This is a genomic window from Citrobacter sp. RHBSTW-00887, assembly GCF_013728095.1.
In the GTDB taxonomy this organism is placed as follows: domain Bacteria; phylum Pseudomonadota; class Gammaproteobacteria; order Enterobacterales; family Enterobacteriaceae; genus Citrobacter; species Citrobacter braakii.
In genome coordinates, this window is the sequence record NZ_CP056267.1 from 2,472,495 (window position 1) to 2,530,165 (window position 57,671).

Genomic DNA, 57,671 nt, shown 5'->3' on the forward strand with positions numbered 1-57,671 from the left:
TGCGCGACAGCCTCGGGCTGGAGTAGCAGCACACCAATCTTATTTTTTACAGGGTGCATTTACGCCTATGAAGCCTTCTATCGTTGCCAAACTGGAAGCCCTGCATGAACGCCATGAAGAAGTTCAGGCGCTGCTCGGGGATGCGGGTACTATCGCAGACCAGGAACGCTTTCGTGCACTGTCGCGCGAATATGCGCAATTAAGCGATGTATCTCGCTGTTTTACGGACTGGCAACAGGTTCAGGAAGATATCGAGACGGCTCAGATGATGCTCGACGATCCTGAAATGCGTGAAATGGCGCAGGATGAACTGCGTGAAGCAAAAGATAAATGCGAGCAGCTGGAGCAACATCTGCAGGTTCTGCTGTTGCCTAAAGATCCTGATGACGAACGTAACGCCTTCCTCGAAGTGCGTGCGGGAACCGGTGGTGATGAGGCCGCGCTGTTTGCCGGCGATCTGTTCCGCATGTACAGCCGTTACGCTGAATCGCGTCGCTGGCGGGTAGAGATCATGAGCGCCAGCGAAGGCGAACATGGCGGGTTTAAAGAAGTCATTGCTAAAATTAGCGGCGAAGGCGTGTACGGTCGACTGAAATTTGAGTCCGGTGGGCATCGTGTGCAGCGCGTACCTGCGACGGAGTCACAGGGCCGTATTCACACTTCTGCCTGTACGGTCGCGGTCATGCCGGAACTGCCGGATGCCGAACTGCCGGACATCAACCCGGCCGATCTGCGTATTGATACCTTCCGCTCATCAGGCGCAGGGGGGCAGCACGTTAACACCACCGACTCCGCAATCCGTATTACCCACTTGCCGACCGGTATCGTAGTGGAATGCCAGGACGAACGTTCGCAGCATAAAAACAAAGCGAAAGCGATGTCGGTGCTGGGGGCGCGAATTCGTGCCGCCGAAGTGGCAAGACGTCAACAGGCAGAAGCCTCTGAGCGTCGCAATCTGTTGGGCAGTGGCGATCGCAGCGATCGCAACCGTACCTATAACTTCCCGCAGGGTCGCGTGACCGATCACCGCATTAACCTGACGCTCTACCGTCTGGATGAAACGATGGAAGGCAAACTGGATATGCTCATTGAGCCAATTGTCCAGGAATACCAGGCCGACCAACTGGCGGCGTTGTCCGAGCAGGATTAATGGATTATCAGCACTGGCTGCGTGAAGCGATAAGCCAATTACAGGCAAGTGAAAGCCCGCGCCGTGACGCCGAGATTTTGCTCGAGTTTGTTACCGGTAAGGGACGCACCTTTATTTTGGCTTTCGGTGAAACGGTGTTAACCGAGGCGCAGCGTCAACAGCTCGACACATTACTGGAGCGCCGTCAGCGGGGTGAGCCGGTGGCGCATTTAACCGGCGTGCGGGAGTTCTGGTCGCTGCCGCTGTTTGTGTCTCCGGCTACGCTTATCCCTCGTCCGGATACTGAGTGTCTGGTGGAACAGGCGCTGGCTCGCCTGCCGGCGTCAGCGTGCCGCATTCTCGATTTGGGAACCGGCACGGGCGCCATTGCGCTGGCACTGGCAACCGAACGTCCGGATTGCGCGGTAACGGCGGTTGACCGCATGCCGGATGCTGTTGCGCTGGCCACTCGCAACAAACAGCATCTGGGCATCGACAATGTTTGCGTGCTGCAAAGCAACTGGTTCAGCGCTTTGCAGGGACAGCAGTTTGACATGATTGTCAGTAATCCGCCGTATATCGACGAACAGGATCCGCACCTGGCGCAAGGCGATGTACGCTTTGAACCTTTGTCGGCACTGGTGGCGGGCGATCGGGGACTGGCGGATATTGTGCATATCATTGACCAGTCTCAGCGCGTGTTAACGCCCGGCGGCTATCTGTTGCTGGAACATGGCTGGCAGCAGGGGCAGGCCGTCCGGGACGTCTTTACTCGTGCGGGTTACCAGGCGGTTGAAACCTGCCGTGATTATGGCGGCAACGAGCGAATTACGCTTGGACGCATCCCATCATGAGTACCTTCAGTGTGTTACTCAACATTCATCTCATCAGTATTGCGCTTTCTGTTGGCTTGCTGGCGCTGCGTTTTTGGTGGCGTTACACCGACTCGCGTCTTGCCTGCGCACGCTGGACGCGCATTGTACCACCGGTTGTGGATACCGTTTTATTACTCAGCGGCGTGGCGCTAATGGTTAAAGCGCACATCCTGCCATTCACTGAGCACGGGACATGGCTGACTGAAAAGCTGTTTGGGGTTATCATTTACATCGTTTTGGGTTTTATTGCGCTCGATTATCGTCGGGCGCGCAGTCAGCAGGCGCGATTAGTCGCATTTCCGCTGGCGCTGGTGGTGCTGTACATCATCATTAAACTCGCCACCACAAAAATACCGTTACTGGGGTAAGCATGAGGTCGTTAGCTGATTTCGAATTTAATAAAGCGCCATTGTGTGATGGGATGATCCTGGCGTCGGAGTCTATCCGTCTGGATTTTCCAACACAAACTGTCTACGACGAACTGGAACGTCTGGTCAGTCTGGCGCAAGAAGAAATTAGCCAGCTCCTGTCTCAGGATGAGCAACTGGAAAAACTGCTGGCACTTTTTTACGGCGAATGGGGATTTACGGATACCCACGGCGTCTATCGTCTTTCTGATGCACTCTGGCTTGACCAGGTACTGAAAAATCGGCAGGGCAGCGCCGTGTCTCTGGGGGCGATCTTATTGTGGATTGCCAACAGACTGGAGCTGCCGCTGGTACCGGTGATTTTCCCGACGCAACTGATCCTTCGTATTGAGTCGCTCGATGGTGAAATGTGGCTAATCAATCCATTCAATGGCGAAACGTTAAATGAGCACACGCTGGAAGTGTGGTTGAAGGGGAACATCAGCCCGGTCGCGGAGCTGTTTAACGAAGACCTGGATGAGGCGGATAACGCGGAAGTGATCCGCAAACTGCTCGACACGCTGAAATCATCACTGATGGAAGAGCGGCAAATGGAGCTGGCGCTGCGTGCCAGTGAAGCACTATTGCAGTTTAATCCTGAAGATCCGTATGAAATTCGCGATCGTGGTTTAATATACGCGCAACTCGAGTGCGAACATGTTGCGCTGACAGATTTAAGTTATTTCGTTGAACAGTGTCCGGAAGACCCGATCAGCGAAATGATTCGTGCGCAAATTAATACTATTTCGCACAAACAAATTGTATTGCATTGATTAATCACACTTTACCTACCGTTTAAGGCGATCCTATGAAACAAAAAGTGGTTAGCATTGGCGACATCAACGTGGCAAATGACCTGCCGTTCGTGCTGTTTGGCGGAATGAACGTGCTGGAATCCCGCGATCTGGCGATGCGCATTTGTGAGCACTACGTAACCGTTACTCAAAAGCTGGGTATCCCTTACGTGTTTAAAGCCTCCTTTGATAAAGCCAACCGTTCTTCCATCCACTCTTACCGTGGACCGGGCCTTGAAGAAGGGATGAAAATCTTCCAGGAACTGAAACAGACTTTTGGCGTAAAAGTGATCACCGACGTTCACGAAGCCAGCCAGGCACAGCCTGTTGCTGATGTGGTGGATGTGATTCAGCTTCCGGCATTCCTTGCTCGTCAGACCGATCTGGTGGAAGCAATGGCGAAAACCGGTGCCGTTATCAACGTGAAGAAACCGCAGTTCATCAGCCCGGCTCAGATGGGCAACATCGTGGATAAATTCCATGAAGGCGGCAACGATAAGGTTATTCTGTGCGACCGTGGTGCGAACTTTGGTTATGACAACCTGGTTGTGGACATGCTGGGCTTCAGCGTGATGAAGAAAGTCTCCGGCAACTCACCGGTGATTTTTGACGTTACCCATGCGCTGCAGTGCCGCGATCCGTTTGGCGCAGCAAGCGGCGGTCGTCGTGCGCAGGTTACCGAACTGGCGCGTGCCGGTATGGCGGTTGGTCTGGCAGGTCTGTTTATTGAAGCGCATCCGGATCCAGCCAATGCGAAATGCGATGGTCCATCCGCGCTGCCGCTGGCGAAGCTGGAACAGTTCCTGACGCAGATTAAAGCGATTGATGACCTGGTGAAAAGCTTCGACGAGCTGGATACCGAGAACTAAGAGAATGTGACAGGCCGGAATTTCCCTCCGGCCTGCTATTTGAAAAGGGTATAAAGGTCGCCGTCAGGCACCAGACGCGCCATCGATTGTGTTATATCGACAGAAAAGAAAACGGCCCTGAAGAGGACCGTGAGGTACGTCTAAAATAATAATCAGGCAAATATTGTCATCAGATAGGCGATAAACAGTGCCAGATGCGCTGCACCGTTAAGCACATTGGTGCGTCCGGTGGAGAAAGAGATCTGACACAGAACCAGTGATGAAACCATCACAATCATCTCTGGCGCCCCCAGCGCAAACATCAAATCATTCCCGGTTGCCCATGCAATCAGCGTCACCACCGGTACGGTCAGCGAAATTGTGGCTAATACCGAACCGAAGAATAAATTCATTGCCCGCTGTACCTGATTGCTCAGAACCGCTTTCAGTGCGCCCAGTCCTTCAGGCGAGAGGATCAGTAACGCGACCAGGAAACCCGTAAATGCGACTGGCGCATTCAGTTCAGTCAGCAAGGTCTCAAGCGGGCTGGCGTTCATCTTGGTCACGGCGATAACAGCGATCAGATGAATGATAAGCCAGGCGGCGTGCCACAGATTGCTGTGCGCAGACGGCTTACCGTGATGCGGGTCATCGTCGTCACCCTCGTCTTCATGCTCGTAAATGAACAGACTTTGGTGCGTTTTAGTTTGAATCAGCAAAAATACGCCGTACATCGCCGCAGAAATTAACGCCACCAACAGCGCCTGCGCGGTAGTGAAATTTGCCCCCGGCAACGCCATCGGGAATACCAGTACAATAATGGCCAGTGGGAACAGGGCGATTAAATACTGCTTAATACCAAATAGGTTCATATACTGAGTGGCAAATTTACGGCCACCTAATAGTAATGAAAAACCGACCAGCCCCCCGGTTACGATCATAATGATTGAATACAGCGTATCGCGCATGAGCGTAGGTGCGGCATCGCCGGTTGCCATTAATGCGGATATTAAGCTGACTTCAAGAATAACAACGGACAAACTGAGGATCAGCGACCCGTAGGGTTCGCCAAGTCGATGGGCTAATACGTCCGCATGACGGACAACGCTGAATGCGCTGCTTAATATACCAATAAGGGCCAGCGCATTAATACCGATGACCACTGGTAGTGACTGACTGCTCCCCCAGAAGAACAGTACTACCAGCGCCAAAATCGGGAAGACGAGAGAGGTCTCCTTGTGGCGGGTTTTTACCGCCTCATGTGCTTGTGTCATTGAATTAATTCTCCATCTCTGCAGGTATTTATAATTATAAAAAGTATTAAAGAATGTAAAAAATAACAGAAAACGTGGTTTTATAGGTGACATTTTACGAAATTTTACTACATCACCTGTTTTCCCTCTTAAAGCGGCCAAAAACCAATTTCTTGTTTATAGACTGTTTAATTAACAGAAGGTTAGGTAAAGAAAATTTCTAAAAATGTCCATTATTGGCGTCTCGCTGCATTGTTAACCACACTTAAGGTTTAGCCTAAAAAGAGGAGTTCACAATGCCCTATAAATCTAAAAGCGACCTGCCTGACAGCGTGCAGCACGTTCTGCCAGCCCATGCTCAGGACATTTATAAAGAAGCTTTCAACAGCGCCTGGGAACAGTATAAAGACAAATCTGACCGCCGTGACGATGCCACCCGAGAAGAGACTGCACATAAGGTGGCGTGGGCCGCGGTTAAAAATGATTACCAAAAAGGTGATGATGGTAAATGGCATAAAAAGACGTAACAGTATCAATTATAATGCCTTTATAAACTCGCTTGCATCAGGCGTTAGCGAATCGTGCTACGCCGCGCGGTTACTGGCTTGCAAGCGAGCGGTGAATTGCCTATTGTCCAGCTATTGGTTTCAAAATGAGCAGTAAAAAAGCCCGGAAGGCGTCAAAAAAGTTGTCGCAGGGAAGCAGCAGTGGCGGAGGTGTAAGGTGTTAACGCGTGATTTTTTATTGAATGCCGACTGTAAGACGGCATTTGGTGCTATTGAAGAATCACTACTCTGGTCAGCGGAACAACGTGCAGCCTCACTGGCCGCCACGCTCGCTTGTCGACCAGATGATGGACCGGTGTGGATCTTCGGTTATGGATCGTTGATGTGGAACCCGGCCTTAGAGTTTGAAGAGTCCTGTACCGGCACATTAGTCGGCTGGCACCGTGCATTTTGTCTGCGCCTGACGGCGGGGCGAGGAACGGCGTGTCAGCCAGGCCGCATGCTGGCCCTGAAAGAGGGCGGACGTACCACCGGTGTGGCCTACCGCTTGCCGGACGCGTCGCTGGAACAAGAGCTTTCTCTGTTGTGGAAGCGAGAAATGATCACCGGATGCTATCTGCCGACCTGGTGCCAGCTGGCGCTTGATGACGGCCGTACGGTGAACGCGCTGGTGTTTATTATGGATCCGCGCCATCCGCTGTTTGAGTCAGACACGCGCGCGCAGGTGATCGCGCCGCTTATCGCCGCGGCCAGCGGACCTTTAGGCACCAATGCCCAGTATCTGTTCTCACTGGAACAAGAGCTGGTCAAGCTGGGGATGCAGGATGATTGTCTTAATGATCTGGTGATCACGGTCAAACGATTGTTGGGAGAGAACCTGCCAGAAGGCGTTATGCGGCCAGGGTTTGCCTGAACCCGGCGTGGAATTGTATGCCCGAAAGCCAGGCGCTTTTCGGGCATGTCACGCTTAGGCTGCAATATAACTTATCGAATGCTCAAGCGACTGACTGTGGCTGTCGATCAGCACGTTCCAGACGCCGGTATAGGGCACGGTCAACCATGCGTTATCACGATCCTGCACGCTTAAGATGTCGGACTGCGTGTCTTTGACGTGATTTTTTTCGCTCATCAGATGGATGTGACAGCGCTCGGAACAGCGCACAACCACCGTATCGCCACCAAATAACTTTAAACTTGCCTTCACTAATGCCATTTTTCACCCCGTTCTTGAAAACAACGTACTTTCTGTCGAAAGTGCTGCGTGATGTTGTTCACATTTCACTCATTGCATAACACCAAAGGGGGAGCAACAGGATGCTGATTTTGATCAAAAAATGGCATAACGATTAAACAAAAGTGACAAAACACCTCAAAAGGGTTGAACGGGCGTGCTAACGTTCAACGAAACCGCGCCCATCAAATATTAAATCCGGAAATTATCGACACTTTCAGTGCGCTTGCCTGAAAACGGTATATCAGAAGGTCAACACTTTATCTGCAGCCAGCGTCCATTGAGCCAGTTCTACCAGCGTGCCGACGGCCACTCCGTCAATTAACGGCAGCGCCGTGATCCCACGACCATCGGTGCAGGTTTTGCATAGTTTTACCGGAACATTTTGCGCTGTCAGGATCTCCAGCATTTGCTGAATATTGTAGCCTTCCGCGGGTTTCTGACCACGTAATCCTGCGGTTACGGCATCAGACATTAAAAACAGACGCAGGTCGAGAGCGGCTTCTTGTTCGCGCAGGGCGATAGCCAGACGCAGGCTGTTAAATAACGATTCGCTTCCATAAGCCGCTCCGTTCGCGACGATCACTATCTTTTGCATTTTTACTCCTGTTACTGCATGTGAGCGTTAATAACCGACACGTATGTTACACCTATTTCTCAATGCCAGGATAATGCCGAAAAAAGGGGGAGGGGCTGAAAATCAACGCTGAAAACGTTATGGTTTAAGATAAGTATGCCACTGTGGCTAATTGATGTAAGAAACCACTAACGATTTGAGCCGTATTATCTGTTCTTCTCTTGCTGTATTCGCACTCTTGCCGCTGGCAGGCGGTACTGCTAACGCGCAGTCGTCCTTTGTGCGCCAGGCTGAAAACCCTTTCGATAACAATAGTGATGGCTTGCCCGATCTTGGTATGGCCCCGGAGTCGCGGGCAGGCGAAAAGCATTTTGCCGAAATGGTCAAAGCGTTTGGTGAAGCCAGCATGACTGATAACGGGCTTGATACCGGTGAACAGGCGAAGCAGTTCGCGTTTGGCCAGGTGCGAGATACGGTCAGCGAACAGGTGAATCAGCAACTGGAATCCTGGCTCTCTCCCTGGGGAAACGCCAGCATCGGGTTGCAGGTTGATAACGAAGGCAGTTTTACCGGGAGTCGGGGAAGCTGGTTTGTGCCGTGGCAGGACAATCAACGTTATCTTACCTGGAGCCAGCTAGGAGTGACGCAACAGGACGACGGCTTAGTCAGTAATGCGGGGATTGGGCAACGTTGGGTACGCGACGGTTGGTTACTGGGTTACAACACCTTTTATGACAACTTACTGGATGAAAATCTGCCCCGGGGAGGCCTCGGCGCGGAGGCATGGGGCGAATATTTGCGCTTATCCGCTAACTATTATCAACCGTTGTCTTCCTGGCAGGATCGTTTTGCAACCCAGCAACAACGGATGGCCCGCGGCTACGATCTGACCGCGCAAATGCGGATGCCGTTCTATCAACACCTCAATACCAGCGTCAGCGTGGAACAGTATTTTGGCGACCGGGTGGATCTATTTCATTCGGGAACCGGGTATCACAATCCGGTGGCGGTGAACCTCGGGCTGAGCTATACACCGGTGCCGCTAATCACGGTGACAGCGCAGCATAAGCAGGGTGAAAGCGGCATCAGCCAGAATAACCTCGGCTTAACCCTTAGTTACCGTTTTGGCGTGCCGTTAAAAAAACAGTTGATGGTCAGTGAGGTGGCGAACAGCCGTTCACTGCGCGGCAGTCGTTATGACGATCCGCAGCGTAACAATTTGCCGACGCTGGAGTATCGCCAGCGTAAAACGCTGTCGGTATTTTTGGCCACGCCACCCTGGGATCTCAAACCGGGAGAGACGGTGGCGCTGAAGCTGCAGGTGCGTAGTTTGCATGGGATCCGCCACCTGACGTGGCAGGGCGATACTCAGGCGTTGAGCTTAACGGCTGGCAGCAATAACCGAAGCGCGCAGGGCTGGACGATTATTATGCCGAAGTGGGACAGCAGAGAAGGTGCGACGAACCGCTGGCGGTTGTCTGTGGTGGTAGAAGATGAGCAGGGCCAGCGTGTCTCTTCCAATGAGATCACGCTATCACTGACCGAACCGTTTACTACCGTTTCGGAAAATGATCCTCGTTAACAATGACGCATGCGCGCGTTATCAGAAAATACGTTCCTGGTGCACCCATACCGCGGCTTCAACACGTGATTTGAGCTTCATTTTCTTCAGCATATGCTTCACGTGAACTTTTACCGTGCTTTCGGTGATGTCCAGGCGGCGGGCGATCATCTTGTTAGGCAGGCCCTGGGCGATGAGCTTAAGAATATCGCGTTCGCGCGGCGTCAGTTGGGTAACATCACGGTCGGACGTTGCGCGATTTGCGCGTAGGCTGGCGGCCAGAACCGGCGTTAAGGCTTCGCTCAGCACCATTTCACCGGCAGCCGCTTGCTGCAATGCTTTCAGCAAATCTTCCGGCTCCATATCTTTCAGCAGATAACCGTCGGCACCGCGCTTCAGTGCAGTAACCACGTCTTCTTCATGATTGGATACGCTAAACACGACGATACGGCCTGACAGTGATTTCTCACGCAGCTTGTCGAGTGTTTCCAGACCGTTCATGCCAGGCATGTTGAGATCAAGAAGGATCAGATCGGGATCAAGGGATTCTGCCAGCTCGATACCCTGCTCACCATTGCTGGCTTCGCCGACAACGGTGATATCGGGCGCCATGCTGACAAGCTGTTTTACACCGGTTCGCAGCATCGGATGATCGTCGATCAACAGGATGGTTGCCGGTTCCAGATTACTCATGGGTATCTCCTTGGACTTCTGTGAAGTTTGTTTCGGGAATAAAAGTGACAGCAACTTCAGTACCGCCTGTCTCGCGACGGCGTACACGGCAATCGCCGCGCAAGCTCTGCGCACGGTCGCGCATGATTATCATGCCGTAGTGGTTACTGCGTTCGGCGTTTTCCGGTACGCCGCAGCCGTTATCTTGCACTGTAAGTTTGACCTGCTTACCATTTTGCACCACCGTCACGACTACTTCATCGGCCTGAGAGTGTTTGAGGGCGTTGCTCAGGGCTTCGCGCGCAATTTGTAGCAGGTGAATCGCCTGATGCGAAGGGACCAGACGCGGTGGCAACTGATAATCCAGCTTAACCGTAAAGCCAAAACGCGCGCTGTATTCCTGACAGCTGGCTTCCAGCGCCGGTCTTAATCCAGGTTCCGTCAGCTGTAAACGGAAGGTCGTTAACAGCTCGCGCAGTTGCGCCCAGGAGGCGTTCAACTCGTTACGAATCTGACTGAGCAGCTCGCGGCAGTTATCTGAAAGCGCATCGCCCTGCATCTGCAAACAGCTCACCTGCATCTTCATACAGGAGAGCGATTGTGCAATAGAATCATGAAGTTCGCGCGCAATGGTGGCACGCTCTTCCATCACGATCAACTGCTGCTGACGCTCCTGATGCCTGTCGAGTGCAAGCGTTGCGGTCAGTTGCTCAACCAGGGTATCAACCAGTTGCTGCTGATCGTGGCTGAGATGGCGTCCGTACGGCAAAGTCGCGAGCAGGATACCATACTGGGTATGGGCATCGGTTAGCCGCCATTTCAGCGTGATACCGCCGTCAATGGCGGGTAGCGTACCGCGCGGACACAAATGGCAGCCTTTCTCATCACAGCTGACATTGGACTGGCAGGTAAATTCCTGATGATTATCTTCATCTTCCAGGTCATAGACCCGCAGTTCAATATCATGCAGCAGGGTCAAATTTTGCAGACCGTTCAGTACCGGAGAGAGGCGTTCGCACAACGGCACCTGAGAGTGCAGACGGCGGTTGGCTTGCCACAGGAAAGAGAGGATCTGATTTTTGTGCTCCAGACCCGCCGTTTTCTCCTGTACCCGCTGTTCCAGCACCGCGTAACTTTCGGCCAGTTCTTCCGACATATTATTCAGCGCCGAGCCCAGCGCAGCCATCTCATTACGCCCACTGATATGTGCGCGTTGGGTAAAATCACGTTGACTGACGGCTCGCGCCATCGCCAGCAGTTGTTTCCACGGCTGTAACAGGCGCACGCGCAGCCAGATAATGGTGAAGACCAGCAGCAACGCCATAAATACAGCCATCAGGCGATGCAGCAGAACGACGCGTTCAATGCGTAATTCGGTGGTATGGTCAAAGGCGGTGACCAGCTTATCCAGTCCGCCCACAAAGCGCCTGACATCCTGCGCTACCGCATCAGGCGTTTGCGCATGCGCAAGCCCCGGTGCCAGTTTGGTGTGCCAGTAATCCTGTAAGGCTTTTAATTGCGCCTGTTGTCCGTCACGCTGCGCGGCACGCGTCAATTCCGGGCTAAACGCCGTTTGCTCCATTTCATCCAGTAGTGGTTGATCGTTGGCGTCCAGCGGTATGGCCGCCAGCAGGCGATAGCTTTGCATGCGCAGCGATCCCGCTTTGTTGATTGCATGCGCGCTACCCTGAACGCCCTGAACCAGCCAGCCAGAGACTGCCATACCTGCCACGCCGATGGCAGTAGACAATAAAACAATCAGCGCCACCTGGTTGACCAGCGTAAGCGGGGAAAGACAACGTTTAAACATGGTGACTTGTTCCTTCGGGTTTTCGTAAAACCGAAAACCTTATTGAATGACGATTCTGCTGCAGGCAGTGGCGTTATTCTCGGCGATACACTGGAGTATACCCATACCTCAAACGGGCTACCCCTTAATTGCCGCCAGAGGGAGAGATCCTAAACGAGGGGGAGTAGGGGACGACAGAAGCGTGAAAAACCACATCTTTTTTACCGAAGTTATGTACTCATTTAGGATGATGATAAATTTCAGTCATCAATAATGACACCTTTTCCTTTGATTTATATCAACTTACCTCCAGCTGTAAACCCTAATGTGGCAGGCATCGAAACAAGTATCAGAGGTGTCTATGAGTCACTCATCTGCCCCGGAAAGGGCATCTGGAGCTGTAATTACCGAATGGCGGCCGGAAGATCCCGCCTTCTGGCAGCAGCGTGGTCATCGAATCGCCAGCCGTAACCTGTGGATTTCCGTCCCTTGCTTGCTGCTGGCGTTTTGCGTGTGGATGTTATTTAGCGCCGTGGCGGTGAACTTACCGAAAGTCGGATTTGATTTCACCACTGAACAACTGTTCATGCTGACGGCATTACCTTCGGTGTCCGGCGCGCTGCTGCGTGTACCGTACTCCTTTATGGTCCCCCTGTTTGGTGGACGTCGCTGGACGGCGTTCAGCACCGGTATCCTGATCATTCCTTGCGTATGGTTAGGTTTTGCGGTGCAGGATACCTCCACGCCATTTAGTACCTTTATCATTATCTCGCTGTTGTGCGGTTTTGCCGGTGCGAACTTTGCCTCCAGCATGGCAAACATCAGCTTCTTCTTTCCAAAACAGAAACAGGGCGGTGCGCTGGGTCTGAACGGTGGTTTGGGTAACATGGGCGTCAGCGTGATGCAGTTGGTCGCTCCGCTGGTGGTTTCACTGTCAATCTTTGCCGCATTTGGCAGCCAGGGTGTTGAACAACCGGATGGTACGCAACTGTATCTGGCAAACGCCGCATGGATTTGGGTCCCGTTCCTGGCTGTATTAACGCTGGCCGCATGGTTTGGTATGAATGAACTGGCAACCTCAAAAGCTTCGCTGAAAGAGCAATTGCCGGTGCTGAAACGCGGGCACCTGTGGATTATGAGCCTGCTGTATCTGGCAACCTTCGGTTCATTTATCGGTTTCTCTGCCGGTTTCGCGATGCTGTCAAAAACGCAGTTTCCTGAGGTACAGATCCTGCATTACGCCTTCTTTGGACCGTTGATTGGCGCCCTGGCACGTTCAGCAGGCGGCGCAATCTCTGACCGACTGGGGGGGACCCGTGTAACGCTGGTGAACTTCGTGCTGATGGCTATTTTCAGTGCCTTACTGTTCCTGACGCTGCCATCAAACGGTGTCGGTGGCAACTTCATCGCCTTCTTTGCGGTGTTCCTGGCGCTGTTCCTGACGGCTGGTCTGGGGAGTGGTTCAACCTTCCAGATGATCTCCGTTATCTTTCGCAAGCTGACGATGGACAGAGTGAAAGCTGAAGGCGGTTCAGAAGAGAAAGCGATGCGCGAGGCGGCGACCGACACCGCGGCAGCGCTGGGCTTTATCTCAGCTATTGGTGCGATCGGCGGCTTCTTTATCCCGAAAGCATTCGGTACGTCCCTGGCATTAACTGGCTCCCCGGTCGATGCGATGAAAGTATTCCTGATCTTCTATGTCGCCTGTGTGGTTATCACCTGGGCGGTGTACGGACGTCATTCTAAAAAATAAAAAAGTAGTAACTGTTGATTATCCATTGCGCGGTGTTAGACCGCGCTTTTTTTTGCCTGCAATTAGTTACAACATACTTTCATGTTGTGGCACGACAACAGCCTGTTAGAACGGTGCTCGTAATATGCTAAACAGGGGGGATACCCCTTAATACCCACTTATAAAGAATTTAACATTTGTATGATAAGTGAGTTTAAAAAAATCAATAAAATTCAATATGTTGATTGATTTATCGATATCCCACTAAGGGGGTATGTCAAAATCGGCCCTCAATTTTCATCCCTGCCTGCCTTGATCGTTATCAATTCTCACGCCCTTTCAGAGCGTTACCTTCGCTCTCAATCAAGCAATGTCGATTTATCAGAGAGCCGTCAGGCTCCTACAGGAGAAAACCGATGAGTAAATTCCTGGACCGGTTTCGCTACTTCAAGCAGAAGGGCGAAACCTTTGCCGATGGGCACGGCCAGCTTCTCAATACCAACAGGGACTGGGAGGATGGATACCGCCAGCGTTGGCAGCATGACAAAATCGTGCGTTCAACCCACGGTGTAAACTGCACTGGCTCATGCAGCTGGAAAATCTATGTGAAAAATGGTCTGGTGACCTGGGAAACCCAGCAAACTGACTACCCACGCACTCGTCCAGATATGCCCAACCACGAGCCTCGCGGCTGCCCGCGTGGTGCAAGCTATTCATGGTATCTCTACAGCGCTAACCGTCTGAAATACCCGCTGATGCGCAAACGTCTGATGAAGATGTGGCGTGAAGCAAAAAGACTGCACAGCGATCCGGTAGATGCATGGGCATCCATTATCGGAGACGCCGATAAAGCAAAAAGCTTCAAACAAGCGCGTGGTCGTGGTGGATTCGTTCGTTCTTCCTGGCAGGAAGTGAATGAGCTGATTGCCGCATCTAACGTTTACACCATCAAAACCTATGGTCCTGACCGCGTCGCAGGCTTCTCGCCAATCCCGGCGATGTCGATGGTTTCTTATGCGTCCGGCGCACGTTATATGTCGCTGATTGGCGGGACCTGCCTGAGCTTCTATGACTGGTACTGTGACCTGCCGCCAGCCTCCCCGCAGACCTGGGGCGAGCAGACCGACGTACCGGAATCTGCCGACTGGTATAACTCCAGCTACATTCTGGCATGGGGCTCTAACGTACCGCAGACTCGTACCCCGGATGCGCACTTCTTTACTGAAGTTCGTTATAAAGGCACCAAAACAGTAGCAATTACCCCGGACTACGCAGAAATTGCCAAACTGTGCGACCTGTGGCTGGCTCCGAAGCAGGGAACCGATGCGGCGATGGCAATGGCGATGGGTCATGTCATGCTGCGCGAGTTCCACCTCGATAACCCGAGCCAATATTTCACCGACTACGTACGTCGTTATACCGACATGCCAATGCTGGTGATGCTCGAAGAGCGCGACGGCTACTATGCTGCTGGTCGTATGCTGCGTGCTGCGGATCTGGTTGACTCTCTGGGCCAGGAAAATAACCCGGAATGGAAAACTGTCGCTATCAACAGCAACGGCGAAATGGTTGCGCCGAACGGTTCAATTGGTTTCCGTTGGGGCGAAAAAGGCAAATGGAACCTTGAGCAGCGCGATGGCACGTCCGGTGATGAAACTGAACTGCAGCTCAGCCTGCTGGGTAGCCAGGATGATATCGCTGAAGTGGGCTTCCCGTACTTTGGTGGCGAAGGCACCGAGCACTTCAGTAAAGTCGAACTGGAAAACATTCTGCTGCATAAATTGCCCGTTAAACGCCTGCAACTGGCCGATGGCTCTACGGCGCTGGTGACCACCGTTTACGATCTGACTATGGCTAACTACGGCCTGGAACGTGGTCTGAACGATGAAAACTGCGCGACCAGCTACGATGACGTGAAAGCGTACACGCCAGCGTGGGCAGAAAAAATTACAGGTGTATCACGTTCTCAGATTGTACGCATCGCCCGTGAATTTGCGGATAACGCAGATAAAACGCACGGTCGTTCGATGATTATCGTCGGCGCCGGTTTGAACCACTGGTACCACCTCGATATGAACTATCGTGGCCTGATCAATATGCTGGTGTTCTGTGGCTGTATCGGCCAGAGCGGCGGCGGCTGGGCCCACTACGTAGGGCAGGAAAAACTGCGTCCGCAAACCGGCTGGCAGCCGCTGGCGTTTGCTCTTGACTGGCAGCGTCCGCCTCGTCATATGAACAGTACCTCCTACTTCTATAACCACTCCAGCCAATGGCGCTATGAGACGGTGACTGCGCAGGAACTGCTGTCTCCGATGGCAGACAAATCCCGCTATAGCGGTCATTTGATTGACTTTAACGTTCGCGCTGAACGTATGGGCTGGTTACCGTCTGCGCCGCAGTTAGGGACTAACCCGCTGTATATCGCGAAAGAAGCGCAGAAAGCAGGTATGACGCCGGTGGACTACACCGTTAAATCCCTGAAAGAAGGTTCTATTCGCTTTGCGGCAGAGCAGCCGGAAAACGGTAAAAACCATCCGCGTAACCTGTTTATCTGGCGTTCAAACCTGCTCGGTTCTTCCGGTAAAGGCCACGAGTACATGCTCAAGTATCTGCTGGGTACTGAACATGGTATTCAGGGCAAAGATCTCGGCCAGCAGAGCGGCGTGAAGCCAGAAGAAGTGGAATGGCAGGATAACGGACTGGACGGCAAACTGGATCTGGTCGTTACGCTGGACTTCCGCCTGTCGAGTACCTGTCTGTATTCCGATATCGTGCTGCCGACCGCTACCTGGTATGAAAAAGACGATATGAATACCTCGGATATGCATCCGTTTATTCATCCTCTGTCTGCGGCCGTTGACCCGGCCTGGGAATCGAAGAGCGACTGGGAAATCTATAAAGCCATCGCCAAGAAATTCTCAGAAGTTTGTGTGGGCCACCTCGGTAAAGAAATCGACGTCGTTACGCTGCCGATCCAGCACGACTCAGCTGCTGAACTGGCGCAGCCGCTGGACGTGAAGGACTGGAAAAAAGGGGAATGCGACCTGATTCCAGGTGTTACGGCACCGCACATCATGACCGTTGAGCGTGATTATCCGGCAACGTACGAGCGTTTCACCTCCATCGGTCCGCTGATGGAAAAAATTGGTAACGGCGGTAAAGGGATTGCCTGGAACACCCAAAGCGAAATGGATCTGCTGCGTAAGCTCAACTACACCAAGGCTGACGGTCCGGCGAAAGGCCAACCGATGCTGGATACCGCGATTGATGCTGCTGAGATGATCCTGACGCTGGCTCCGGAAACTAACGGTCAGGTTGCCGTTAAAGCCTGGGCGGCGCTGAGTGAATTTACCGGTCGTGACCATACGCATCTGGCGCTGAATAAAGAAGACGAAAAAATTCGTTTCCGCGACATCCAGGCGCAGCCGCGCAAAATTATCTCCAGTCCGACCTGGTCAGGTCTGGAAGATGAACATGTGTCTTATAACGCCGGTTATACCAACGTTCATGAGCTAATCCCATGGCGTACGCTGTCTGGTCGCCAGCAGTTGTATCAGGATCACCAGTGGATGCGTGACTTCGGTGAGAGCCTGCTGGTGTATCGTCCGCCAATCGACACCCGTTCGGTGAAAGCGGTGATCGGCGAGAAGTCTAACGGTAACCCTGAAAAAGCGCTCAACTTCCTGACGCCGCACCAGAAATGGGGTATCCACTCCACTTACAGCGACAACCTGCTGATGCTGACGCTGTCTCGCGGTGGTCCGATTGTGTGGATGAGCGAAGTTGATGCGAAGGATCTGGGTATCGAAGATAACGACTGGATCGAAGTCTTCAACAGCAACGGTGCGCTGACGGCGCGTGCAGTTGTCAGCCAGCGTGTGCCGGCCGGGATGACCATGATGTACCACGCGCAGGAACGTATTGTTAACCTGCCGGGTTCTGAAATCACCCAGCAGCGCGGCGGGATCCACAACTCGGTAACTCGTATTACGCCGAAACCAACTCACATGATCGGTGGTTATGCGCAACTGGCATACGGCTTTAACTACTACGGTACCGTCGGTTCAAACCGCGATGAGTTCGTAGTTGTACGTAAGATGAAGAACATTAACTGGTTGGATGGCGAAGGCAATGACCAGGTACAGGAGAGCGTAAAATGAAAATTCGTTCACAAGTCGGCATGGTGCTGAATCTCGATAAGTGCATCGGCTGCCACACCTGTTCAGTGACCTGCAAAAACGTCTGGACCAGCCGTGAAGGTATGGAGTACGCCTGGTTCAATAACGTCGAAAGTAAGCCTGGCGTTGGCTTCCCGAACGACTGGGAAAACCAGGAAAAATGGAAGGGCGGTTGGATCCGTAAAATCAACGGCAAACTGCAGCCGCGCATGGGTAACAAAGCACTGCTGCTGGGTAAAATCTTTGCTAACCCGCATCTGCCGGGCATGGATGATTACTATGAGCCGTTTGATTTTGACTACCAAACGTTGCACAACGCCCCAGCAGACAGTAAGGCGCAGCCGATTGCCCGTCCGCGTTCGCTGATCACCGGTCAGCGGATGGATAAAATCACCAGCGGTCCGAACTGGGAAGAAATTCTGGGGGGCGAGTTCGAAAAACGCGCCAAAGACCAGAACTTCGAAAACATGCAGAAGGCAATGTACGGTCAGTTCGAAAATACCTTCATGATGTATCTGCCGCGTTTGTGTGAGCATTGCCTTAACCCGGCGTGCGTGGCGACCTGCCCAAGCGGCGCTATCTACAAGCGTGAAGAAGATGGCATCGTGCTGATCGACCAGGATAAATGCCGCGGCTGGCGTATGTGTATCACTGGCTGCCCGTATAAGAAGATCTACTTCAACTGGAAGAGCGGGAAATCTGAGAAGTGCATTTTCTGCTACCCGCGTATCGAAGCCGGTCAGCCGACCGTTTGTTCCGAAACCTGCGTAGGCCGTATTCGTTACCTCGGCGTACTGCTGTATGACGCAGATGCGATCGAAAGTGCGGCAAGCACGGAGCACGAGAAAGATCTGTACCAGCGTCAACTGGACGTGTTCCTCGATCCAAACGATCCGGCTGTTATTGAACAAGCGCTGAAAGATGGTATTCCGTTGAGCGTCATTGATGCTGCACAGCAGTCGCCGGTTTACAAAATGGCGATGGACTGGAAGCTGGCGCTGCCGCTGCATCCGGAATACCGCACGCTACCGATGGTCTGGTACGTGCCGCCTTTGTCACCGATCCAGTCTGCCGCCGATGCGGGTGAGCTGGGCAGCAACGGTATTCTGCCGGACGTTGACAGTCTGCGTATCCCGGTTCAGTACCTGGCGAACCTGCTGACCGCAGGCGACACTCAGCCGGTACTGTTGGCGCTGAAACGTATGCTGGCGATGCGTCACTACAAACGTGCGGAAACCGTTGACGGTAAAGTTGATACCCGTGCGCTGGAAGAGGTGGGCTTAAGCGAAGCGCAGGCACAGGAAATGTATCGTTATCTGGCGATTGCTAACTACGAAGATCGTTTCGTGGTACCGAGCAGCCATCGTGAACTGGCACGTGACGCGTTCCCGGAGAAAAGCGGTTGTGGCTTTACCTTCGGTGACGGTTGCCACGGTTCTGATACTAAATTCAATCTGTTCAACAGCCGCCGCATAGACGCTGTCGATGTGACCAGCAAAACGGAGCCGCACCAATGATTGAACTTGTCATTGTTTCGCGTCTGCTCGAGTACCCGGATGCTGCCTTGTGGCAGCATCAGCAGGAACTTTTCGATGCACTCGCGTCATCTGAGAACCTGGATAAAGAGGATGCCCAGACTCTGGGCGTTTTCCTGCGCGATCTCACCGCGCAGGACATGCTGGATGTGCAGGCAAGCTATAGCGAACTGTTTGACCGTGGCCGCGCCACCTCGTTGTTGCTGTTTGAACATGTACACGGCGAGTCCCGCGATCGTGGTCAGGCTATGGTTGACCTGATGGCGCAGTATGAACAGCACGGTCTGCAGCTCGACAGCCGCGAACTTCCCGATCATCTGCCGCTGTATCTGGAATACCTTGCGCAGTTGCCGAAAAGCGAAGCATTAGGGGGGTTACAGGATATCGCGCCGATTCTGGCGCTGCTCAGCGCTCGCTTGCAACAGCGTGAAAGCCGTTATGCGGTGCTGTTCGATCTGCTGTTAAAACTGGCGAATACCGTTATCGACAGCGATAAAGTGGCTGAAAAAATTGCAGATGAAGCGCGTGACGATACCCCACAAGCGCTGGATGCGGTCTGGGAAGAAGAGCAGGTGAAATTCTTCGCCGATCAGGGGTGCGGTGAGTCGGAAATTTCCGCTCACCAGCGTCGTTTTGCCGGGGCCGTTGCGCCGCAGTATCTGAATATCACCACCGGAGGACAGCAATAATGCACTTCCTGAATACGTTCTTCTTTGACATCTATCCGTACATCGCGGGTTCTGTCTTTCTGATTGGCAGTTGGCTGCGTTATGACTATGGGCAGTATACCTGGCGCGCGGCTTCCAGTCAGATGCTGGATCGCAAAGGGATGAACCTGGCGTCAAACCTGTTCCACATCGGGATCCTGGGGATTTTTGCCGGGCACTTCCTTGGCATGCTGACACCACACTGGATGTATGAAGCGTGGCTGCCGCTTGAAGTGAAACAAAAGATGGCGATGTTTGCGGGTGGTGCCAGTGGTGTGATGTGTTTGATTGGCGGCGTTCTGCTGCTGAAACGCCGCCTGTTCAGCCCACGTGTGCGGGCGACCACTACCGGAGCGGACATTCTGATCCTCTCCCTGCTGGTGATCCAGTGTGCGCTGGGCCTGCTGACCATTCCGTTCTCCGCCCAGCATATGGACGGCAGCGAGATGATGAAGCTGGTGAACTGGGCGCAGACAGTGGTGACCTTCCAGGGTGGTGCATCTCAATATCTGGATGGCGTCGCGTTCATTTTCCGTATGCACCTGGTGCTGGGTATGACGCTGTTCCTGTTGTTCCCGTTCTCGCGTCTGGTGCACATCTGGAGCGTTCCGGTCGAATATCTGACGCGCAAATACCAGATTGTTCGTGCGCGTCATTAATCGGTTATCTGTGTAAGACAAAACCCCGCTCCGGCGGGGTTTTTTTACGACTAATTGCCGGATAAGCATAGCGCATCAGGCAAATTGCCGACCCGAATTGAGGCTTGATCGAGGGCAAGGTATGGGGCATTACAGATGGATTGGATGCTGGTGCTTTATGAGGTGATGGTGGTGGGGGAAGGATTACTCAGCGCGGTGCGCTTCGCCCTTCGGGTCGTTGCCTGCGGCAACGCTTTCTCGCTAACGCTCGAATCGAACCTTAGTCGAAGCTTCTCATCCTTCCCGTCTGGGCAGAATATGAAGCATAACAGATGGATTTGATACAGGTGCTTTATGAAGTGATGGTGGTGGGGGAAGGATTACTCAGCGCGGTGCGCTTCGCCCTTCGGGTCGTTACCTGCGGCAACGCTTTCTCGCTAACGCTCGAATCGAACCTTAGCCGAAGCTTCTCATCCTTCCCGTCTGGGCAGAATATGAGGCATAACAGATGGATTTGATACAGGTGCTTTATGAAGTGATGGTGGTGGGGGAAGGATTCGAACCTTCGAAGTCGATGACGGCAGATTTACAGTCTGCTCCCTTTGGCCGCTCGGGAACCCCACCAGGGGTATACTAATTTTATGAATCTATCGGAATGAATGGTGGTGGGGGAAGGATTCGAACCTTCGAAGTCGATGACGGCAGATTTACAGTCTGCTCCCTTTGGCCGCTCGGGAACCCCACCACGGGGTAATGCTAGTTACTGGCCTGCTTCCGTTGGAAGCGGGGCGCATCATATCAAATGATGCGCCCCTGTAAAGTATTCCGTTGATAAAAAAGAACTGGTTGCCTGATTTTTACGCGTAAAGATGTAAAGGTAACCAATTCAATTATCAATCGATTACAGAATAATCGTTCGGTTACCGTAAACAAAGACGCGTTGAGCCAGAACCTGATACAGCGCGCGGCTTAATACATTTTTCTCAACGTCGCGACCCGCACGCATCATGTCTTCCGCGGTGTAGGTGTGATCCACATGAATTACGTCCTGCATAATGATTGGGCCTTCATCGAGGTTATCATTCACGTAGTGGGCTGTCGCACCGATGATCTTCACGCCGCGCTCATAAGCCTGATGGTAAGGGCGAGCGCCAATAAACGCTGGCAGGAATGAATGGTGAATATTGATAATCTTATTCGGGAAGCGTGAAACAAATGTTGGCGTCAGAACGCGCATGTATTTTGCCAGCACGACATAGTCAGGTTGGTGCGCGTCGATAGCGTCGGCCATTTTCAGGTCATGTTCGTCACGCGTTAAACCTTCGTGGCTGACCAGCTCAAATGGGATATCAAACCGTTCAACCAAAGGTCGCAGCGTCTCGTGGTTGCCGATCACAGCAGCGATTTCAACATCCAGCCCGCCATAATTGGCCTTCATTAACAGATCACCCAGACAATGTGCTTCCTTGGTGACCAAAATGACGATACGGCGGCGTCCTGCTGGTGTTAATTCACGAATGGAGCCATCTGGTAGGGCACTATCCAGATCGGCAAGCAGCGTAACGTCGTTAAAAATACCCTCCAGTTCGGTACGCATAAAAAAGCGCCCGGTCCGGTGGTCCACGAACTCATTGTTCTGCACGATGTTCAGTTCATGCTTGTAACAGATATTCGTAATGCGCGCGATCAGACCTTTTTGGTCCGGGCAAATAGTACGCAGCACTTTTCGTTGTAATGAATGCATTTGCAGCGGTGATCCTGTTGAGAATGTTTGCAAAATTGATACTGTCGGGCGTTGATTAGCCGCAGCACTTTTTAAATTTTTTACCGGAGCCACAAGGGCAGGTATCGTTTCGTCCAATTTGAGGGCGTGTACCGTCTATATAGTACCATTGACCGTTTTCTTTTAAAAAACGAGAGCGCTCGATAATTGCACCTGTTTTACCTTGTTCAGAAAATCGCGCAACAAAGCTGACATAGCCGATATTTTCTGTGTCTGCCGCTTGTTGTTCAAAAACGGTCAGCCCGAGCCATTCAGTGTGGCTAAATCCTGCGATAATGTCGTCGCGAAACTCGGCTGCATGACAGTTCGGATGCCAGGTCTTGATAAGGTAATCTGCGTCTTTCATCACAAAAGCACAGTAACGAGAACGCATGAGATGTGACGGCGTAGGTGCTACTTGCGCGCCGGACACATAACGGTAGCAACATAGGCTATACTCGACAGCGCTACCACAGGGACAAAGCTGAGACACAAAGTACTCCCTGGAATAAAAAAACGGCGTAAAAACGCTAGGGTAGCACTATGTTAACTGAGCGGTAGCGATGTTGCTACGTCTGCAAGCCAGGGGAAGTTTGTACGTACAATGAGAAAAATAAAAATTGGGCTGGCGCTAGGTTCCGGCGCGGCGCGAGGTTGGTCGCATATTGGCGTTATTAAAGCCCTAAAGCATATGGGCATTGATGTTGATATTGTGGCAGGGTGCTCCATTGGTTCGCTGGTTGGTGCAGCCTACGCATGCAATAAGTTACCTGCTCTCGAACAATGGGTTTGTTCTTTCAGCTATTGGGATGTCTTACGTCTGATGGATCTCTCGTGGCGCAGGGGCGGTTTACTGCGTGGTGAACGAGTATTCAATCAGTACCGTAATGTCATGCCGGTAGAAGCAATTGAGCAATGCACTCGCCGTTTCGCAACTGTGGCTACTAATCTGAGTACGGGTCGGGAGCTCTGGTTCACGGAAGGTGATTTGCACCTGGCTGTTCGGGCCTCCTGCAGTATTCCTGGTCTGATGTCCCCTGTAGCGCATAATGGTTACTGGCTGGTCGATGGCGCGGTGGTGAATCCCGTTCCTGTATCCTTAACTCGCGCGCTGGGCGCTGATATCGTTATTGCCGTCGATCTGCAACACGATGCGCATCTTATGCAGCAAGATTTACTCTCCTTTAACGTCAGCAGTGATGCCGAAACGGGTGATGATGTCGACGCGCTTTCATGGCGTGCCCGACTGAAAGAGCGCTTGAGCAACATAACGGCCAGGCGTGCGGTAACCGCGCCGACGGCGATGGAGATCATGACGACTTCTATTCAGGTTCTGGAAAACCGTCTGAAACGTAACCGCATGGCCGGTGACCCGCCAGACATCCTGATTCAGCCGTTTTGTCCGCAAATATCCACGCTGGATTTTCACCGCGCCAGCGCAGCAATTGCTGCTGGACAACTGGCGGTCGAGAAGAAAATGGATGAGCTTCTACCCCTGGTGAAAACCAACATCTAACGCATTTTTTATCAACACTTAAGCAAATTCTGACAGGCGTGAGTAGCAATAGCATGCCACTATTTACTAAAGCCAGTCAGGGGGGAGAATATGACGCAGCCATTGGTCGGAAAACAGATTCTTATCGTTGAGGATGAGCCGGTATTTCGCTCACTCATGGACTCATGGTTTTCCTCTTTGGGAGCGACAACGGCGGTAGCTGGCGATGGACTTGAAGCACTTGAATTACTCGGGCACTTTAACCCCGACCTGATTATCTGCGACCTGGCTATGCCACGAATGAACGGCCTTAAGCTAGTAGAGTATCTGCGTAATCGTGGCGATCAGACCCCCATCCTGGTGATATCAGCGACGGAAAACATGTCTGATATAGCCAAAGCACTGCGATTGGGTGTGGATGATGTGCTGCTAAAGCCGGTAAAAGACCTGAACCGCCTGCGCGAAACCGTCTTTGCGTGTCTGTATCCGAATATGTTTAATTCACGCGTGGAAGAAGAAGAGCGGCTGTTTCGCGACTGGGATGCGATGGTTGGTGATCCCGCCGCTGCAGCGAAGCTGTTGCAAGAATTACAGCCTCCTGTGTCGCAAGTTATTTCACGATGTCGGATCAACTATCGTCAATTGGTGGCTGCCGATCAGCCGGGGCTGGTACTGGATATTGCACCGCTATCGGACCATGACCTTGCGTTTTATTGTCTGGATGTGACGCGGGCAGGGGATAATGGCGTTCTGGCAGCATTGTTACTGCGGGCGCTATTTAACGGTTTGCTGCAGGAACAGCTCGCGCATCAAAATCAACGATTGCCGGAGCTCGGTGCGTTATTGAAACAGGTTAACCATTTATTGCGCCAGGCTAATTTGCCCGGACAATTCCCTTTGCTGGTGGGTTATTACCACAGCGGATTAAAAAACCTGATTCTGGTATCAGCAGGGCTGAATGCGACATTAAATACAGGTTCACACAATGTACAAATCAGCAATGGCGTTCCGTTGGGAACCTTAGGGAATGCGTATCTTAATCAACTGAGCCAACGTTGCGAATCCTGGCAATGCCAAATTTGGGGGGCCGGTGGTCGGCTACGCCTGATGTTGTCTGCAGAATGAACAACCGAGTGGCGTGAGAATGAAATTGACTCACTCCCCTCATGCTGTGAGTGCTACTATCAGCGCCAGATTTATTCGTATTTATCTTAATTATACCGACGCGCGTCCTTTTCAGACCAGAAGCTTGTCGCGGTACTGATATACTTGGATGCGATACAGATTGATGAACACGTTCAATACATGAACAGTCCAGGAGAGTTTTAAATGGCTGCCCTTAATTCAAAAGTCAAAAAGGCCGTTATCCCGGTTGCGGGATTAGGAACCAGGATGTTACCGGCTACGAAAGCAATCCCGAAAGAGATGCTACCGTTGGTTGATAAGCCATTAATTCAGTACGTCGTAAACGAATGTATTGCTGCGGGCATCACTGAAATTGTACTTGTAACTCACTCGTCTAAAAATTCGATTGAAAACCACTTCGATACCAGCTTTGAACTTGAAGCTATGCTGGAAAAACGTGTAAAACGCCAGCTTCTGGAAGAAGTGCAATCTATTTGTCCGCCACATGTCACTATTATGCAGGTGCGTCAGGGACTGGCCAAAGGTCTGGGCCACGCGGTATTGTGCGCGCACCCGGTGGTTGGCGATGAGCCCGTTGCGGTTATCTTGCCGGACGTCATTCTTGACGAATACGAATCTGATTTATCACGCGACAACCTTGCCGAAATGATTCATCGTTTCGATGAAACAGGCAGCAGCCAGATTATGGTTGAGCCGGTAGAAGATGTTACCGCTTATGGTGTTGTTGATTGTAAAGGCGTTGAATTAGCGCCAGGCGAAAGCGTACCGATGGTTGGCGTTGTTGAAAAGCCGAAAGCGAATGTGGCGCCATCTAATCTGGCCGTCGTGGGGCGTTACGTCCTTAGCGCGGATATCTGGCCTCTGCTGGCAAAAACGCCTCCGGGAGCCGGTGACGAAATTCAGCTGACTGATGCTATCGATATGCTGATTGAAAAAGAAACGGTTGAAGCTTATCACATGAAGGGCAAAAGCCATGACTGTGGTAATAAGCTTGGCTATATGCAGGCGTTCGTTGAATATGGTATTCGCCATAATACTCTCGGCGCTGAATTTAAAGCCTGGCTGGAAGATGAGATGGGTATTAAGAAGTAACCTGCTGGTATTATCAGGTCTGAACGGTGCTGTTAATCCAGCACCGTTTTTTTATACCTGAACTGGGTAGGGACTGTGCGAAGTACAGGTAAAAAAAATCCCGCCACTGGCGGGATTTTAAGCAAACTATTTCTGAATTATTCTTTGATTAAGAAATCGTCCAGTTGCTTACCTTGTTCTTCCATCGCTTTTTTGATCACTGCCGGTGTACGACCCTGACCAGTCCAGGTTTTAGTTTCACCGTTTTCGTCAACATAGCTATATTTAGCCGGACGTGCAGCGCGTTTAGCTTTGGTGCCAGATTTAACAGCAGCCATGCTATTCAGCAGTTCGTTCGGGTCAATGCCGTCAGCGATCAGCATTTCACGATATTGTTGCAGTTTACGAGTACGTTCTTCAACTTCAGCAGCTGCAGCGCTTTCTTCTTCACGGCGCTCGCTAACAACAACTTCTAATTTTTCCAGCATTTCTTCAAGCGTTTCCAGAGTACATTCTCTTGCCTGCGCACGAAGAGTACGGATGTTGTTCAGAATTTTAAGTGCTTCGCTCATTGTAGTAATCTCAAACTTATATTGGGGGTGGTTTGTTGAGCTAATAATAGAGCGATAAATTCAGTTGTGCAATAGCCAGGAATGTAAGGAATTCAAAATTGCGCTTTATTTAGTATCAGAATTAATTCATCTGTCTTAAATTCACCGCGACGTTGGGCATAAAAAAGGCTTATTGGTGAGGGGGCTTCTCAGCGGCTGAGAGTAAAAATTCAAGATTCAGGTCACATTTTATGGTGTACAAATAGTATCTCTTTGCAGTGATTTCAACCTTTTGTATTAGTTTTGCTTACATGAATTCTCTAATACATGGCGACAGTGGGTAGATTCAATAACAATAAGGGAAGGGTTTCTTTATTGCCGTAAGAAGATAAGAGGTATGGATAAATTTCATGAGCACTATTTGTGAAAGAGTGTGTATATACCCATCGAGTTTCAGGCTACCTGGGCTATGACTGGAGTGTACTAGGGAAGGTGCGAACAAGTTCCTGATATGAGATCATCATATTCATCCGGAGCGCATCCCAGAGGGACATCATGAGCCATCAACTCACCTTCGCCGATAGTGAATTCAGCACTAAGCGCCGTCAGACCCGAAAAGAGATTTTCCTCTCCCGCATGGAGCAGATTCTGCCATGGCAGAATATGACCGCTGTCATCGAGCCGTTTTATCCCAAGGCGGGCAATGGCCGACGGCCCTATCCGCTGGAGACCATGCTGCGTATTCACTGCATGCAGCATTGGTACAACCTGAGCGACGGTGCCATGGAAGATGCCCTGTACGAAATCGCCTCCATGCGCCTGTTTGCCCGATTATCCCTGGATAGCGCCCTGCCGGATCGCACCACCATCATGAATTTCCGCCACCTGCTCGAGCAGCATCAACTGGCCCGTCAATTGTTCAAGACCATCAATCGCTGGCTGGCCGAAGCAGGCGTCATGATGACCCAAGGCACTTTGGTGGATGCCACCATCATTGAGGCACCCAGCTCTACCAAGAACAAAGAGCAGCAACGCGATCCGGAGATGCATCAGACCAAGAAAGGCAATCAGTGGCACTTTGGCATGAAGGCCCACATTGGTGTCGATGCCAAGAGTGGCCTGACCCACAGCCTAGTCACCACCGCGGCCAACGAGCATGACCTCAATCAGCTGGGTAATCTGCTTCATGGAGAGGAGCAATTTGTCTCAGCCGATGCCGGCTACCAAGGAGCGCCACAGCGCGAGGAGCTGGCCGAGGTGGATGTGGACTGGCTGATCGCCGAGCGTCCCGGCAAGGTAAAAACCTTGAAGCAGCATCCGCGCAAGAACAAAACGGCCATCAACATCGAATACATGAAAGCCAGCATCCGTGCCAAGGTGGAGCACCCGTTTCGCATCATCAAGCGGCAGTTCGGCTTCGTGAAAGCCAGATACAAGGGGCTGCTGAAAAACGATAACCAACTGGCGATGTTATTCACCCTGGCCAACCTGTTTCGGGTGGACCAAATGATACGTCAGTGGGAGAGATCTCAGTAAAAACCGGAAATAACGCCAGAAATGGTGGAAAAAATAGCCTAAATAGGCTGATTCGATGTGTTTGCGGGAAAAAAATCGGCCCAGATCCGCGAAATTTTAATCAGCGAGTCAGCTTGGGAAGAAATGACCTGCTTATTCGCACCTTCCCTAGCGCTCCCATGTCACTTAAAGGATCGGTTATTTAGGCGACACTGAGCGAGTCTGTACGCCTATTTATACGCCTATGCAGGCAACGCTACACCGACACGTTCGTGAAATATGGTACAATCCTGCCCATATTTATTTCCCCGGGTGAGGGCCTACGGTCAATGGCACAGCTATATTTTTACTATTCTGCAATGAATGCCGGTAAGTCGACTGCATTGCTGCAATCTTCGTACAATTATCAGGAACGTGGGATGCGTGCCGTGGTATATACAGCGGAAATTGATGACCGCTTTGGTGCTGGAAAAGTAAGTTCACGTATAGGTCTGTCGTCACCTGCAAAATTGTTTAACCAAAATTCATCATTGTTCGAAGAGATTCGGGCTGAGAATGAGCAGCAAAGAATTCACTGTGTACTGGTTGATGAGTCGCAGTTTCTGACTCGACAGCAGGTTTATGAATTATCTGAAGTTGTCGATCAGCTGGATATTCCCGTGTTGTGCTACGGCTTGCGTACCGATTTTCGTGGTGAGTTATTTGGCGGCAGCGAATACCTGTTGGCGTGGTCAGATAAACTGGTTGAATTAAAAACCATTTGTTTCTGTGGGCGTAAGGCCAGCATGGTGTTGCGTCTTGATCAGGCAGGACGACCTTATAACGAGGGCGAACAGGTGGTGATTGGCGGGAACGAACGCTATGTATCGGTATGCCGTAAACATTATAAGCAAGCACAGTCTGAGGGCTCTCTGACGGCGATACAAGAACGACACAACCACGACTAACTCTACGCGCTTCTGGGCGCTTATTAGCACAGGGTAGGCTGCGACATTCGCTAATGTTCGCTACCCTGTCAGACACTCTCCTGACGCTATTCTCGCATCCTCCTAAGCATCCTTTTACAGGTTCACCCTTTAAACGTCGCTGAATTGGTCATGTATCGATTCTGATAACGTAAGATGTAAAAAAACGGCCCCAATTCGGGACCGTTTATGGTGAAACTAAAACTTATCTGGATGAATTAAGCGGATTTCTTCGCTTTCTTCTCAGCTTTCGGAGCAGCTACTGCTTCAGTCTTAACGGCGGTTTGATCTTCGCTGTATTCACGACCGTAGTAGGTATCCATCAGGATCTGTTTCAGTTCAGAAATCAGCGGGTAACGCGGGTTAGCACCAGTACACTGGTCATCAAACGCATCTTCAGACAGTTTGTCCACGTGTGCCAGGAAGTCAGCTTCCTGAACACCAGCTTCACGGATAGACTTAGGAATACCCAGTTCAGCTTTGATTTCGTCCAGCCAGCCCAGCAGTTTCTGGATTTTTGCAGCAGTACGGTCGCCCGGTGCGCTCAGACCCAGATGGTCTGCGATTTCAGCGTAGCGACGACGAGCCTGCGGACGGTCGTACTGGCTGAATGCAGTCTGTTTAGTCGGGTTGTCGTTCGCGTTATAACGAATAACGTTGCTGATCAGCAGGGCGTTCGCCAGACCGTGAGGAATGTGGAACTGAGAACCCAGCTTGTGCGCCATTGAGTGACATACACCCAAGAAGGCGTTAGCAAACGCAATACCGGCGATGGTTGCTGCACTGTGTACACGCTCACGCGCTACCGGGTTCTTAGAACCTTCGTGGTAGGACGCTGGCAGGTTTTCTTTCAGCAGTTTCAGCGCTTGCAGAGCCTGACCGTCGGAGAACTCAGAAGCCAGCACGGATACGTAAGCTTCCAGAGCGTGAGTGACGGCATCCAGGCCACCGAACGCACACAGGGACTTAGGCATATCCATCACCAGGTTGGCGTCAACAATAGCCATGTCCGGAGTCAGCGCATAGTCTGCCAGCGGATATTTCTGACCAGTTGCATCGTCAGTAACAACCGCAAACGGAGTAACTTCAGAACCGGTACCAGAAGTGGTGGTGACGGCAACCATCTTGGCTTTTACGCCCATTTTCGGGAACTTGTAGATACGTTTACGGATGTCCATAAAGCGCAGTGCCAGTTCTTCGAAGTGGGTTTCTGGGTGTTCGTACATAACCCACATGATTTTCGCGGCATCCATCGGGGAACCGCCACCCAGCGCGATGATCACGTCTGGTTTAAAGGAGTTAGCCAGCTCAGCACCTTTGCGTACAACGGTCAGAGTTGGGTCAGCTTCCACTTCAAAGAACACTTCGGTTTCAACGCCAGCAGCTTTCAGCACGGAGGTGATCTGGTCAGCATAGCCATTGTTAAACAGGAAGCGGTCGGTCACGATCAGAGCACGTTTGTGACCATCGGTAATCACTTCATCCAGTGCGATTGGCAGAGAGCCACGACGGAAGTAGATAGATTTCGGAAGTTTGTGCCACAACATGTTTTCAGCTCGCTTAGCAACGGTTTTCTTGTTGATCAGGTGCTTAGGACCAACGTTTTCAGAGATGGAGTTACCACCCCAGGAACCACAACCCAGAGTCAGGGAAGGCGCGAGTTTAAAGTTGTACAGGTCACCGATACCACCCTGAGAAGCTGGGGTGTTAATCAGGATACGTGCGGTTTTCATCATCTGACCAAAGTATGCAACACGTTCAGGCTGGTTGTCCTGGTCGGTGTACAGGCAAGAGGTATGACCGATACCGCCCATCGCAACCAGTTTTTCAGCTTTAATAACGGCGTCTTCGAAGTCTTTCGCACGGTACATTGCCAGCGTCGGAGACAATTTTTCGTGAGCGAACGGTTCGCTTTCGTCAACAACTGTCACTTCACCGATCAGAATCTTAGTGGTTTCTGGTACGGAGAAGCCTGCCAGTTCAGCAATTTTGTATGCCGGCTGACCAACGATAGCCGCGTTCAGCGCGCCATTTTTCAGGATAACGTCCTGAACGGCTTTCAGCTCTTTGCCTTGCAGCATGTAGCCGCCGTGAGTCGCGAAACGCTCACGTACTGCGTCGTATACAGAGTCAACGACAACAACGGACTGTTCAGAAGCACAAATTACGCCGTTATCGAAGGTTTTAGACATCAGAACAGATGCAACAGCACGCTTGATATCAGCGGTTTCATCGATAACCACAGGGGTGTTACCTGCGCCTACACCGATTGCCGGTTTACCGGAGCTGTATGCTGCTTTAACCATGCCTGGACCACCGGTCGCAAGGATCAGGTTGATGTCCGGGTGGTGCATCAGCGCGTTTGACAGTTCTACGGAAGGTTGATCGATCCAGCCGATCAGATCTTTCGGTGCGCCAGCAGCAATTGCTGCCTGCAGAACGATATCAGCCGCTTTGTTAGTGGCATCTTTAGCACGCGGATGCGGAGAGAAGATGATGGCGTTACGCGTCTTCAGGCTGATCAGTGATTTGAAGATTGCAGTAGAAGTCGGGTTAGTGGTTGGAACGATACCGCAGATGATACCAATCGGTTCAGCGATGGTAATGGTACCGAAAGTGTGGTCTTCAGCCAGCACACCACAGGTTTTTTCGTCTTTATATGCGTTATAAATGTATTCGGAAGCAAAGTGGTTTTTAATCACTTTATCTTCGACGATGCCCATGCCAGATTCGGCAACGGCCATTTTCGCGAGAGGGATTCGAGCGTCTGCGGCAGCCAGAGCGGCGGCACGGAAGATTTTGTCAACCTGTTCTTGAGTGAAACTGGCATATTCACGCTGGGCTTTTTTTACGCGCTCTACAAGTGCGTTAAGTTCAGCGACATTAGTAACAGCCATAATGCTCTCCTGATAATGTTAAACTTTTTTAGTAAATCATCTGCTCGATACGAGAGTATAGACAGATCGACGAAAATTTGTGTAACGTTTTGAAAATCAAACGGTTAATTAACGTCCACTTTACCTTGATTTACTAAAAGAGCTTATACGCTAGCGCCACTTAATTCTAACGCGCTACCTCCAGGTGGTGTAAGCAGATTACTCACTTCTGAGTAGTAATTGCGTGATCTGGATCAAAATTTCGCAAAGCTGACACCTTTCAGCAGGCCCTTTTAGCGTTTATCGGTAAGTGTTAATGAATTGGTGGGGTGAATGCTATTAACATTAGCATATTTAATACATATTAATAACACTAAGTATTAGAAGTGTATTTACGTAGATATACACAGATAGAAGGTGAAGTATGCTGACAAAAGGCGTATCTTCAGCGCGGATTTTATCAATTTTTATGACTCATTTTATCCGGCTAACGCTTCGGAGCTAACCGTGATCCAAACGCTATTTGATTTTCCTGTCTATTTTAAATTTTTCATTGGGTTATTCGCATTGGTTAACCCGGTCGGGATCATCCCTGTCTTTATCAGTATGACCAGCTATCAAACGGCTGCTGCGCGAAATAAAACCAACCTTACGGCAAACCTGTCGGTTGCCATCATCCTGTGGACTTCGCTGTTCCTTGGTGACGGTATTCTGCAGCTCTTCGGTATCTCGATAGATTCGTTCAGGATTGCCGGCGGCATTCTGGTGGTGACTATCGCAATGTCCATGATTAGCGGAAAACTGGGCGAAGATAAGCAAAACAAACAGGAAAAATCAGAAACAGCAATCCGCGAAAGTATCGGCGTAGTGCCGCTGGCATTGCCGCTGATGGCGGGGCCAGGGGCGATAAGCTCAACTATTGTTTGGGGTACGCGCTATCACAGTGCGATTAACCTGTTTGGTTTTTTTGTGGCGATTGCGTTGTTTGCCCTGTGCTGTTGGGGACTTTTTCGCATGGCACCGTGGCTGGTACGGCTGCTGGGCCAAACCGGTATCAACGTCATTACGCGTATTATGGGGTTGTTGTTAATGGCCTTAGGGATCGAATTCATTGTGACTGGAATCAAGTCCATTTTCCCCGGTTTACTTGCCTGATATTCCTCTTCGGCATCAACGGAGCCTCTTTTGGCTCCGTTTCCATTCGTTATTAGTAAAACTTCTCACTAAAGTTGAAAATCAGCATAGAAATATAAAAATATCTGATGGTTATTCATTAATTTATTCATTGATTTTATGGATATAACACTCAATGGTCCACCAGAGGGATCCCGATGTCACTGTTATTTTATTAACATCATACTCTGGGGCTTGCTGAAGGATTATCGAAATGTTATTAGTTATTTCAGCGTTTTTTTTAGATGAATGTGCTAATTAATAACCAATTGTTAAATTTATGTGCATTTTGGCGTGGTGTTGACACAGGACTGGGGAGTTAACACTGCGCGTTATGCAATATATTGATTTTCATCGTTTTATTGTCGTGATCTTTCATTCGTAAGACTTTTTTAGTGAGATTTATTTCCAATAAAAGAGAATTGGTTAACAAATTTGTAAAATGTATTGGCGGTTAAGAAACGCATTTGATACTTTCCGGCCAGGTATTATGCAGAAGAATTCACGTTGATGAGAATCATTTTCAATTAGTTTCTCTCAACAGGGTAATAACGTGTTTCCGGCAGGGGAGGCACGTAGATAATCGACGCAAGGCGGTCATACGAATCGCCAGAAATAAATAAAGTCGGTGATAGCAAGCAGTAAAACAAGAAACTACCTGACGGCAGAAAATCTCCGGTGCCGTACAGGGATCCTGACAGGATTAACAGTCTGGTTAAAAAACCAGCCATAATAATGAGGGAGTACAAACACAATGACTAACATCACTAAAAAAAGTTTAGTAGCTGCGGGGATCCTAACTGCGCTAATCGCTGGGAATGTTGCTACGGCGGCAGTTGTGCCAGCAGGTGTGCAGCTTGCTGAAAAGCAGACTCTGGTGCGTAATAACGGTTCGGAAGTTCAGTCACTCGATCCACATAAAATCGAAGGTGTACCTGAATCCAATATCAACCGTGACCTGTTTGAAGGTTTATTAATCAGCGATGTCGATGGCAAACCATCGCCTGGCGTGGCTGAAAAGTGGGAAAATAAAGACTTTAAGGTGTGGACATTCCATCTGCGTAAAGACGCTAAATGGTCTGACGGCACGCCTGTTACCGCGCAAGATTTCGTGTATAGCTGGCAACGCCTGGCTAATCCAAATACCGCGTCACCGTACGCCAGTTATTTACAGTACGGTCACATTGTCAATATTGACGATATTATCGCCGGCAAAAAGCCGATCACCGATCTCGGTGTCAAAGCTCTCGACGATCATACATTTGAAGTCACCCTGAGCGAGCCGGTTCCTTATTTCTACAAATTGCTTGTGCACTCATCCGTTTCTCCGGTTCCTAAAGCAGCGGTTGAAAAATACGGTGAGAAATGGACCCAGCCCGCTAACATCGTCACCAACGGCGCCTATAAGCTGAAAGACTGGGTGGTCAACGAGCGCATTGTACTTGAGCGTAACACCAACTACTGGGACAACGCCAAAACGGTTATTAACCAGGTTACCTACCTGCCAATTTCTTCTGAAGTGACTGACGTTAACCGCTATCGCAGCGGCGAAATTGACATGACCTATAACAACATGCCGATCGAGTTATTCCAGAAACTGAAAAAAGAGATCCCGAACGAAGTTCACGTTGACCCGTATCTGTGCACCTATTATTACGAAATCAACAACCAGAAAGCACCGTTCAACGATGTTCGTGTTCGTACCGCCCTGAAACTGGCGTTGGATCGTGACATTATCGTCAACAAAGTTAAAAACCAGGGGGACCTGCCGGCGTATAGCTTTACCCCTCCTTACACCGATGGCGCGAAACTGGTTGAACCAGAGTGGTTCAAATGGTCTCAGGAAAAACGTAATGAAGAAGCGAAAAAACTGCTGGCTGAAGCCGGGTATACCGCTGAAAAACCGTTGACCTTTGACCTGCTGTATAACACCTCAGATCTGCATAAAAAGCTGGCCATCGCTGCGGCATCTATCTGGAAGAAAAATCTGGGCGCCAACGTGAAGCTGGAAAACCAGGAATGGAAAACATTCCTCGATACGCGCCATCAGGGTAACTATGATGTTTCGCGTGCGGGCTGGTGTGCGGATTACAACGAACCAACATCCTTCCTGAATATGGTGCTGTCTGACAGCTCCAACAACACCGTCCACTATAAGAGCCCGGCGTTTGATAAGCTGATTGCGGATACGCTGAAAGTGACTGATGAAGCGCAGCGCAGCGAACTGTATTCGAAAGCGGAACAGCAGCTGGATAAAGATTCTGCGATTGTACCGGTTTATTACTATGTTAACGCCCGCCTGGTGAAACCATGGGTTGGCGGATACTCCGGTAAAGACCCGATGGATAATATCCACGTTAAAGACTTGTATATTATCAAGCATTAATGGCAAGACGTGGGGCAATCATTTTGCCCCACAGTGTCTTTTTCTTCGAACTATTAACACCGCTTTACCTGAACGTCGGGGTAGAAGAGGTGTAAAGGCACACGCCAGAAGGTACGGGCAATGTTAAAATTTATATTACGTCGCTGTCTGGAAGCGATTCCGACGCTGTTTATACTTATTACGATTTCATTCTTTATGATGCGCCTTGCGCCGGGAAGCCCATTCACCGGGGAACGCGCGTTACCGCCAGAGGTACTGGCTAATATCGAAGCGAAATATCATCTTAACGATCCTATCTCGACGCAGTACTTCAGCTACCTCAAGCAGCTGGCGCATGGCGATTTTGGGCCATCTTTTAAATATAAAGACTATACGGTAAACGACCTCGTGGCCTCGAGCTTTCCGGTTTCTGCGAAGCTGGGAGCTGCGGCCTTTATTCTGGCGGTCCTCGTTGGCGTTAGCGCTGGGGTGATAGCCGCGCTGAAACAAAATACGCGTTGGGACTACACGGTGATGGGGGTGGCAATGACCGGGGTGGTTATCCCCAGTTTCGTGGTCGCTCCCTTATTGGTCATGATATTTGCCATAACCTTGAAATGGCTGCCCGGAGGCGGCTGGAATGGCGGGGCGTTGAAATTTATGATCCTGCCGATGGTGGCCTTGTCACTGGCTTATATCGCCAGTATCGCCCGTATTACCCGCGGTTCGATGATTGAAGTGCTGCACTCTAACTTTATTCGTACCGCGCGCGCTAAAGGGTTGCCGATGCGGCGGATTATTTTCCGCCATGCGTTAAAACCTGCGCTGTTGCCCGTGCTGTCCTATATGGGACCAGCATTTGTCGGCATTATCACCGGTTCGATGGTTATTGAAACCATCTATGGTTTGCCGGGCATTGGCCAGCTGTTCGTCAATGGCGCGTTAAACCGCGACTATTCGCTGGTCCTGAGCCTCACCATACTGGTAGGGACGCTGACCATCGTGTTTAACGCGATTGTTGACGTGCTGTATGCCGTTATCGACCCGAAAATTCGTTACTGATACTGGAGCTCGCTATGATGTTAAGTAAGAAAAACAGCGAAGCGCTGGAAAATTTCAGTGAAAAGCTGGAGGTCGAGGGCCGCAGTCTGTGGCAGGACGCGCGTCGACGCTTTATGCATAACCGCGCGGCGGTAGCAAGCCTGGTAGTGCTGGTGATTATTGCGCTGTTTGTGACGCTGGCGCCGATGCTGTCGCAGTTTACCTACTTCGATACCGACTGGGGCATGATGTCCAGTGCGCCGGATACGGAATCTGGACACTATTTCGGCACCGACTCGTCAGGTCGAGACCTGCTGGTTCGTGTGGCGATTGGCGGTCGCATCTCGCTGATGGTCGGCATTGCCGCGGCGTTGGTCGCGGTAGTTGTCGGCACGCTATACGGTTCTCTGTCGGGCTACCTCGGCGGTAAAATCGACTCCGTGATGATGCGTCTGCTGGAAATCCTCAACTCCTTCCCGTTCATGTTCTTCGTGATTCTGCTGGTCACTTTCTTTGGGCAAAATATCCTGCTGATTTTTGTCGCTATTGGGATGGTATCCTGGCTGGATATGGCGCGTATCGTGCGTGGACAAACGCTGAGTCTCAAGCGCAAAGAGTTTATTGAAGCAGCGCAAGTGGGTGGGGTATCTACCGTGCGCATCGTTATCCGTCATATTGTGCCGAACGTGCTGGGCGTGGTGGTGGTGTACGCTTCGTTGCTGGTGCCCAGCATGATCCTGTTTGAATCCTTCCTGAGCTTTTTGGGATTAGGGACGCAGGAGCCGTTAAGTAGCTGGGGGGCGTTGCTGAGTGATGGTGCCAACTCGATGGAAGTCTCACCATGGCTGCTGCTGTTCCCGGCAGGATTCCTGGTGGTCACTTTGTTCTGTTTTAACTTTATTGGCGATGGCCTGCGTGATGCCCTCGACCCGAAAGACCGTTAAGGAGTGCAGCCATGAGCGTAATTGAAACCTCAACCGCGCCGCTCGCGCAACAACAGGCTAACGCACTGCTGAACGTTAAAGATCTGCGCGTGACGTTTGCCACCCCCGACGGCGATGTGACTGCGGTAAACGATTTAAACTTTTCTCTGCGAGCTGGAGAAACGCTGGGTATTGTTGGGGAATCCGGTTCAGGGAAATCGCAAACGGCCTTTGCCCTGATGGGCCTGCTGGCGGCAAATGGCCGTATCGGAGGTTCCGCAACCTTCAACGGACGTGAAATTCTGAATTTACCTGAACGTGAGTTGAACAAACTGCGCGCCGAGCAAATCTCGATGATTTTCCAGGACCCGATGACCTCTCTCAATCCGTACATGCGAGTCGGCGAGCAGTTGATGGAAGTTCTCATGCTGCATAAAGGCATGAGCAAAGCGGAAGCCTTTGAAGAATCGGTAAGAATGCTGGATGCGGTGAAAATGCCGGAAGCGCGTAAGCGTATGAAAATGTATCCGCATGAATTCTCCGGCGGGATGCGTCAGCGCGTAATGATCGCCATGGCGCTGTTGTGCAGGCCTAAATTACTGATAGCCGATGAGCCGACTACCGCGCTCGATGTTACGGTACAGGCGCAAATCATGACCCTGCTGAATGAACTGAAAAGCGAATTCAACACTGCGATTATCATGATCACCCACGATCTGGGAGTAGTGGCCGGTATTTGCGATAAAGTTTTGGTGATGTACGCCGGACGTACCATGGAATATGGCAGTGCGCGGGATGTCTTTTATAAGCCCGTTCATCCGTATTCGATTGGGTTGCTGAATGCCGTACCTCGTCTGGATGCCGAAGGGGAAGAGATGCTGACTATTCCGGGCAACCCGCCGAACCTGTTGCGTCTACCAAAAGGTTGTCCATTCCAGCCGCGTTGCCCGCATGCGATGGAAATCTGTAGCAGTGCTCCGCCACTGGAAGAGTTTAGTCCGGGCCGCCTGCGCGCCTGCTTTAAACCGGTGGAGGAACTGGTATGAATGCGGTCACCGAACAACGAAAAGTGCTCCTTGAAATTGCCGATCTTAAAGTCCATTTCGACATTAAAGACGGCAAGCAGTGGTTCTGGCAGCCGTCTAAAACCCTGAAAGCGGTTGATGGCGTGACTCTGCGACTGTATGAAGGTGAAACCCTGGGCGTGGTCGGCGAATCAGGCTGTGGGAAATCGACTTTTGCCCGTGCGATTATTGGCCTGGTGAAAGCCACCGATGGAAAAGTCGCCTGGCTGGGTAAAGATTTGTTGGGCATGAAACCCGATGAGTGGAGGGAAGTGCGTAGCGATATTCAGATGATTTTCCAGGATCCTCTGGCATCACTGAACCCGCGCATGACCATCGGTGAAATCATTGCCGAACCGCTGCGGACTTATCATCCGAACCTGTCTGGTCAGGAAGTCCGCGACCGTGTGAAGGCGATGATGATGAAGGTGGGGTTGCTGCCAAATCTGATTAACCGCTACCCGCATGAGTTTTCTGGCGGTCAGTGTCAGCGTATTGGTATTGCCCGGGCGCTGATCCTCGAGCCGAAGCTGATTATTTGCGATGAACCGGTTTCGGCGCTGGACGTATCCATTCAGGCCCAGGTGGTGAACCTGTTACAACAGCTCCAGCGTGAAATGGGATTATCGTTAATCTTCATTGCTCACGACCTGGCGGTGGTGAAACATATCTCCGATCGCGTGCTGGTCATGTATCTCGGACACGCGGTGGAATTAGGGACTTATGATGAGGTGTACCATAATCCGCTGCACCCTTATACCAAAGCGTTGATGTCTGCAGTGCCGATTCCCGACCCGGATCAGGAAAGGAACAAGGTTATCCAGTTGCTGGAAGGCGAATTGCCGTCGCCGATTAATCCTCCTTCCGGCTGCGTGTTCCGTACGCGCTGCCCGATTGCCGGACCGGAATGCGCAAAAACCCGCCCGGTTCTCGAAGGAAGTTTCCGTCACGCAGTTTCCTGCCTGAAAGTAGACCCGCTATAATCCAGAGGGCTGACAAAGGTCAGCCCTTCTTTTTGGTGAGGTATATGTGTCAGGTTTAGTCTCTTCTGTCCGCCGCGCGCTCTATCGCAAATTATTTGATTTAAACACCCGTTCAGGGCGTCGCTTTGAAGGTATGTGCGCACTGTTCGCCTTGCTCAGCGTTATTGTTATCTTCATTGAGTCCGGCGTCGGGACGCAATACCATTTAACCTTCGAGGAATGGCGCATTTTTGTCTGGCTGGAGGTCTTTATTACTCTGGTCTTTACCCTCGAATATTTTCTTCGCTTATGCAGCTGGGCCAATCCCGCTAAATATGTGTTTAGCTTCTGGGGGATTATCGATCTGGCCACCATTCTACCGCTGTACGTGATGTGGCTATGGCCTGAAATAAGTCTGAGCTATGTCTTCGCCTGGCGAGCGATGCGTGTCCTGCGCGTCTTGCGTATTCTCAAGCTGCTGCGTTTTATGCCTTCTCTGCGAGTGTTCTGGAATGCGTTAAAAAGCGCCCGTCATCAACTGATGTTGTTCTATTCCTTTATTGCCATTCTGATGGTTGTTTTCGGCGCGATGATGTATCTGATAGAAGGGCCCAAATATGGCTTTACTACGCTGAATGCGTCTGTGTATTGGGCAATTGTTACGGTCACCACCGTCGGCTACGGTGACATTACACCGCACACGCCGTTGGGACGCATGGTGGCGTCAGTGCTTATCCTGATTGGATACTCTGTGATTGCGATACCGACCGGATTGATAACCACACACATGAGCAGTGCGTTCCAACAGCGAGGATATCAGCGTAGATGCCCGCAGTGTCAGCAGGCGCAGCATGAACATAGTGCGCAGTTTTGTAACCGCTGCGGAAGTAAACTGCCGGGATAAAAATGAAAAAAGCTGCGAGAGCAGCTTTTTTGTTTGTTACTCGCGCCAAAGAATATGGCAGAGTTTGTGATCTTTTTCGCGACATAATAAAACGCGCGCAAAAATATCGTTAATCTCGCCGTCTTCTGTATCTGCCAGACCAATCACCACTTCAGCAAAGAAGTCAGGGTTCAGGTCAAAATCAACATGCTCCTGCCAGTCTTCTGCCGGGTCGAATAACTCGGCACCACCGCGCTCTTCAAACTGTAAATTGAACAGAATGATGTCGGCTGGATCCAGGTTGTCCGCAGCCAGTTCAAGAAAAATATCGTAAGCCTGCTCAAGCGTTTCGTCTTCAGTCAGGCGATTGTTCAAATCCATATCCATAATGACTACCTGTTTACTGTCTGATGGGCACGTTTTACAGCAACGGACTAAAGAAGTAAAACAGTCGCTCAGCGATCCGCTGCCAGAGTGGTCGTTTTACCCACAAACGGGCATCAAGCAGACGAGAACGCGAAATATAATCATCCTGTACTGCCGCGAGATCGCCACCGAATCCGGCATCATCAATGACCAGCGTGATTTCAAAATTGAGCCACAGACTGCGCATATCCAGGTTAACGGTACCGACCAGACTCAGCTCGCCATCGACCAGTACGCTCTTGGTGTGCAGTAAGCCACCTTCGAACTGATAGATTTTAACGCCAGCCGCCAGCAACTCAGTGAAAAAGGCCCGGCTTGCCCAGCCAACCAGCAGGGAATCATTCTTGCGTGGAAGAATAATACTGACGTCGACCCCGCGCTGCGCCGCTGTACAGATCGCGTGCAGCAGATCGTCGCTGGGAACGAAGTAGGGCGTGGTCATAATTAAATATTCACGCGCCGAATAAGCTGCGGTTAACAGCGCCTGATGAATCAAATCTTCAGGGAAACCAGGTCCCGAAGCGATTGTGTGAATGGTGTGGCCGCTGGCCTGCTCAAACGGCATGATATTGACGTCTGGCGGCGGGGGCAGAATGCGCTTGCCGGTCTCAATTTCCCAGTCGCAGGAATAGACAATGCCCATAGCGGTGGCTACCGGGCCTTCCATTCTCGCCATCAAATCCACCCATTGCCCGACGCCTGCATCTTGTTTGAAGAAACGGGGATCGACCATGTTCATGCTGCCGGTATAAGCAATATAGTTATCGATCATGATCATTTTGCGGTGCTGACGCAGGTCCATACGGCGTAAAAATACACGCATCAGGTTTACTTTCAGCGCTTCAACAACCTCGATACCCGCGTTACGCATCATCGCCGCCCATGGGCTGCGAAAGAACGCCACGCTACCCGCGGAGTCCAGCATCAGGCGGCAGTGAATTCCACGCCTTGCGGCAGCCATTAATGACTCAGCGACCTGATCGGCCATACCGCCCGGTTGCCAGATGTAGAACACCATCTCGATGTTGTGACGCGCCAGTTGAATATCACGGATCAATGCCTGCATCACGTCCTCTGAACTGGTGAGCAACTGCAGTTGATTCCCTTTAACGCCAGCGATTCCCTGACGACGCTCGCACAGCTTAAATAAGGATGACGCGACGCTGCTGTTTTCCTGCGCAAAAATATGCTTACAGGCTTTTAGATCGTTCAGCCACTTGGCCGTTGACGGCCACATTGCCCGGGCGCGTTCGGCGCGACGTTTACCAAGGTGGAGCTCACCGAAGGACAGATAAGCAATGATCCCTACCAATGGCAGAATATAGATGATCAAAAGCCAGGCCATTGCGGAGGGCACTGCGCGTCGTTTCATTAGAATGCGTAATGTTACGCCAGCAATGAGTACCCAGTAACCCAGAATGACCAGCCAACTCACCACGGTGTAGAAGGTTGTCATAAATTTAAAAATCCTTTTGAAAGCGTATTGTTAAGAGTTTACGCATCAGGATTAATCTGGCAAATAAAAACACGGGAAAACCACTGGTCTGCATTCGGTGTGGCGTTATAATGGCCGTTCAGTGACTGAAAGAGTAGTAAACATGAAGCGTAGTAGAACGGAAGTGGGACGCTGGCGGATGCTGCGTCAGGCTAGCCGCCGTAAAGCACGTTGGCTTGAAGGACAATCGCGCCGTAATATGCGTATCCATACCATCAGAAAGTGTATTCTCAACCATCAACGTAACTCGTTGCTGTTTGCGATCCACAACATCTGATCTCAAAAGGGCACCGCTGGCGGTGCCCAATGTCTGCTTTTCGTTTTGTTTTTAAAATACTTTTTTGTACGGTTTTACTGAAACCTGCGCGTAAACACCTGCCGCCACGTAGGGATCGGCTTCCGCCCACGCCTGCGCGGCTTCTAAAGATTCAAATTCTGCGATCACCGTTGAGCCGGTAAAGCCTGCGGCGCCCGGATCGTTACTGTCAACCGCTGGCATAGGACCCGCCGTGAGCAAACGGCCTTCGTCATGAAGGAGTTGCAGACGAGCCAGATGAGCAGGGCGTACGGAAAGACGTTTTTCGAGAGAGTCTGCGATATCTTGAGCGTAAATAACGTACAGCACGGGTAGAGCTCCTTGAACGGTAAAAGGTCATATTTACGTTATTGGAAAGGCCTGGTAACTGCAACGGAAAGATAACTAATATGTTAAGGGCATACTTTGAAAATGGTTTTTTATCATAAAATCGCGTTTTAAATGCCAGTTAGCTTCACGGTCTTATTGAATATGATTGCTATTTGCATTTAAAATCAGGGCCTGGTTTTTTTACTGAAACGATTATGACTTCAATGACCCTTGATTTACCTCGTCGCTTTCCCTGGCCTACGTTACTTTCTGTCGGCATTCATGGTGCTGTAGTGGCAGGTTTGCTGTATACCTCGGTACATCAGGTTATTGAACTGCCTGCGCCAGCGCAGCCGATCTCCGTTACGATGGTTGCGCCTGCCGATCTTGAACCGCCTCAGGCCGTTCAGCCGCCGCCGGAACCTGTCGTCGAGCCTGAACCGGAGCCAGAACCGATCCCCGAACCGCCAAAAGAAGCGCCGGTAGTGATTGAGAAACCGAAGCCCAAACCTAAACCGAAGCCAAAACCGGTGAAAAAGGTGGAAGAGCAGCCGAAGCGTGATGTTAAACCAGCAGAGCCGCGTCCGACGTCCCCGTTTGAAAATACGGCGCCTGCGCGTCCAACAACCAGTACCGCTCCGGCAACCACTAAACCGGCGGTGAGTGCTCCATCGGGTCCGCGAGCCTTAAGTCGTAATCAGCCTCAATATCCGGCACGTGCACAGGCGTTGCGCATTGAAGGCCGTGTGAAGGTCAAATTTGACGTGACCTCGGATGGCCGGGTTGAAAATGTGGAAGTTCTGTCCGCACAGCCTGCGAATATGTTTGAGCGTGAAGTGAAAAATGCGATGCGCAGATGGCGTTATGAAGCCGGTAAGCCTGGTTCCGGGCTGGTGGTGAATATTGTTTTCCGCCTGAACGGCACAACACAGATCGAGTAAGCATCAGGCCGGATTTGGCGTTACGCCGCCAAATCCGGCAGAATGATTGCCGGATGGCGATGCTTGCGCGTGCTATCAGGCCAGGGAGGGAATCGGCCGCGGTTTACCGTCTTTATCAACGGCAACGTAGATAAACAGGGCTTCGGTAGCTTTATAGCGCTGGCCGATAGGTTCTGAAGCGACTTTCTTCACCCAGACTTCAATATTAATGCTGATCGAGGTCGTCCCGCGTTTCACGCAGCGTGCATAGCAACAAACCACATCGCCCACGGCAACCGGGCGCAAAAAGCTCATTCCTTCAACCCGCACCGTGACCACGCGACCATGTGCGATCTCTTTGGCCTGAATAGCGCCACCTATATCCATTTGTGACATCAGCCAGCCGCCAAAAATATCACCGTTTGCGTTGGTATCGGCAGGCATAGCCAGAGTGCGTAAAACCAGTTCGCCCTGGGGAGTGTTATTCGTTGTTGTCATTGTAGAACCGACTATAGAGAAAGATTACAGGCGCGATGCTACTAGAATTTACGCGCTGAGAACAGAGGGGATGCGGCCTGCGGGGCGGAAGTAAACCAGGTTTGATGGCAACAAGGAACGCGAAGGGATAAAAATTCGCCAGATCCGGAGATCTGGCGAGCATTTATTACGATTTATCTTCCTGCGGAAGGTGGCGGTAAATATAGACTCCGCTCAGTAACGTAAATAGTAAAGTCAGGGCGGTCAGGCCGAACACTTTAAAGTTGACCCAAATATTCTGCGGTAGCCAAAACGCGATATAGATATTCGCCAGACCGCACAGGATAAAGAAGACGGCCCAGGCGAAGTTAAGTTTTGTCCAAACCGGCTGTGGCAAGCTCAGCTCTTTACCTAACATGCGCTGAATCAGCGGCTTTTTCATTACCCATTGGCTAACCAGCAGCGCACCGGCAAACAGCCCGTAAATCACCGTTACTTTCCACTTAATGAATTCATCATTGTGGAAGAAGATGGTCAGGCCACCGAACACGGCTACCAGAACAAAAGTGATCAATGCCATCTTCTCGACCTTGCGATAGCGGACCCAGCTGTAAATCAAAACCACAGCCGTCGCAACAATCAGCGCCGAGGTCGCCGCGTAGATGTCATAGAGCTTATAAAAAGCAAAAAAGACAACCAGCGGTAAAAAATCAAGAAACTGCTTCATTCTTCGATTCCGTCATCAAAAGCACCGGGTACAAGCCCGGAATGCGTTCAGGGTTTATTGGCGAATTAGCATGTACAGGCGGAACAAATAGATCAGCAACACGGCGGAGATCATATTGCTCAGCGTATTCGCCAATACCGCGCCTACATTTGGCGTAAGTACCGCAAAACTTGGCGCAAAAAGCAACAACAACGTTTTTGCCAGCAGCCAACCGATCACTGCTGGTGCAACCAGGCGCATATTCGACCACGCCAGACGCATACTGTTGCGCATCGCGGCAAAGACACCCATTTTGTCCTGTACTAACATCACCGGTGCAAGTGCCAGCAGGATAGCCAGCAGAATACCGGGTACCACAACCAGCATAATACCGATTTGCACCAGCAGAGTAGTCAGAAAAATCAGAATAAACAGCTTCGGCAAAACCGGCGCGCTGGCACCGATGGCGCGTAATGCGCTGACCCGATGACCGGCTGAAATTAGCTGAATCATCAGGATAATACCCCCGGCGAGGATGGCATTACCAATCAGACCGGAAAACGTCGACGCCGCGGAAGCGCGTAGCAAAATTTGCTGTTGCTCCGGGGTCATGTTTTGCACCAGATCGAACAATCCCACGCTGCTGGTTAACTGATCGCCTTCACTAAGTTGCGCAATTTGTGCGTCGGTGGGAGAAAAGGCATGCCCTAACACCACCGTGATAAACGCGCACAACAACGATACCAGCAAGATGGTAATGAATTGATTACGGAAAAAGTTTCCCGTGTCACGGTAAACGGATTTCGCCGTGATAGACATGCACTCTCCTTGAGTTTTGCAGGTGTTCATTTGTGGGCAATTGTACCCTGGATAACTCTACAGTGGCAGCATCGCGCGGTGTATGGAAAAGCATATCTTTGTAAAGCCCCGGTAATTTTTGACTATGACTTCAGCGTCATGCAAGAACGTTGGTTGTTCTCTGCGCATCACGAACAAATAACCATCGCTATTCTGCAACGGAGGTCAGGTACTTGCGTGGCGAAAATATATCAAAATTGATCTGAATTAGGTTAACCAGGATTTTGAATGCAAGTTCTAACTTAATCTGGATCAATAAATGTTAAATTATCAAAGTCAATGTGATCCAGGTTAGATCACTTATTACTCCAATGTGGGTATATTCGTTCCGCTTTTATAACCATAACGATGGAGCGGACATGAAAAAATTAACAGTTGCAGCAGTGGCTTTAACAACTCTTCTCTCTGGTAACGTATTTGCGCATGAAGCCGGAGAATTCTTTATTCGTGCAGGTTCTGCCACCGTCAGACCGACGGAAGGCGCGGGTGGTACGCTGGGGAGCCTGGGTGGCTTTGATGTCAGCAATAACACGCAGTTGGGTCTGACATTTACCTACATGGCAACCGACAATATCGGTGTTGAATTACTGGCAGCCACGCCGTTCCGCCATAAAATTGGCACTGCCACAACAGGTGATATTGCGACCGTTCACCATTTACCACCAACCTTAATGGCACAGTGGTATTTCGGCGATTCCAGCAGCAAACTGCGTCCGTACGTTGGTGTCGGTGTGAACTACACCACCTTCTTTGACGAAGGCTTTAACAATAACGGCAAAGAAACCGGTTTATCTGACCTGAGCCTGAAAGACTCCTGGGGCGCAGCAGGGCAAGTGGGTATGGACTATCTGATTAACCGCGACTGGCTGATTAACATGTCGGTCTGGTACATGGATATCGACACCACCGCGAGCTACAAACTGGCTGGCGCGCAGCAGCATGACAGCGTCCGCCTCGATCCGTGGGTGTTTATGTTCTCCGCGGGTTATCGCTTCTAAGTCCGTGATTAAAATACTGAAAAGCTGATCGTTCCACGGTCAGCTTTTTTATTACCAGTTTATTTCTTCCTGCCTTTCTCCCCGTCGATGTAATGCTACTCTTTAAGCAAACTGGCTTTGAGGGCATTGACGATGATGTTGACTCGCCACCTGCTACAACAAAAAATCACATTTTTGGAACCATTCACCGGAGATGAAACGGCAGAGTTCGCCGTGAGTGCCGCGCGTGACTTATTGAATTTTATGGATAAAATTGAAGTGCTGGAGAAACGCATTGCGACTCCGGTTAAACTACCTTATTGCAGCGCCAGTCCTGTTTGTGAGATTGAAGCGGGCTATGCCGCAGGCGTGAGCGATTGTCGTGAGGCCATTCGTCGGGCAGGGTATCCGATTGAGGGTGATGATTAGTTTGCATTTATGTTAACAAAAATGTGCTTTTATTGTATAAGTCTGTAACTTTAGCGCACACAATGGCGGGCTTCTAAGGCATCAGCTTAGGGACGGTTAACATTCTCAATCAACATACAGCGCAGTTATGCAACGACAGAAACGGGTAACCGGTTTGGCAATATGTTAACTATCAGGGTGAACTCGTGAAGATTGTGCAGGACAAGCTCAGAAACAGGCAAGCACTGCTGGTATCAGGGCTCATTACGTTGATATTTACGTCGTTGTTTCTGTTTATAATTTATGAGCAGCGGATGGCTGCAGTCAGTGACGGTGTTAACCGCATGCAAGCGCGCATGATGGACATTTTTAACGATAACGAGCTGATCGCCGATGCGATTGGTGAGCGCTATCACCATATTAAATCGGGTGAGCAATGTGGCGATATTTCACAATTTGTTCCCCGCAATGAGATTGAATGGGGAATTAACGCCGACCCAAAGCGTCTGCATTCGGTAACGGGGACAATTATTGCCCAGCAAGCCAGCCACAACGCGCTGTGTATGTATACGGCGGCGGAGTTTATTCGCGGTATGGTTAATGAGCTAAATCCGGGCAGCTTCGATGCACATCGTTATATTATCGCCAAAAGTTCAGATTATTTTTACTGGTTTATGGCTTCCGATTCGCGCAACTTCAGTTTCTCAAATTCTGAAATGGCGCGGGATCTCACCAACTTTTTCTATCCGCCGGTCGATTTCTATACCCGACTGTTGCAAAAAAACGTCAAAAACAAAGCCCTTAGTTCAACGAACTTCTATACCGATAAAATTACCGGTGAGAAGGCTTACAGCGTGGTGAGCTATATCTACGATCTGTCTGGCAAAGAGATATCAGACCAAATCGTGGCCTATCTGGTTTATGACCATTCAAAGCCCGAATTGCAGGAAGCGTTGGCTCAAGCATTTGACTACCAGCTCCCACCAGAGCTGAATGTGGAATTGGTAAATTTGACCAACAATGAAAGTCTCTGTTTATCCGGTAAATGTACAGGTCAATCCCGTTTTTTAGTGCGCAATTTTTCGGAGAAATATGCGCTGCACTATTCGCTTTCATTAGGCCGTTTTATGACGCGCGATACCCATGCCGGGATCGTGATCCTGCTGGCGCCGTTCTTTTTCATCATGATTAGTTTCTCGCTAAAATCATGGCTAAACGAAAGCGACCTGAAGGTTTATATAGACACCCTGACCGGTTGCTTTAATCGCCGAATACTCGACATCATCAAGCGCCGTGATTTATCCCACTGTTCGGTGGTGCTACTGGACTGCAATAAGTTCAAGGCCGTCAATGATACCTGGGGTCACGCGGCAGGCGATCGTGCGCTGCAAATTATCGCCAACAGGATGTTATCAAACACCCGCACCAGTCACGATATTGTGATTCGTACCGGCGGGGATGAATTTATGATCCTGCTGTTTCGCTCGCAGGCAACTGATGCCATCGCAATTGCTCAACGTATCAGCGGGCAGGTGACCAGCCATGTGTTTGTAGTGGACGGTCATACCGTGCCATTGTCAGTATCGTGGGGGATTGCAGAGGTGAACGGTGAACTGGATGTGGCTATTCAGAATGCAGATAGCGCCATGTATAAAATGAAGCACACGAAAGAAGCGTAAAACCGCCAGAAGTTTCTGGCGGTTGATTTAGCTTACTGCCGGGTGGCGGCTTTCATCGCGCTGACAAAAGCTTTCAGCTCAGCCAGCATCTGTTCCGGTATCGCAACATTTTTCTCAATGATTTTCACTATTGCCGAGCCGGAAATAGCGCCAGCAGCGCCAGCGTCAATCGCGCCGGTTACCTGTTCAGGCGCAGAGATACCAAACCCCTGTAAAGAAGGCGGAGCATCATATGCTTTCAACTTTTCGACCAGGTGATGCAGCGGTAACGCCGCTCGATTTTCTGCACCGGTCACGCCCGCACGCGAAAGCAAATAGGTATAGCCGCGGCCATGAGAGGCTATCTGGCGTAGCAGTTCTTCATCAGCGTTCGGTGGGCAGATAAAAATTGGCGCAATGTTGTGGCGGAGCGCCGCTGCTCTGAATGGCGCGGACTCTTCAACGGGAACATCGGCTACTAACACGGAATCCACGCCCACTTTTTCACACTGGGCGTAAAACTCGTCAATGCCCTTGCTAAACACCAGGTTGGCATACATCAGCAAGCCAATGGGAATCGTAGGGTGCTTCTTGCGAATCAGCGCCAGCATTTCAAAGCATTGCGACGGCGTGACGCCGGCGGCAAACGCACGCAAGGTGGCTTCCTGAATTGTTGGACCGTCAGCCAGCGGATCGGAGAACGGAATACCGAGCTCAAGGGCATCGGCACCGGCTTCAATCAGCGTATCAATGATTTTCAGTGACTGCTCAACAGACGGATCGCCCAGGGTTACGAAGGGGACAAAAGCACCTTCTTTGCGGTCCTTCAGCTGTGCAAACAGGTTTTCGTAACGTTCCATCAGATTTCCCCTCGCGCTTTCAGAATATCGTGTACGGTGAAAATGTCTTTGTCGCCGCGACCGGAGAGATTAACCACCAGTAACTGCTCTTTTTCCGGGTTTTCACGCATCATTTTCAATGCGTGTGCCAGGGCATGGGAGGACTCCAGCGCCGGAATAATCCCCTCGTGCAGACACAGCGTTTTGAATGCCTCGAGCGCTTCGTCGTCGGTGATCGAAACATAATCGGCGCGACCAATGCTGTTCAGATACGCATGCTGCGGCCCGACAGACGGGAAATCCAGCCCCGCGGAAATAGAGTAAGACTCTTCAATCTGTCCTTCTTCGGTCTGCATCATCGGGGACTTCATGCCGAAGTAAATCCCGACACGACCATGCTTCAACGGTGCGCCATGTTCCCCTGATTCAATCCCATGGCCGCCAGGCTCGACGCCAATCAGACCGACGCTGGTTTCATTAATAAAGTCCGCGAACATACCGATGGCGTTAGAACCGCCGCCCACGCAGGCGATAACCGCGTCCGGCAGGCGACCTTCTTTTTCAAGGATCTGCGCTTTAGTTTCCTCGCCGATCATGCGCTGAAATTCACGAACAATGGTCGGGAAGGGATGTGGACCTGCCGCCGTACCGAGCATATAGTGCGCGGTATCGTAGCTGCCAGACCAGTCGCGCAGCGCTTCGTTACAGGCATCTTTCAGCGTTGCAGAACCGCTGTGAACCGGGATAACTTCAGCCCCCATCAGACGCATACGGAAAACGTTTGGCGACTGGCGTTCAACGTCTTTTGCACCCATATAAATACGGCATTTCAGCCCCAGCAGTGCGCTGGCGAGAGCTGATGCAACACCGTGCTGGCCCGCGCCGGTTTCGGCGATGATCTCCGTTTTCCCCATACGCTTCGCCAGCAACGCCTGGCCCAACACCTGGTTGGTTTTGTGCGCGCCGCCGTGCAGCAAATCTTCACGTTTGAGATATAGCGTAGTGTTGGTGCCTTGAGTAATGTTCTGGCATTTGGTCAGTGCAGTTGGACGACCAGCATAGTTTTTCAGCAGGTCTGTAAACTGCGCCTGAAATTCAGGATCCTTTTGCGCGCTGACAAAAGCTTCTTCCAGCTGGCGCAGGGCAGGCATCAGAATCTGTGGCACATACATACCGCCAAATTCACCAAAATACGGATTGAGTAATGTTGTCATGTCCTTTTCCTTAATATGCGCGCAGCGTCTGAAAGACCGAAGCCAAAAGACGTGCATCCTTGATGCCCGGCTGTGACTCTACGCCAGAATTGAAATCGAGACCGGCACAGCCGGTTTTTGCCGCGTCAACGCAGTTATCAGCGCCGAGTCCGCCAGCCAGTAAAACGTTATCCAGCGATTGTCCGCCTAAAAGTGACCAGTCGAAGCGTTGACCGCTGCCGCCCTGACCATTGTCGAATACGTATTTATCGACGTGCTGATAATCACGAGCTGGCAACGTTTCGCTGACGCTTAACGCCTTCCAGATTTGCACCTGTTCGGGGAGCGCGTCGCGCAGGGCGTCAACATAGGCCTGGTCTTCGCTACCATGCAATTGCACGGCTGTTAGCCCCAGAGCCACCGCTGTTTCGCGCACGTCGGTGATCTCTGTGTTGCGGAACACCCCGACATATTGCAGCGGTGCGCCGGTCATGACCTCGCGTGCGCGTTCAACGCTGACCGCGCGTGGCGATGTGGACACAAAAATCAACCCGCCGTAAATGGCACCCGCTTCGTATGCCGCGTTTGCATCCTGAGCCCGGGTTAAACCGCAGACTTTATTTTCGCCGAGCAGAACGCGACGCACGGCAGCATGCAGATCATCATGCGACATCAACGCAGAGCCAATCAGAAAACCGTTGGCGAAGTGGCTGAGTTCTCGCACTTGACCATAGGTATTGATACCGGACTCGCTGATGACGGTTACGCCATGACCCAGTCGCGGCGCAAGTTGGCGGGTGCGATTCAGATCAATCGACAGGTCGCGTAAATCACGGTTGTTGATACCGACGACTTTGGCGCCCAGTGCGATAGCTCGCTCCAGCTCTTCATCGTTACTGACTTCGGTCAGTACGCCCATTTTCAAACTGTGGGCGACGGCGGCGAGTTGACGATATTGCTCATCATCAAGCACCGACAGCATCAGCAGACAGGCGTCCGCCTGATAGAAGCGCGCCAGGTAAATCTGGTAAGGATCGATAATAAAGTCCTTACACAGAATCGGTTGCGGTGCGATGCGGCTGACGATGGGCAGGAAATCAAAGCTCCCCTGGAAATATTTCTCATCGGTCAGTACGGAAATCGCAGAAGCATATTGTTTATATACGCCCGCAATCTGTGCCGGGTCGAAGTCATCACGGATCACGCCTTTTGACGGAGACGCTTTTTTGCACTCCAGAATAAAGGCGGTGCGTGCACCTTGCAGCGCATCGTAGAAATCACGAGAGCTGGGTTGAACATCATTCTGAAAGCTGGCCAGCGGTTGTTGCTGTTTGCGGGCTTCTACCCAAATCGCCTTGTCTGCGACAATTTTCGCTAAAACGGTTTGCATCATTTACCCTCTTGCTGCCAGTGCAGTGACACGGTCATAGGCCGCGCCGCTGCGCAGTACATTAATCACGGTTTGCGCATTGGCTTTTAAATCTTCTTCACCGTGCAGGCGCATTAACATGGCGACATTCGCGGCAACAGCAGCTTCATGAGCGGCTTCACCTTTACCTTGTAACAAGCGACTAAGAATGTCACGGTTTTCTTCCGGCGTGCCGCCAGCCAGCTGTTCCTGGTGGTAAGGCGTCAGGCCAAAGTCTTCTGCCGTCAGTTGATAGCTCTTGATTTCGCCATCATGCAACTCTGCCACAATGGTCGGTGCATGCAGGGAAACTTCATCCATGCCTCCGCTGTGTACCACGGCTGCCCGCTGATACCCCAACACGCGCAGCGTTTCGGCAATCGGCAGCACCAGTTCCGGACTGTAAACGCCGATCAGCGCCAGCGGCGGATGTGCCGGGTTAATCAACGGGCCGAGGACGTTAAACAGCGTACGGGTTTTCAACTGTTGGCGTACCGGCATAGCATGGCGAAAACCGGTGTGGTATTTCGGCGCAAACAAGAAACACACACCGAGGTCGTCAAGTGCCTGACGGGATTTATCGGCGTTCATATCCAGATTGATGCCAAAAGCCGCTAACAGATCCGAAGAGCCCGACTTGCTGGAGACGCTGCGGTTGCCGTGTTTGGCGACTTTCAGTCCGCAAGCGGCCGCCACAAAGGCGCTGGCGGTGGAAATATTGATACTGTTGCTGCCGTCCCCGCCGGTACCGACAATATCGGCAAACAGATAATCAGGTCGCGGGAACGGGGCGGCGTTTTCCAGCAACGCGGTTGCCGCACCGGCAATTTCATTCGGGTGCTCGCCGCGAATTTTCATGCTCACCAGCGCCGCAGCCAGTTGTTCCGGCTTCAGTTCACCGCGTACCACGGCGGAGAACAGCTGGTGGCTTTCCTGCTGAGACAGCGTCTGGGCCTGATACAGTTTCTCCAGAATAGGTTGCAGCGTATTAGTCTGTTCGAGTTTCTGTTGCGCCCAGGCCAGCGTTTGCTCCAGCAGACGTGCGCCCTGGGTGGTCAGAATGGATTCTGGATGGAACTGGAAGCCACATACGCGATCGGTATCGTGACGTACCGCCATCACCATGCCGTTAAAGTGGGCGTTGATGGTCAATCCGGCTGGAACGTTGCTGCCAACCAGCGAGTGATAGCGCGCCACCGGCAGCGGATTTGCCAGACCGGCGAACATTGCCTGACCGTCGTGTTCAATGCTGGACGCTTTGCCGTGCAGGATTTCCCCCGCCTGTCCCACGTATCCACCATAGGCCTCGACAATGGCCTGATGCCCCAGACAAATGCCGATGATCGGCAGCTTGCCGCGCAGGCGGGTTAACAGCTCCGGCATGCAGCCCGCTTCGCTTGGCGCACCTGGACCTGGAGAGAGCATCAGCACCGGATTTTTCATGGTCGCTAAGCGGTCTATTAATGTCTGGGCCGGAATATGGTTGCGGTAAATCACCACGTTATGACCGTTAGTACGCAGCTGATCTGCCAGGTTATAGGTAAAAGAGTCGATATTATCGAGCAGCAGAATGTCAGCCATTAGAAGGTCTCCTGTGCGTGGTGTGCGGTGGCGATAGCACGCAGAACCGCACGCGCTTTATTACGGGTTTCATCGGCTTCTGACTGCCCAACGGAATCCAGAACAATTCCGGCGCCAGCCTGTACGGTGGCAATACCGTCTTCCACGAGGGCGGAACGAATCACAATACAGGTATCCAGATCGCCATGGGCCGTGAAGTAACCTACTGCACCGCCATAGCTGCCGCGACGACGGCCTTCGGCCTCGGCGATAAGTTGCATGGCGCGAACTTTCGGCGCTCCGCTTAGCGTACCCATGTTCATACAGGCGCGGTAAGCATGCAGCACATCCAGATCGCTACGCAGCTCGCCGACTACGCGGGAAACCAGGTGCATAACGAAGGAATAACGATCCACTTTAGTGAGGTCAGCAACGTAGCGGCTGCCGGGCGTACAGATGCGTGCCAGGTCGTTACGCGCAAGGTCTACCAGCATCAGGTGCTCGGAAAGCTCTTTATGATCGGTACGCATCTCCAGCTCAATACGGCTGTCGAGATCGCGGTCCAGCGAACCGTCCGCACGACGACCGCGTGGGCGGGTCCCGGCAATCGGGTAGATTTCAATCTGCCGGCTGGTGGCATCGTATTTCAGCGAGCTTTCCGGAGAGGCGCCGAACAGTGTGAAATCGTTGTCCTGCATAAAAAACATGTACGGGCTGGGGTTACTTTTCTTCAGCACATAGTAGGCCGCCAGCGGTGACGGGCAGGGCAGCGAGAAACGACGGGATGGAACCACCTGGAAAATTTCGCCAGCGCGAATGGCTTTTTGCATACCACGAACCACGGCGGCAAACTCTTCATCGCTCTGATTGCATTCGCAGCGCATGTGCGGAACTTCAGTGACGGGCAGCGGCGGCGCAGGTTCGGTAAGCTGCTGGCTCAGTTGCGCCAGACGGGCATTAAGACGCTGTTTTTCTGCATCGCTGGGGGTAAATATGCTGGCCTGAATGCGGGTGCTTTTCTTCTGATGGTCGATGACCATGAGCGTTTCTGCCAGATAGAAGCAGTAGTCAGGGCAACGGTTGCCCGCTTCAAGCTGAGGTAAATCTTCAAAACCGGCAACCAGGTCGTAGGAAAACAGACCGCCGAAGAACATCGCTTCACGTTCTTGCGCAGGAACATTAACCAGCTCCTGCAATAAACGGAAGGCATCAAATACGGAAAGGGAACATAAGCGGGCGTCTTCATCCAGCAGCGGGCTAACGGCAGGGAATCGCAGATGGCGACCATTCGGCTGTTGTTTGTTCTCAACGCCCGCTGGCAGGGCAGCATCCAGCAGCGGCAGCAGCGATGCGCCGTTAGCGGATAATGCCTGAATGGTGACAGTGTCACCGATGGCGGTAATGCGTAATGCACTGTCGACCAGCAGCAAGCTCTTCAGATCGTCTTTGCTGTCGATATCGGCAGATTCCAGCAGCAGCGTTGCCGGACGTGCGCCACACACCTGATGAAACAGCGCCGTCGGATTTTCACGGTAGGCAGCATCGCAAGCAAGCAGTTCGAGTGTCGGTTTTTGTGTTTGCATCGTTATTCTCATTAATTTTGTTCAAAAAAAAGCCCGCTCATTTGGCGGGCCGGGTATCTGGTTGCATATTGCAGACGTAAGACACTGCCCGAAATCAGGAAGTGCGCCACCAACCGTGCAGAACAAATGTTGCTTTCATCTCAGATACCTTCTTCATGTGAACTTGCGTACTAGTTAACTAGTTCGATGGAATAAAGTCAACACCTGATTTCAGTATATTTGTCTAAACCGCTATGATGGGCGGGTTAAGACATTTAGTGAAACGGGAGCCGCATTGAGCGACACGAATTACGCAGTGATTTATGACCTGCACAGTCATACTACAGCCTCCGATGGGCGATTAACGCCAGAAGCCTTAGTACACCGTGCGGTAGAGATGCGAGTCGGTACACTGGCGATCACCGATCATGACACCACGGCGGGTATTGCGGCGGCAAGAGAAGAAATTTCACGTGCGGGTTTAGCGTTAAATTTGATACCTGGCGTCGAGATATCAACAGTCTGGGAAAACCATGAGATCCATATCGTGGGTCTGAACATTGATATCGCCCATCCAATGATGTGCGAATTTCTGGCGCAGCAAACGGAACGTCGTCAGCAGCGCGCGCGCCTGATTGCTGAACGACTCGACAAAGCGCATATTCCCGGCGCGTGGGAAGGGGCATTACGCCTGGCTGATGGCGGGGCGATCACTCGGGGGCATTTCGCGCGTTTCCTGGTGGAGTGCGGAAAAGCCACAACCATGGCGGATGTCTTTAAAAAATATCTTGCTCGTGGGAAAACCGGTTACGTTCCGCCACAGTGGTGTACAATAGAACAAGCTATTGATGTCATTCATCATTCTGGCGGTAAGGCAGTTCTGGCTCATCCTGGGCGGTACGATCTTAGCGCTAAGTGGCTGAAAAGACTGGTTGCGCATTTTGCTGAACATCACGGCGACGCGATGGAAGTGGCACAGTGCCAGCAGTCTCCCAATGAACGCACCCATCTGGCGACGCTTGCGCGTCAGCATCAACTGTGGGCATCGCAAGGGTCTGATTTTCATCTACCCTGCCCATGGATTGAGCTGGGTCGTAAACTCTGGTTGCCCGCAGGCGTAGAAGGCGTCTGGCAACTTTGGGAACAGCCCGAGACCACAGAGAGGAAAGTATGAGCCAGTTTTTTTATATTCATCCCGAAAACCCACAGCAGCGCCTGATCAATCAGGCCGTTGAAATCGTGCGTAAAGGAGGGGTGATCGTCTATCCAACTGATTCCGGCTATGCGTTGGGTTGCAAAATTGAAGATAAAGGCGCAATGGAGCGCATTTGTCGCATCCGTCACCTGCCGGACGGGCACAACTTTACGCTGATGTGTCGTGACCTGTCCGAACTGTCGACCTATTCGTTTGTCGACAACGTGGCCTTCCGTTTAATTAAAAACAACACGCCGGGCAACTACACGTTCATCCTGAAGGGGACGAAAGAAGTACCACGTCGACTGTTGCAGGAAAAACGTAAGACCATCGGCTTGCGTGTACCCTCGAATCCGATTGCGCTGGCGCTGCTGGAAGCGCTGGGCGAGCCTATGCTCTCTACATCACTGATGCTGCCGGGCAGCGAATTTACCGAGTCAGATCCGGAAGAAATCAAAGATCGTCTGGAGAAAGTGGTGGATTTGATTATCCACGGTGGATATCTCGGCCAGCAGCCAACCACGGTCATTGATTTAACCGATGATTCCCCGGTGGTATTGCGCGAAGGCGTCGGCGACGTTAAACCTTTCTTATAAGGGCGCGAACCGCTATACTACGCGGCCTTAAAATGGCGCTGACTGGCGCCGTTGATTCTCCTGTTCGACGCCTGTGAAGGCGACATCTAAAGGAAGCTCTATGAGCGAAAAGTTACAAAAAGTGCTGGCGCGCGCTGGCCACGGTTCTCGCCGTGAAATTGAATCCATAATTGCCGCGGGTCGCGTGAGCGTTGATGGCAAAATTGCCACGCTCGGCGATCGCGTTGAAGTTACGCCGGGTCTGAAAATCCGTATCGACGGTCATCTGATTTCGGTTAAAGAATCTGCGGAGCAAATCTGCCGTGTTCTGGCTTATTACAAGCCAGAAGGTGAACTGTGTACCCGTAACGACCCGGAAGGTCGTCCGACCGTGTTTGATCGTCTGCCAAAACTGCGCGATGCGCGCTGGATTGCCGTGGGACGTCTGGACGTGAATACCTGTGGTTTACTGCTGTTTACCACCGATGGCGAACTGGCGAACCGTCTGATGCACCCAAGCCGCGAAGTTGAACGTGAATATGCGGTGCGTGTGTTTGGTCAGGTT

Annotated in this window: 56 protein-coding genes, 2 tRNA genes, 2 other RNA genes, 1 pseudogene and 1 other annotated feature (2 of these 62 cut by a window edge); of the genes and pseudogenes, 35 read left to right on the plus strand and 26 right to left on the minus strand. The window is 51.4% G+C overall.

The window, feature by feature from the left end; all coding sequences use genetic code 11:
• The 6 genes in view from hemA to kdsA are tightly spaced (at most 41 nt apart) and all read left to right on the plus strand, a layout consistent with a single transcriptional unit that may run on beyond the window.
• Positions 1-26, plus strand: the end of a protein-coding gene (gene hemA, locus HV314_RS11765) for a glutamyl-tRNA reductase (RefSeq protein ID WP_016153294.1). 1,231 nt of this gene lie to the left of the window's left edge; the window shows 26 of its 1,257 coding nt (coding positions 1,232-1,257); its start codon lies beyond the left edge, outside the window; its stop codon occupies positions 24-26.
• A 41-nt stretch (positions 27-67) separates the two neighbouring features.
• The gene (prfA, locus tag HV314_RS11770) at positions 68-1,150 is read left to right on the plus strand and encodes a peptide chain release factor 1 (protein ID WP_095715909.1); all 1,083 of its coding nucleotides are present in this window, start codon (positions 68-70) and stop codon (positions 1,148-1,150) included.
• On the plus strand, positions 1,150-1,983 hold the full coding sequence (gene prmC / locus HV314_RS11775; RefSeq protein WP_016156740.1) for a peptide chain release factor N(5)-glutamine methyltransferase: 834 nt from the start codon (positions 1,150-1,152) through the stop codon (positions 1,981-1,983). Before prfA ends, prmC begins: the two co-directional genes overlap by 1 nt.
• On the plus strand, positions 1,980-2,372 hold the full coding sequence (sirB2, locus tag HV314_RS11780; protein ID WP_103283772.1) for an invasion regulator SirB2: 393 nt from the start codon (positions 1,980-1,982) through the stop codon (positions 2,370-2,372). Before prmC ends, sirB2 begins: the two co-directional genes overlap by 4 nt.
• A 2-nt stretch (positions 2,373-2,374) precedes the next feature.
• A complete protein-coding gene (gene sirB1 / locus HV314_RS11785) occupies positions 2,375-3,184 on the plus strand; it encodes an invasion regulator SirB1 (RefSeq protein ID WP_003020775.1) in 810 nt (269 codons plus the stop codon).
• A 35-nt stretch (positions 3,185-3,219) separates the two neighbouring features.
• Complete coding sequence (gene kdsA / locus HV314_RS11790) at positions 3,220-4,074, plus strand: 3-deoxy-8-phosphooctulonate synthase (RefSeq protein WP_016156739.1); 855 nt, start codon at positions 3,220-3,222, stop codon at positions 4,072-4,074.
• A gap of 152 nt (positions 4,075-4,226) precedes the next feature.
• Here kdsA and chaA read toward each other — a convergent pair whose 3' ends face one another.
• A complete protein-coding gene (chaA, locus tag HV314_RS11795; RefSeq protein ID WP_016153289.1) occupies positions 4,227-5,327 on the minus strand; it encodes a sodium-potassium/proton antiporter ChaA in 1,101 nt (366 codons plus the stop codon).
• 275 nt (positions 5,328-5,602) lie between these two features.
• Between chaA and chaB the strand changes: the two genes are divergently transcribed.
• Both chaB and HV314_RS11805 read left to right on the plus strand, forming a co-directional pair.
• Positions 5,603-5,833 (plus strand): putative cation transport regulator ChaB, encoded by a 231-nt coding sequence (chaB, locus tag HV314_RS11800; RefSeq protein WP_016153288.1) that lies wholly within the window; start codon positions 5,603-5,605, stop codon positions 5,831-5,833.
• A 196-nt stretch (positions 5,834-6,029) separates the two neighbouring features.
• Positions 6,030-6,725 carry a gamma-glutamylcyclotransferase gene (locus HV314_RS11805; protein WP_016156738.1) on the plus strand — a complete coding sequence of 232 codons (696 nt, stop codon included), beginning with the start codon at positions 6,030-6,032 and terminating at the stop codon, positions 6,723-6,725.
• A 54-nt stretch (positions 6,726-6,779) separates the two neighbouring features.
• Here the strand turns inward: HV314_RS11805 and HV314_RS11810 are convergent, their stop codons facing one another.
• Together HV314_RS11810 and HV314_RS11815 are read right to left on the minus strand one after the other, a co-directional pair.
• Complete coding sequence (locus tag HV314_RS11810) at positions 6,780-7,025, minus strand: DUF1883 domain-containing protein (protein WP_003833405.1); 246 nt, start codon at positions 7,023-7,025, stop codon at positions 6,780-6,782.
• 262 nt (positions 7,026-7,287) lie between these two features.
• Positions 7,288-7,641, minus strand: coding sequence for a DsrE/DsrF/TusD sulfur relay family protein (locus HV314_RS11815; protein ID WP_049042858.1), 354 nt, complete (start codon positions 7,639-7,641; stop codon positions 7,288-7,290).
• A gap of 175 nt (positions 7,642-7,816) precedes the next feature.
• On the opposite strand from HV314_RS11815, the gene HV314_RS11820 reads away from it, so the two are divergent.
• Complete coding sequence (locus HV314_RS11820) at positions 7,817-9,202, plus strand: YchO/YchP family invasin (protein ID WP_181548047.1); 1,386 nt, start codon at positions 7,817-7,819, stop codon at positions 9,200-9,202.
• Positions 9,203-9,223: 21 nt separating this feature from the next.
• Here HV314_RS11820 and narL read toward each other — a convergent pair whose 3' ends face one another.
• Together narL and narX are read right to left on the minus strand one after the other, a co-directional pair.
• Positions 9,224-9,874, minus strand: a complete 651-nt coding sequence (gene narL, locus HV314_RS11825; protein ID WP_003020756.1) for a two-component system response regulator NarL — start codon at positions 9,872-9,874, stop codon at positions 9,224-9,226.
• Positions 9,867-11,663 (minus strand): nitrate/nitrite two-component system sensor histidine kinase NarX, encoded by a 1,797-nt coding sequence (gene narX, locus HV314_RS11830; RefSeq protein WP_016156734.1) that lies wholly within the window; start codon positions 11,661-11,663, stop codon positions 9,867-9,869. Before narX ends, narL begins: the two co-directional genes overlap by 8 nt.
• 340 nt (positions 11,664-12,003) lie before the next feature.
• Between narX and HV314_RS11835 the strand changes: the two genes are divergently transcribed.
• From HV314_RS11835 to narI, 5 genes are all read left to right on the plus strand, one after another.
• Complete coding sequence (locus tag HV314_RS11835; protein ID WP_016153284.1) at positions 12,004-13,395, plus strand: NarK family nitrate/nitrite MFS transporter; 1,392 nt, start codon at positions 12,004-12,006, stop codon at positions 13,393-13,395.
• Positions 13,396-13,790: 395 nt separating this feature from the next.
• Positions 13,791-17,534 (plus strand): nitrate reductase subunit alpha, encoded by a 3,744-nt coding sequence (locus tag HV314_RS11840; RefSeq protein ID WP_181548048.1) that lies wholly within the window; start codon positions 13,791-13,793, stop codon positions 17,532-17,534.
• Positions 17,531-19,069, plus strand: a complete 1,539-nt coding sequence (gene narH, locus HV314_RS11845) for a nitrate reductase subunit beta (protein WP_003833388.1) — start codon at positions 17,531-17,533, stop codon at positions 19,067-19,069. The genes HV314_RS11840 and narH overlap by 4 nt, the downstream gene beginning before the upstream one ends.
• Entirely contained in the window at positions 19,066-19,776 is a 711-nt protein-coding gene (narJ, locus tag HV314_RS11850) for a nitrate reductase molybdenum cofactor assembly chaperone (RefSeq protein ID WP_049042853.1), read from the plus strand. Before narH ends, narJ begins: the two co-directional genes overlap by 4 nt.
• Positions 19,776-20,453 (plus strand): respiratory nitrate reductase subunit gamma, encoded by a 678-nt coding sequence (gene narI, locus HV314_RS11855; protein WP_016153281.1) that lies wholly within the window; start codon positions 19,776-19,778, stop codon positions 20,451-20,453. The genes narJ and narI overlap by 1 nt, the downstream gene beginning before the upstream one ends.
• Before the next feature lie 166 nt (positions 20,454-20,619).
• Here narI and HV314_RS11860 read toward each other — a convergent pair.
• The 6 genes from HV314_RS11860 to HV314_RS11885 form a co-directional block, all read right to left on the minus strand.
• Positions 20,620-20,751, minus strand: a non-coding RNA gene (locus HV314_RS11860) — RtT sRNA.
• A 44-nt stretch (positions 20,752-20,795) separates the two neighbouring features.
• A non-coding RNA gene (locus tag HV314_RS11865) (RtT sRNA) lies at positions 20,796-20,927 on the minus strand.
• Positions 20,928-20,971: 44 nt separating this feature from the next.
• Positions 20,972-21,056, minus strand: a tRNA-Tyr gene (locus HV314_RS11870).
• 36 nt (positions 21,057-21,092) lie between these two features.
• A tRNA-Tyr gene (locus HV314_RS11875) sits at positions 21,093-21,177 on the minus strand.
• A gap of 156 nt (positions 21,178-21,333) precedes the next feature.
• Entirely contained in the window at positions 21,334-22,176 is an 843-nt protein-coding gene (gene purU / locus HV314_RS11880) for a formyltetrahydrofolate deformylase (RefSeq protein WP_016153278.1), read from the minus strand.
• 55 nt (positions 22,177-22,231) lie between these two features.
• Positions 22,232-22,687: a YchJ family protein gene (locus HV314_RS11885; protein ID WP_181548049.1), complete on the minus strand. Its 456-nt coding sequence runs from the start codon at positions 22,685-22,687 to the stop codon at positions 22,232-22,234.
• Between the two features lie 111 nt (positions 22,688-22,798).
• Between HV314_RS11885 and rssA the strand changes: the two genes are divergently transcribed.
• The 3 genes from rssA to galU all read left to right on the plus strand — a co-directional run bounded on the left by rssA (position 22,799) and on the right by galU (position 25,927).
• Positions 22,799-23,710, plus strand: a complete 912-nt coding sequence (rssA, locus tag HV314_RS11890; RefSeq protein WP_016156731.1) for a patatin-like phospholipase RssA — start codon at positions 22,799-22,801, stop codon at positions 23,708-23,710.
• A gap of 90 nt (positions 23,711-23,800) precedes the next feature.
• On the plus strand, positions 23,801-24,814 hold the full coding sequence (gene rssB / locus HV314_RS11895; RefSeq protein WP_016153275.1) for a two-component system response regulator RssB: 1,014 nt from the start codon (positions 23,801-23,803) through the stop codon (positions 24,812-24,814).
• A gap of 204 nt (positions 24,815-25,018) precedes the next feature.
• Positions 25,019-25,927: a UTP--glucose-1-phosphate uridylyltransferase GalU gene (gene galU / locus HV314_RS11900; RefSeq protein ID WP_016153274.1), complete on the plus strand. Its 909-nt coding sequence runs from the start codon at positions 25,019-25,021 to the stop codon at positions 25,925-25,927.
• Between the two features lie 137 nt (positions 25,928-26,064).
• Here galU and hns read toward each other — a convergent pair whose 3' ends face one another.
• Positions 26,065-26,478, minus strand: a complete 414-nt coding sequence (gene hns, locus HV314_RS11905; protein ID WP_003020723.1) for a histone-like nucleoid-structuring protein H-NS — start codon at positions 26,476-26,478, stop codon at positions 26,065-26,067.
• A 534-nt stretch (positions 26,479-27,012) separates the two neighbouring features.
• On the opposite strand from hns, the gene HV314_RS11910 reads away from it, so the two are divergent.
• The 3 genes from HV314_RS11910 (at position 27,013) to tdk (ending at position 28,919) form a co-directional block, all read left to right on the plus strand.
• Positions 27,013-27,993, plus strand: a complete 981-nt coding sequence (locus HV314_RS11910; protein ID WP_000019441.1) for an IS5-like element ISKpn26 family transposase — start codon at positions 27,013-27,015, stop codon at positions 27,991-27,993.
• Positions 27,975-28,178 carry a hypothetical protein gene (locus HV314_RS27365; RefSeq protein WP_326928848.1) on the plus strand — a complete coding sequence of 68 codons (204 nt, stop codon included), beginning with the start codon at positions 27,975-27,977 and terminating at the stop codon, positions 28,176-28,178. Before HV314_RS11910 ends, HV314_RS27365 begins: the two co-directional genes overlap by 19 nt.
• 123 nt (positions 28,179-28,301) lie before the next feature.
• Complete coding sequence (gene tdk / locus HV314_RS11915; RefSeq protein ID WP_019076935.1) at positions 28,302-28,919, plus strand: thymidine kinase; 618 nt, start codon at positions 28,302-28,304, stop codon at positions 28,917-28,919.
• Positions 28,920-29,155: 236 nt separating this feature from the next.
• Here tdk and adhE read toward each other — a convergent pair whose 3' ends face one another.
• Positions 29,156-31,834, minus strand: a complete 2,679-nt coding sequence (adhE, locus tag HV314_RS11920) for a bifunctional acetaldehyde-CoA/alcohol dehydrogenase (protein WP_016153272.1) — start codon at positions 31,832-31,834, stop codon at positions 29,156-29,158.
• A gap of 486 nt (positions 31,835-32,320) precedes the next feature.
• Between adhE and ychE the strand changes: the two genes are divergently transcribed.
• The 7 genes from ychE (at position 32,321) to HV314_RS11955 (ending at position 40,245) form a co-directional block, all read left to right on the plus strand.
• Positions 32,321-32,968 (plus strand): NAAT family transporter YchE, encoded by a 648-nt coding sequence (ychE, locus tag HV314_RS11925; RefSeq protein WP_003020714.1) that lies wholly within the window; start codon positions 32,321-32,323, stop codon positions 32,966-32,968.
• A 772-nt stretch (positions 32,969-33,740) separates the two neighbouring features.
• Positions 33,741-35,372 (plus strand): oligopeptide ABC transporter substrate-binding protein OppA, encoded by a 1,632-nt coding sequence (oppA, locus tag HV314_RS11930; RefSeq protein ID WP_016153271.1) that lies wholly within the window; start codon positions 33,741-33,743, stop codon positions 35,370-35,372.
• Positions 35,373-35,492: 120 nt separating this feature from the next.
• Positions 35,493-36,413: an oligopeptide ABC transporter permease OppB gene (gene oppB / locus HV314_RS11935; RefSeq protein ID WP_003020708.1), complete on the plus strand. Its 921-nt coding sequence runs from the start codon at positions 35,493-35,495 to the stop codon at positions 36,411-36,413.
• Positions 36,414-36,427: 14 nt separating this feature from the next.
• Positions 36,428-37,336: an oligopeptide ABC transporter permease OppC gene (gene oppC / locus HV314_RS11940; protein ID WP_003020701.1), complete on the plus strand. Its 909-nt coding sequence runs from the start codon at positions 36,428-36,430 to the stop codon at positions 37,334-37,336.
• A gap of 11 nt (positions 37,337-37,347) precedes the next feature.
• Entirely contained in the window at positions 37,348-38,361 is a 1,014-nt protein-coding gene (gene oppD, locus HV314_RS11945) for a murein tripeptide/oligopeptide ABC transporter ATP-binding protein OppD (protein WP_003833364.1), read from the plus strand.
• A complete protein-coding gene (gene oppF, locus HV314_RS11950) occupies positions 38,358-39,362 on the plus strand; it encodes a murein tripeptide/oligopeptide ABC transporter ATP-binding protein OppF (RefSeq protein ID WP_016156729.1) in 1,005 nt (334 codons plus the stop codon). Before oppD ends, oppF begins: the two co-directional genes overlap by 4 nt.
• A 46-nt stretch (positions 39,363-39,408) precedes the next feature.
• Positions 39,409-40,245, plus strand: coding sequence for an ion transporter (locus tag HV314_RS11955; protein ID WP_016156728.1), 837 nt, complete (start codon positions 39,409-39,411; stop codon positions 40,243-40,245).
• A gap of 36 nt (positions 40,246-40,281) precedes the next feature.
• Here HV314_RS11955 and HV314_RS11960 read toward each other — a convergent pair whose 3' ends face one another.
• Both HV314_RS11960 and cls read right to left on the minus strand, forming a co-directional pair.
• The gene (locus HV314_RS11960) at positions 40,282-40,611 is read right to left on the minus strand and encodes an HI1450 family dsDNA-mimic protein (protein WP_003020691.1); all 330 of its coding nucleotides are present in this window, start codon (positions 40,609-40,611) and stop codon (positions 40,282-40,284) included.
• A gap of 34 nt (positions 40,612-40,645) precedes the next feature.
• Positions 40,646-42,106, minus strand: coding sequence for a cardiolipin synthase (gene cls / locus HV314_RS11965; RefSeq protein ID WP_016156727.1), 1,461 nt, complete (start codon positions 42,104-42,106; stop codon positions 40,646-40,648).
• Positions 42,107-42,248: 142 nt separating this feature from the next.
• Here cls and HV314_RS11970 point away from each other — a divergent pair, with 142 nt between their 5' ends.
• Positions 42,249-42,422: a YciY family protein gene (locus tag HV314_RS11970; RefSeq protein WP_016153268.1), complete on the plus strand. Its 174-nt coding sequence runs from the start codon at positions 42,249-42,251 to the stop codon at positions 42,420-42,422.
• Positions 42,423-42,473: 51 nt separating this feature from the next.
• Here the strand turns inward: HV314_RS11970 and HV314_RS11975 are convergent, their stop codons facing one another.
• Complete coding sequence (locus tag HV314_RS11975) at positions 42,474-42,770, minus strand: YciI family protein (protein ID WP_003020675.1); 297 nt, start codon at positions 42,768-42,770, stop codon at positions 42,474-42,476.
• Between the two features lie 224 nt (positions 42,771-42,994).
• On the opposite strand from HV314_RS11975, the gene tonB reads away from it, so the two are divergent.
• The gene (gene tonB, locus HV314_RS11980) at positions 42,995-43,711 is read left to right on the plus strand and encodes a TonB system transport protein TonB (protein WP_016156660.1); all 717 of its coding nucleotides are present in this window, start codon (positions 42,995-42,997) and stop codon (positions 43,709-43,711) included.
• Between the two features lie 75 nt (positions 43,712-43,786).
• Here the strand turns inward: tonB and yciA are convergent, their stop codons facing one another.
• The 4 genes and pseudogenes from yciA to HV314_RS27370 form a co-directional block, all read right to left on the minus strand.
• Positions 43,787-44,188 carry an acyl-CoA thioester hydrolase YciA gene (yciA, locus tag HV314_RS11985; protein WP_016153266.1) on the minus strand — a complete coding sequence of 134 codons (402 nt, stop codon included), beginning with the start codon at positions 44,186-44,188 and terminating at the stop codon, positions 43,787-43,789.
• Positions 44,189-44,354: 166 nt separating this feature from the next.
• Positions 44,355-44,894 (minus strand): septation protein A, encoded by a 540-nt coding sequence (locus HV314_RS11990; protein ID WP_016153265.1) that lies wholly within the window; start codon positions 44,892-44,894, stop codon positions 44,355-44,357.
• Between the two features lie 54 nt (positions 44,895-44,948).
• A complete protein-coding gene (locus tag HV314_RS11995) occupies positions 44,949-45,692 on the minus strand; it encodes a YciC family protein (RefSeq protein WP_016153264.1) in 744 nt (247 codons plus the stop codon).
• 28 nt (positions 45,693-45,720) lie between these two features.
• A pseudogene (locus HV314_RS27370) lies at positions 45,721-45,807 on the minus strand (YkgJ family cysteine cluster protein); the annotation flags it as partial.
• A 283-nt stretch (positions 45,808-46,090) separates the two neighbouring features.
• On the opposite strand from HV314_RS27370, the gene ompW reads away from it, so the two are divergent.
• The 3 genes from ompW (at position 46,091) to HV314_RS12010 (ending at position 48,795) form a co-directional block, all read left to right on the plus strand.
• On the plus strand, positions 46,091-46,729 hold the full coding sequence (gene ompW / locus HV314_RS12000; RefSeq protein ID WP_016153263.1) for an outer membrane protein OmpW: 639 nt from the start codon (positions 46,091-46,093) through the stop codon (positions 46,727-46,729).
• A gap of 132 nt (positions 46,730-46,861) precedes the next feature.
• Positions 46,862-47,137, plus strand: a complete 276-nt coding sequence (locus tag HV314_RS12005) for a hypothetical protein (protein WP_181548050.1) — start codon at positions 46,862-46,864, stop codon at positions 47,135-47,137.
• A gap of 185 nt (positions 47,138-47,322) precedes the next feature.
• A complete protein-coding gene (locus HV314_RS12010) occupies positions 47,323-48,795 on the plus strand; it encodes a GGDEF domain-containing protein (protein WP_181548051.1) in 1,473 nt (490 codons plus the stop codon).
• Between the two features lie 32 nt (positions 48,796-48,827).
• On the opposite strand, the gene trpA is transcribed toward HV314_RS12010, so the two are convergent.
• From trpA to trpL, 6 genes are all read right to left on the minus strand, one after another.
• Positions 48,828-49,634: a tryptophan synthase subunit alpha gene (gene trpA, locus HV314_RS12015; RefSeq protein WP_181548052.1), complete on the minus strand. Its 807-nt coding sequence runs from the start codon at positions 49,632-49,634 to the stop codon at positions 48,828-48,830.
• Positions 49,634-50,827 (minus strand): tryptophan synthase subunit beta, encoded by a 1,194-nt coding sequence (gene trpB, locus HV314_RS12020; protein WP_003020645.1) that lies wholly within the window; start codon positions 50,825-50,827, stop codon positions 49,634-49,636. The genes trpA and trpB overlap by 1 nt, the downstream gene beginning before the upstream one ends.
• A gap of 10 nt (positions 50,828-50,837) precedes the next feature.
• A complete protein-coding gene (gene trpCF, locus HV314_RS12025; protein ID WP_104652193.1) occupies positions 50,838-52,196 on the minus strand; it encodes a bifunctional indole-3-glycerol-phosphate synthase TrpC/phosphoribosylanthranilate isomerase TrpF in 1,359 nt (452 codons plus the stop codon).
• A 3-nt stretch (positions 52,197-52,199) separates the two neighbouring features.
• The gene (gene trpD / locus HV314_RS12030) at positions 52,200-53,795 is read right to left on the minus strand and encodes a bifunctional anthranilate synthase glutamate amidotransferase component TrpG/anthranilate phosphoribosyltransferase TrpD (protein ID WP_003020639.1); all 1,596 of its coding nucleotides are present in this window, start codon (positions 53,793-53,795) and stop codon (positions 52,200-52,202) included.
• Entirely contained in the window at positions 53,795-55,357 is a 1,563-nt protein-coding gene (locus tag HV314_RS12035; RefSeq protein WP_016156654.1) for an anthranilate synthase component 1, read from the minus strand. Before HV314_RS12035 ends, trpD begins: the two co-directional genes overlap by 1 nt.
• A 23-nt stretch (positions 55,358-55,380) precedes the next feature.
• Positions 55,381-55,475 (minus strand) — a sequence feature (Trp leader region).
• Positions 55,452-55,496, minus strand: coding sequence for a trp operon leader peptide (trpL, locus tag HV314_RS12040; protein WP_012905981.1), 45 nt, complete (start codon positions 55,494-55,496; stop codon positions 55,452-55,454). (Overlaps the previous feature by 24 nt.)
• A gap of 135 nt (positions 55,497-55,631) precedes the next feature.
• On the opposite strand from trpL, the gene rnm reads away from it, so the two are divergent.
• From rnm to rluB, 3 genes are all read left to right on the plus strand, one after another.
• Positions 55,632-56,510, plus strand: a complete 879-nt coding sequence (rnm, locus tag HV314_RS12045) for an RNase RNM (RefSeq protein WP_029139558.1) — start codon at positions 55,632-55,634, stop codon at positions 56,508-56,510.
• Entirely contained in the window at positions 56,507-57,127 is a 621-nt protein-coding gene (locus HV314_RS12050) for an L-threonylcarbamoyladenylate synthase (RefSeq protein ID WP_016153256.1), read from the plus strand. The genes rnm and HV314_RS12050 overlap by 4 nt, the downstream gene beginning before the upstream one ends.
• 100 nt (positions 57,128-57,227) lie before the next feature.
• Positions 57,228-57,671: the 5' portion of a 23S rRNA pseudouridine(2605) synthase RluB gene (rluB, locus tag HV314_RS12055; RefSeq protein ID WP_006684306.1), read on the plus strand. Its footprint extends 432 nt past the window's final position; 444 of the gene's 876 nt are visible here — the first part of the coding sequence; the start codon lies at positions 57,228-57,230; the stop codon falls past the right edge of the window.

Bases quoted from the DNA above. Each gene is read 5' to 3' on its own strand.
- trpA (WP_181548052.1), bottom strand. From the start codon at position 49,634: ATGGAACGTTACGAAAACCTGTTTGCACAGCTGAAGGACCGCAAAGAA.
- narH (WP_003833388.1), top strand. From the start codon at position 17,531: ATGAAAATTCGTTCACAAGTCGGCATGGTGCTGAATCTCGATAAGTGC.
- narL (WP_003020756.1), bottom strand. From the start codon at position 9,874: ATGAGTAATCTGGAACCGGCAACCATCCTGTTGATCGACGATCATCCG.
- oppC (WP_003020701.1), top strand. From the start codon at position 36,428: ATGATGTTAAGTAAGAAAAACAGCGAAGCGCTGGAAAATTTCAGTGAA.
- prmC (WP_016156740.1), top strand. From the start codon at position 1,150: ATGGATTATCAGCACTGGCTGCGTGAAGCGATAAGCCAATTACAGGCA.
- narX (WP_016156734.1), bottom strand. From the start codon at position 11,663: ATGTTTAAACGTTGTCTTTCCCCGCTTACGCTGGTCAACCAGGTGGCG.
- yciA (WP_016153266.1), bottom strand. From the start codon at position 44,188: ATGACAACAACGAATAACACTCCCCAGGGCGAACTGGTTTTACGCACT.
- hns (WP_003020723.1), bottom strand. From the start codon at position 26,478: ATGAGCGAAGCACTTAAAATTCTGAACAACATCCGTACTCTTCGTGCG.
- HV314_RS12005 (WP_181548050.1), top strand. From the start codon at position 46,862: ATGATGTTGACTCGCCACCTGCTACAACAAAAAATCACATTTTTGGAA.
- sirB1 (WP_003020775.1), top strand. From the start codon at position 2,375: ATGAGGTCGTTAGCTGATTTCGAATTTAATAAAGCGCCATTGTGTGAT.
- rssA (WP_016156731.1), top strand. From the start codon at position 22,799: ATGAGAAAAATAAAAATTGGGCTGGCGCTAGGTTCCGGCGCGGCGCGA.
- oppF (WP_016156729.1), top strand. From the start codon at position 38,358: ATGAATGCGGTCACCGAACAACGAAAAGTGCTCCTTGAAATTGCCGAT.
- HV314_RS11840 (WP_181548048.1), top strand. From the start codon at position 13,791: ATGAGTAAATTCCTGGACCGGTTTCGCTACTTCAAGCAGAAGGGCGAA.
- HV314_RS11970 (WP_016153268.1), top strand. From the start codon at position 42,249: ATGAAGCGTAGTAGAACGGAAGTGGGACGCTGGCGGATGCTGCGTCAG.
- tonB (WP_016156660.1), top strand. From the start codon at position 42,995: ATGACCCTTGATTTACCTCGTCGCTTTCCCTGGCCTACGTTACTTTCT.
- kdsA (WP_016156739.1), top strand. From the start codon at position 3,220: ATGAAACAAAAAGTGGTTAGCATTGGCGACATCAACGTGGCAAATGAC.
- HV314_RS11835 (WP_016153284.1), top strand. From the start codon at position 12,004: ATGAGTCACTCATCTGCCCCGGAAAGGGCATCTGGAGCTGTAATTACC.
- trpCF (WP_104652193.1), bottom strand. From the start codon at position 52,196: ATGCAAACCGTTTTAGCGAAAATTGTCGCAGACAAGGCGATTTGGGTA.
- oppB (WP_003020708.1), top strand. From the start codon at position 35,493: ATGTTAAAATTTATATTACGTCGCTGTCTGGAAGCGATTCCGACGCTG.
- galU (WP_016153274.1), top strand. From the start codon at position 25,019: ATGGCTGCCCTTAATTCAAAAGTCAAAAAGGCCGTTATCCCGGTTGCG.
- trpB (WP_003020645.1), bottom strand. From the start codon at position 50,827: ATGACAACATTACTCAATCCGTATTTTGGTGAATTTGGCGGTATGTAT.
- HV314_RS11815 (WP_049042858.1), bottom strand. From the start codon at position 7,641: ATGCAAAAGATAGTGATCGTCGCGAACGGAGCGGCTTATGGAAGCGAA.
- adhE (WP_016153272.1), bottom strand. From the start codon at position 31,834: ATGGCTGTTACTAATGTCGCTGAACTTAACGCACTTGTAGAGCGCGTA.
- narI (WP_016153281.1), top strand. From the start codon at position 19,776: ATGCACTTCCTGAATACGTTCTTCTTTGACATCTATCCGTACATCGCG.
- purU (WP_016153278.1), bottom strand. From the start codon at position 22,176: ATGCATTCATTACAACGAAAAGTGCTGCGTACTATTTGCCCGGACCAA.
- ompW (WP_016153263.1), top strand. From the start codon at position 46,091: ATGAAAAAATTAACAGTTGCAGCAGTGGCTTTAACAACTCTTCTCTCT.
- HV314_RS12050 (WP_016153256.1), top strand. From the start codon at position 56,507: ATGAGCCAGTTTTTTTATATTCATCCCGAAAACCCACAGCAGCGCCTG.
- HV314_RS11990 (WP_016153265.1), bottom strand. From the start codon at position 44,894: ATGAAGCAGTTTCTTGATTTTTTACCGCTGGTTGTCTTTTTTGCTTTT.
- HV314_RS12035 (WP_016156654.1), bottom strand. From the start codon at position 55,357: ATGCAAACACAAAAACCGACACTCGAACTGCTTGCTTGCGATGCTGCC.
- trpD (WP_003020639.1), bottom strand. From the start codon at position 53,795: ATGGCTGACATTCTGCTGCTCGATAATATCGACTCTTTTACCTATAAC.
- oppA (WP_016153271.1), top strand. From the start codon at position 33,741: ATGACTAACATCACTAAAAAAAGTTTAGTAGCTGCGGGGATCCTAACT.
- chaA (WP_016153289.1), bottom strand. From the start codon at position 5,327: ATGACACAAGCACATGAGGCGGTAAAAACCCGCCACAAGGAGACCTCT.
- HV314_RS11960 (WP_003020691.1), bottom strand. From the start codon at position 40,611: ATGGATATGGATTTGAACAATCGCCTGACTGAAGACGAAACGCTTGAG.
- sirB2 (WP_103283772.1), top strand. From the start codon at position 1,980: ATGAGTACCTTCAGTGTGTTACTCAACATTCATCTCATCAGTATTGCG.
- tdk (WP_019076935.1), top strand. From the start codon at position 28,302: ATGGCACAGCTATATTTTTACTATTCTGCAATGAATGCCGGTAAGTCG.
- HV314_RS11810 (WP_003833405.1), bottom strand. From the start codon at position 7,025: ATGGCATTAGTGAAGGCAAGTTTAAAGTTATTTGGTGGCGATACGGTG.
- oppD (WP_003833364.1), top strand. From the start codon at position 37,348: ATGAGCGTAATTGAAACCTCAACCGCGCCGCTCGCGCAACAACAGGCT.
- chaB (WP_016153288.1), top strand. From the start codon at position 5,603: ATGCCCTATAAATCTAAAAGCGACCTGCCTGACAGCGTGCAGCACGTT.
- cls (WP_016156727.1), bottom strand. From the start codon at position 42,106: ATGACAACCTTCTACACCGTGGTGAGTTGGCTGGTCATTCTGGGTTAC.
- rssB (WP_016153275.1), top strand. From the start codon at position 23,801: ATGACGCAGCCATTGGTCGGAAAACAGATTCTTATCGTTGAGGATGAG.
- HV314_RS11910 (WP_000019441.1), top strand. From the start codon at position 27,013: ATGAGCCATCAACTCACCTTCGCCGATAGTGAATTCAGCACTAAGCGC.
- prfA (WP_095715909.1), top strand. From the start codon at position 68: ATGAAGCCTTCTATCGTTGCCAAACTGGAAGCCCTGCATGAACGCCAT.
- HV314_RS11995 (WP_016153264.1), bottom strand. From the start codon at position 45,692: ATGTCTATCACGGCGAAATCCGTTTACCGTGACACGGGAAACTTTTTC.
- narJ (WP_049042853.1), top strand. From the start codon at position 19,066: ATGATTGAACTTGTCATTGTTTCGCGTCTGCTCGAGTACCCGGATGCT.